The sequence below is a fragment of the Microtetraspora sp. NBRC 16547 genome (genome assembly GCF_030268965.1).
Taxonomy (GTDB): Bacteria; Actinomycetota; Actinomycetes; order Streptosporangiales; family Streptosporangiaceae; genus Microtetraspora.
Window position 1 is genome coordinate 55748 of sequence record NZ_BSSE01000006.1, and the last position, 57671, is coordinate 113418.

Annotated in this window: 52 protein-coding genes and 1 pseudogene (2 of these 53 running past the window's edge); 27 read left to right on the forward strand and 26 right to left on the reverse strand. The window is 65.6% G+C overall.

Features of this window, described 5'->3' with window-relative positions:
- Both QSK17_RS11250 and QSK17_RS36405 read right to left on the reverse strand, forming a co-directional pair.
- Window positions 1-869: the 5' portion of a hypothetical protein gene (locus tag QSK17_RS11250; RefSeq protein WP_285704584.1), read on the reverse strand. Its footprint begins 199 nt before the window's first position; the window shows 869 of its 1068 coding nt (coding positions 1-869); its start codon is at window positions 867-869; its stop codon lies beyond the left edge, outside the window.
- Window positions 870-969: 100 nt separating this feature from the next.
- Window positions 970-1200, reverse strand: coding sequence for a DoxX-related protein (locus tag QSK17_RS36405; RefSeq protein WP_502889188.1), 231 nt, complete (start codon window positions 1198-1200; stop codon window positions 970-972).
- Between the two features lie 87 nt (window positions 1201-1287).
- On the opposite strand from QSK17_RS36405, the gene QSK17_RS11255 reads away from it, so the two are divergent.
- From QSK17_RS11255 to QSK17_RS11265, 3 genes are read left to right on the forward strand one after another with little or no spacing between them, the layout of a single operon-like run.
- Window positions 1288-2514, forward strand: coding sequence for a sensor histidine kinase (locus QSK17_RS11255; RefSeq protein ID WP_285704585.1), 1227 nt, complete (start codon window positions 1288-1290; stop codon window positions 2512-2514).
- Entirely contained in the window at window positions 2505-3146 is a 642-nt protein-coding gene (locus QSK17_RS11260; RefSeq protein WP_285704586.1) for a response regulator, read from the forward strand. Before QSK17_RS11255 ends, QSK17_RS11260 begins: the two co-directional genes overlap by 10 nt.
- A gap of 23 nt (window positions 3147-3169) precedes the next feature.
- Window positions 3170-3691 (forward strand): hypothetical protein, encoded by a 522-nt coding sequence (locus QSK17_RS11265; RefSeq protein ID WP_285704587.1) that lies wholly within the window; start codon window positions 3170-3172, stop codon window positions 3689-3691.
- A 402-nt stretch (window positions 3692-4093) separates the two neighbouring features.
- On the opposite strand, the gene QSK17_RS11270 is transcribed toward QSK17_RS11265, so the two are convergent.
- Window positions 4094-4534, reverse strand: a complete 441-nt coding sequence (locus QSK17_RS11270) for a MarR family winged helix-turn-helix transcriptional regulator (RefSeq protein WP_285704588.1) — start codon at window positions 4532-4534, stop codon at window positions 4094-4096.
- Window positions 4535-4689: 155 nt separating this feature from the next.
- On the opposite strand from QSK17_RS11270, the gene QSK17_RS11275 reads away from it, so the two are divergent.
- From QSK17_RS11275 to QSK17_RS11285, 3 genes and pseudogenes are all read left to right on the forward strand, one after another.
- Complete coding sequence (locus tag QSK17_RS11275; protein ID WP_285704589.1) at window positions 4690-5106, forward strand: DMT family transporter; 417 nt, start codon at window positions 4690-4692, stop codon at window positions 5104-5106.
- A gap of 49 nt (window positions 5107-5155) precedes the next feature.
- Window positions 5156-5473 carry a DMT family transporter gene (locus QSK17_RS11280; RefSeq protein WP_285704590.1) on the forward strand — a complete coding sequence of 106 codons (318 nt, stop codon included), beginning with the start codon at window positions 5156-5158 and terminating at the stop codon, window positions 5471-5473.
- 197 nt (window positions 5474-5670) lie between these two features.
- Window positions 5671-5952, forward strand: a pseudogene (locus QSK17_RS11285) (transposase family protein); the annotation flags it as partial.
- Window positions 5953-6453: 501 nt separating this feature from the next.
- On the opposite strand, the gene QSK17_RS11290 reads toward QSK17_RS11285, so the two are convergent.
- Window positions 6454-7140, reverse strand: a complete 687-nt coding sequence (locus QSK17_RS11290) for a winged helix-turn-helix transcriptional regulator (RefSeq protein WP_285704591.1) — start codon at window positions 7138-7140, stop codon at window positions 6454-6456.
- A gap of 86 nt (window positions 7141-7226) precedes the next feature.
- Between QSK17_RS11290 and QSK17_RS11295 the strand changes: the two genes are divergently transcribed.
- Window positions 7227-8375 (forward strand): acyl-CoA dehydrogenase family protein, encoded by a 1149-nt coding sequence (locus tag QSK17_RS11295; RefSeq protein ID WP_285704592.1) that lies wholly within the window; start codon window positions 7227-7229, stop codon window positions 8373-8375.
- A gap of 83 nt (window positions 8376-8458) precedes the next feature.
- Here QSK17_RS11295 and QSK17_RS11300 read toward each other — a convergent pair whose 3' ends face one another.
- Complete coding sequence (locus tag QSK17_RS11300; protein ID WP_352231792.1) at window positions 8459-8923, reverse strand: WD40 repeat domain-containing protein; 465 nt, start codon at window positions 8921-8923, stop codon at window positions 8459-8461.
- Here QSK17_RS11300 and QSK17_RS11305 point away from each other — a divergent pair.
- Window positions 8810-9331, forward strand: coding sequence for a hypothetical protein (locus tag QSK17_RS11305; protein ID WP_285704821.1), 522 nt, complete (start codon window positions 8810-8812; stop codon window positions 9329-9331). The two genes, QSK17_RS11300 and QSK17_RS11305, sit on opposite strands and share 114 nt — an antisense overlap.
- 112 nt (window positions 9332-9443) lie before the next feature.
- On the opposite strand, the gene QSK17_RS11310 is transcribed toward QSK17_RS11305, so the two are convergent.
- From QSK17_RS11310 to QSK17_RS11320, 3 genes are all read right to left on the reverse strand, one after another.
- The gene (locus tag QSK17_RS11310) at window positions 9444-9890 is read right to left on the reverse strand and encodes an ATP-binding protein (protein WP_285704593.1); all 447 of its coding nucleotides are present in this window, start codon (window positions 9888-9890) and stop codon (window positions 9444-9446) included.
- An 8-nt stretch (window positions 9891-9898) separates the two neighbouring features.
- Window positions 9899-10789, reverse strand: coding sequence for a HAMP domain-containing protein (locus tag QSK17_RS11315; RefSeq protein WP_285704594.1), 891 nt, complete (start codon window positions 10787-10789; stop codon window positions 9899-9901).
- A gap of 464 nt (window positions 10790-11253) precedes the next feature.
- Complete coding sequence (locus QSK17_RS11320; protein WP_285704595.1) at window positions 11254-12333, reverse strand: PP2C family protein-serine/threonine phosphatase; 1080 nt, start codon at window positions 12331-12333, stop codon at window positions 11254-11256.
- 622 nt (window positions 12334-12955) lie between these two features.
- Between QSK17_RS11320 and QSK17_RS11325 the strand changes: the two genes are divergently transcribed.
- The 4 genes from QSK17_RS11325 (at window position 12956) to QSK17_RS11340 (ending at window position 16366) form a co-directional block, all read left to right on the forward strand.
- Window positions 12956-13228 (forward strand): CoA transferase, encoded by a 273-nt coding sequence (locus QSK17_RS11325; protein ID WP_285704596.1) that lies wholly within the window; start codon window positions 12956-12958, stop codon window positions 13226-13228.
- A gap of 365 nt (window positions 13229-13593) precedes the next feature.
- Window positions 13594-13905: a hypothetical protein gene (locus QSK17_RS11330; protein ID WP_285704597.1), complete on the forward strand. Its 312-nt coding sequence runs from the start codon at window positions 13594-13596 to the stop codon at window positions 13903-13905.
- 96 nt (window positions 13906-14001) lie between these two features.
- Entirely contained in the window at window positions 14002-15429 is a 1428-nt protein-coding gene (locus tag QSK17_RS11335; protein ID WP_502889189.1) for a tyrosine-type recombinase/integrase, read from the forward strand.
- Between the two features lie 268 nt (window positions 15430-15697).
- Complete coding sequence (locus QSK17_RS11340; RefSeq protein WP_285704598.1) at window positions 15698-16366, forward strand: DUF2637 domain-containing protein; 669 nt, start codon at window positions 15698-15700, stop codon at window positions 16364-16366.
- 311 nt (window positions 16367-16677) lie between these two features.
- Here QSK17_RS11340 and QSK17_RS11345 read toward each other — a convergent pair whose 3' ends face one another.
- From QSK17_RS11345 to QSK17_RS11385, 8 genes are all read right to left on the reverse strand, one after another.
- Entirely contained in the window at window positions 16678-17775 is a 1098-nt protein-coding gene (locus QSK17_RS11345) for a caspase family protein (RefSeq protein WP_285704599.1), read from the reverse strand.
- A complete protein-coding gene (locus QSK17_RS11350) occupies window positions 17772-20219 on the reverse strand; it encodes a GAP1-N1 domain-containing protein (protein ID WP_285704600.1) in 2448 nt (815 codons plus the stop codon). Before QSK17_RS11350 ends, QSK17_RS11345 begins: the two co-directional genes overlap by 4 nt.
- Window positions 20216-21076 carry a TRAFAC clade GTPase domain-containing protein gene (locus QSK17_RS11355; protein ID WP_285704601.1) on the reverse strand — a complete coding sequence of 287 codons (861 nt, stop codon included), beginning with the start codon at window positions 21074-21076 and terminating at the stop codon, window positions 20216-20218. Before QSK17_RS11355 ends, QSK17_RS11350 begins: the two co-directional genes overlap by 4 nt.
- Window positions 21073-21912: a TRAFAC clade GTPase domain-containing protein gene (locus QSK17_RS11360; protein WP_285704602.1), complete on the reverse strand. Its 840-nt coding sequence runs from the start codon at window positions 21910-21912 to the stop codon at window positions 21073-21075. The genes QSK17_RS11355 and QSK17_RS11360 overlap by 4 nt, the downstream gene beginning before the upstream one ends.
- Before the next feature lie 107 nt (window positions 21913-22019).
- Window positions 22020-23366, reverse strand: coding sequence for a GTPase-associated system all-helical protein GASH (locus QSK17_RS11365; RefSeq protein ID WP_285704603.1), 1347 nt, complete (start codon window positions 23364-23366; stop codon window positions 22020-22022).
- 928 nt (window positions 23367-24294) lie between these two features.
- Window positions 24295-24504: a hypothetical protein gene (locus tag QSK17_RS11375; protein WP_285704604.1), complete on the reverse strand. Its 210-nt coding sequence runs from the start codon at window positions 24502-24504 to the stop codon at window positions 24295-24297.
- Window positions 24505-25023: 519 nt separating this feature from the next.
- The gene (locus QSK17_RS11380; RefSeq protein WP_285704605.1) at window positions 25024-26076 is read right to left on the reverse strand and encodes a DNA cytosine methyltransferase; all 1053 of its coding nucleotides are present in this window, start codon (window positions 26074-26076) and stop codon (window positions 25024-25026) included.
- Window positions 26077-26490: 414 nt separating this feature from the next.
- Window positions 26491-27543 carry a DNA cytosine methyltransferase gene (locus QSK17_RS11385; RefSeq protein ID WP_285704607.1) on the reverse strand — a complete coding sequence of 351 codons (1053 nt, stop codon included), beginning with the start codon at window positions 27541-27543 and terminating at the stop codon, window positions 26491-26493.
- Window positions 27544-27645: 102 nt separating this feature from the next.
- Here QSK17_RS11385 and QSK17_RS11390 point away from each other — a divergent pair, with 102 nt between their 5' ends.
- A complete protein-coding gene (locus QSK17_RS11390) occupies window positions 27646-28098 on the forward strand; it encodes a very short patch repair endonuclease (protein WP_285704609.1) in 453 nt (150 codons plus the stop codon).
- A 341-nt stretch (window positions 28099-28439) separates the two neighbouring features.
- Window positions 28440-31400, forward strand: coding sequence for an ATP-dependent helicase (locus QSK17_RS11395; RefSeq protein ID WP_285704610.1), 2961 nt, complete (start codon window positions 28440-28442; stop codon window positions 31398-31400).
- Between the two features lie 68 nt (window positions 31401-31468).
- On the opposite strand, the gene QSK17_RS11400 is transcribed toward QSK17_RS11395, so the two are convergent.
- The 6 genes from QSK17_RS11400 to QSK17_RS11425 form a co-directional block, all read right to left on the reverse strand.
- Window positions 31469-32944 (reverse strand): DUF6339 family protein, encoded by a 1476-nt coding sequence (locus tag QSK17_RS11400; RefSeq protein ID WP_285704611.1) that lies wholly within the window; start codon window positions 32942-32944, stop codon window positions 31469-31471.
- Entirely contained in the window at window positions 32944-33840 is an 897-nt protein-coding gene (locus QSK17_RS11405) for a hypothetical protein (RefSeq protein WP_285704612.1), read from the reverse strand. Before QSK17_RS11405 ends, QSK17_RS11400 begins: the two co-directional genes overlap by 1 nt.
- The gene (locus QSK17_RS11410) at window positions 33837-35714 is read right to left on the reverse strand and encodes a hypothetical protein (protein ID WP_285704613.1); all 1878 of its coding nucleotides are present in this window, start codon (window positions 35712-35714) and stop codon (window positions 33837-33839) included. The genes QSK17_RS11405 and QSK17_RS11410 overlap by 4 nt, the downstream gene beginning before the upstream one ends.
- Complete coding sequence (locus QSK17_RS11415; RefSeq protein WP_285704614.1) at window positions 35711-36727, reverse strand: PD-(D/E)XK motif protein; 1017 nt, start codon at window positions 36725-36727, stop codon at window positions 35711-35713. The genes QSK17_RS11410 and QSK17_RS11415 overlap by 4 nt, the downstream gene beginning before the upstream one ends.
- On the reverse strand, window positions 36724-39294 hold the full coding sequence (locus tag QSK17_RS11420) for a Z1 domain-containing protein (protein WP_285704615.1): 2571 nt from the start codon (window positions 39292-39294) through the stop codon (window positions 36724-36726). The genes QSK17_RS11415 and QSK17_RS11420 overlap by 4 nt, the downstream gene beginning before the upstream one ends.
- 359 nt (window positions 39295-39653) lie before the next feature.
- Window positions 39654-40598 (reverse strand): protein NO VEIN domain-containing protein, encoded by a 945-nt coding sequence (locus QSK17_RS11425; RefSeq protein ID WP_285704616.1) that lies wholly within the window; start codon window positions 40596-40598, stop codon window positions 39654-39656.
- A 781-nt stretch (window positions 40599-41379) separates the two neighbouring features.
- Between QSK17_RS11425 and QSK17_RS11430 the strand changes: the two genes are divergently transcribed.
- The 13 genes from QSK17_RS11430 (at window position 41380) to QSK17_RS11490 (ending at window position 52026) form a co-directional block, all read left to right on the forward strand.
- On the forward strand, window positions 41380-41670 hold the full coding sequence (locus tag QSK17_RS11430) for a hypothetical protein (RefSeq protein ID WP_285704617.1): 291 nt from the start codon (window positions 41380-41382) through the stop codon (window positions 41668-41670).
- A gap of 585 nt (window positions 41671-42255) precedes the next feature.
- On the forward strand, window positions 42256-42645 hold the full coding sequence (locus tag QSK17_RS11435; protein ID WP_285704618.1) for a hypothetical protein: 390 nt from the start codon (window positions 42256-42258) through the stop codon (window positions 42643-42645).
- A complete protein-coding gene (locus tag QSK17_RS11440) occupies window positions 42627-43442 on the forward strand; it encodes a hypothetical protein (RefSeq protein ID WP_285704619.1) in 816 nt (271 codons plus the stop codon). Before QSK17_RS11435 ends, QSK17_RS11440 begins: the two co-directional genes overlap by 19 nt.
- A gap of 4 nt (window positions 43443-43446) precedes the next feature.
- A complete protein-coding gene (locus QSK17_RS11445; RefSeq protein WP_285704620.1) occupies window positions 43447-44103 on the forward strand; it encodes an SAF domain-containing protein in 657 nt (218 codons plus the stop codon).
- Window positions 44104-44107: 4 nt separating this feature from the next.
- Window positions 44108-44851, forward strand: a complete 744-nt coding sequence (locus QSK17_RS11450) for a MinD/ParA family ATP-binding protein (protein WP_285704622.1) — start codon at window positions 44108-44110, stop codon at window positions 44849-44851.
- Window positions 44848-46161 carry a TadA family conjugal transfer-associated ATPase gene (locus tag QSK17_RS11455; RefSeq protein WP_285704623.1) on the forward strand — a complete coding sequence of 438 codons (1314 nt, stop codon included), beginning with the start codon at window positions 44848-44850 and terminating at the stop codon, window positions 46159-46161. The genes QSK17_RS11450 and QSK17_RS11455 overlap by 4 nt, the downstream gene beginning before the upstream one ends.
- Window positions 46158-46994, forward strand: coding sequence for a type II secretion system F family protein (locus QSK17_RS11460; RefSeq protein WP_285704624.1), 837 nt, complete (start codon window positions 46158-46160; stop codon window positions 46992-46994). The genes QSK17_RS11455 and QSK17_RS11460 overlap by 4 nt, the downstream gene beginning before the upstream one ends.
- A complete protein-coding gene (locus QSK17_RS11465) occupies window positions 46991-47860 on the forward strand; it encodes a type II secretion system F family protein (protein ID WP_285704625.1) in 870 nt (289 codons plus the stop codon). Before QSK17_RS11460 ends, QSK17_RS11465 begins: the two co-directional genes overlap by 4 nt.
- A gap of 18 nt (window positions 47861-47878) precedes the next feature.
- Window positions 47879-48094 carry a hypothetical protein gene (locus tag QSK17_RS11470; protein WP_285704627.1) on the forward strand — a complete coding sequence of 72 codons (216 nt, stop codon included), beginning with the start codon at window positions 47879-47881 and terminating at the stop codon, window positions 48092-48094.
- Window positions 48091-48465 carry a TadE family protein gene (locus tag QSK17_RS11475; protein WP_285704628.1) on the forward strand — a complete coding sequence of 125 codons (375 nt, stop codon included), beginning with the start codon at window positions 48091-48093 and terminating at the stop codon, window positions 48463-48465. The genes QSK17_RS11470 and QSK17_RS11475 overlap by 4 nt, the downstream gene beginning before the upstream one ends.
- Before the next feature lie 23 nt (window positions 48466-48488).
- On the forward strand, window positions 48489-48893 hold the full coding sequence (locus tag QSK17_RS11480) for a TadE/TadG family type IV pilus assembly protein (protein ID WP_285704629.1): 405 nt from the start codon (window positions 48489-48491) through the stop codon (window positions 48891-48893).
- Window positions 48890-49312: a pilus assembly protein TadG-related protein gene (locus QSK17_RS11485; RefSeq protein ID WP_285704631.1), complete on the forward strand. Its 423-nt coding sequence runs from the start codon at window positions 48890-48892 to the stop codon at window positions 49310-49312. The genes QSK17_RS11480 and QSK17_RS11485 overlap by 4 nt, the downstream gene beginning before the upstream one ends.
- Complete coding sequence (locus tag QSK17_RS11490; protein ID WP_285704632.1) at window positions 49309-52026, forward strand: LysM peptidoglycan-binding domain-containing protein; 2718 nt, start codon at window positions 49309-49311, stop codon at window positions 52024-52026. Before QSK17_RS11485 ends, QSK17_RS11490 begins: the two co-directional genes overlap by 4 nt.
- A gap of 323 nt (window positions 52027-52349) precedes the next feature.
- Here the strand turns inward: QSK17_RS11490 and QSK17_RS11495 are convergent, their stop codons facing one another.
- From QSK17_RS11495 to fxlM, 4 genes are all read right to left on the reverse strand, one after another.
- Window positions 52350-53606 (reverse strand): lanthionine synthetase C family protein, encoded by a 1257-nt coding sequence (locus QSK17_RS11495; RefSeq protein WP_285704633.1) that lies wholly within the window; start codon window positions 53604-53606, stop codon window positions 52350-52352.
- Window positions 53603-56548 (reverse strand): lantibiotic dehydratase, encoded by a 2946-nt coding sequence (locus QSK17_RS11500; RefSeq protein ID WP_285704634.1) that lies wholly within the window; start codon window positions 56546-56548, stop codon window positions 53603-53605. The genes QSK17_RS11495 and QSK17_RS11500 overlap by 4 nt, the downstream gene beginning before the upstream one ends.
- 15 nt (window positions 56549-56563) lie before the next feature.
- Window positions 56564-56707 carry a hypothetical protein gene (locus tag QSK17_RS11505; RefSeq protein ID WP_285704635.1) on the reverse strand — a complete coding sequence of 48 codons (144 nt, stop codon included), beginning with the start codon at window positions 56705-56707 and terminating at the stop codon, window positions 56564-56566.
- A 141-nt stretch (window positions 56708-56848) separates the two neighbouring features.
- Window positions 56849-57671, reverse strand: partial view of a methyltransferase, FxLD system gene (fxlM, locus tag QSK17_RS11510; RefSeq protein ID WP_285704636.1) — the 3' portion only. It continues 389 nt past the right edge of the window; only the last 823 of its 1212 coding nucleotides appear in the window; the start codon falls outside the window, past its right edge — the gene reads right to left on this strand; it ends in the stop codon at window positions 56849-56851.

A 57671-nucleotide genomic window follows, 5' to 3' on the forward strand; every position in this document is an offset into this window, starting at 1 on the left:
GTCAGGGTCGTCGTCGCCGCAAGCCAACGCTCTACCGCCGCATCCATCGTCGGTAACTTGTCCGCCACGCTTAAGTCCCGGACCTCGGCGAGTGCAATGATCAAGTTCACGGCTGCCTCGTCCGCGGCGTCGACACCTCGTTCTGCCGCATGGTGGTCGAGGACGATGCGGAGTCGCCGCCATCGTGCGTTCTCTGCGGGAGTTCCTCCAGTACGCTGTGCGACCACGCTTCGAAGACAGGCCCACCAATCCGTTCTCTGGGGTTCCTTGGGTTCGCGCTTGTCCAGCCAGGTGACCAGTTCGGGTTCGGACAGGGTCAGCACGTGGTCGGCGTAGCCCCTGAATGCCTGCTCACGTCCTTGGAAGGACCGCCACGCATACCGGCCTCCTGGCCCGAGCATCTTGAGCACCGTTCCGGGCGGTTCATCCCACTCGTCAGGGTCCGACACCGCGATGAGCCCCATCTTCGATGTGGGCTCCCAGTAATCGACACAGCCCTCGTTGTAGGAGGGGCGCTCCTGCAGCGTGAACCCGCGCGCCTGTACGGCATCGTGCAGTTCACCGAAGTCGAGCCGAGGCCGGAAACCGCCATAGCGGTCCACGAGGGCGGCCTCGACCTCGTCACCACTGGTAAGCCAGGGCAGCCGGTGGGTCTGGGCTCCGAAGTAGATGACCGCCCACTTGTCCTGTGGGCGGTCCCGCCACCAGCCGAACTCGACCAGACCGAAGTCGGAAATCATCCCCGACGGCGCCTCGAACGTGTGGTCGCGCCCGAGCACCTCCTCGACGTCTGCCAGTTCGCTGGTGTGGTCAACGCCCAGCACTGTGCCGGTGATCATCAGATCGGCAAAGAAGTCCAGGTCACCCACCGATTCATTGTCCGCCGCGAGTCCCACGGACGCATCCGAATATCGGCGAGCCAGCACATTTGCCTCGACAGCGCCTCGCACTATCTCGCCCGGCGAACGATCAAGGGTGATTACCCGGCGAGTGTCCATCTCGCCGGGCAACTACCCCCGCCAGCGCAGCGTGGATGTTGGCCGGAAGCATGAGCATGAACAGCAGCGCCAGGCAGATCCCGGCTGCTCGCCGGGTGGTCGGGAGCACGAGGCCCATAGCGCCGGCCAGCGGGAGCGCCCAGTCCCATAGGGAACCCCGGCCCGGGATATCGCGGCCGCAGTCGCGATGCCACAAGACCATGAGCGGCCCCAAGGTGTGGTTTGCCTCACCTTTTTCTGGGATGTCCTGGTCATGTCGTCGAGCCGTACCGCTCTCTACGGTTGACGCATGACCACTCCCTGGGACCGGATCCGCGGCCACTGGTCGACGCGGACCTGGCTCCGTACCATCCACGTGACGGCGGGCGTCCCGATCGCGCTCATCTCGATGGCAGCGATCTTGGGGCTGGTCGCGCTGTCGATCGTCCTGGTGTGGACGGTCGTCGTCCCCTTGGTCGCGCTGCTGATCCTCACCCGGATCGTTCCGCTGCTCACCTGGCTGCAGCGCTCCCGGTTTGCCGCCTTCCTCGACCAGGGCATCCCCCCGCTACCGCGTCTCCCTCGGGACGAGAGCCCGCTCAGACGACTTTTCCTGCAGGCGCGATCGGGCAGGCTGTGGCGGCAGATCGCCTATCACCTGGCGATCGGGCCGCTGATCGGCGCGGTGGGCTTCCTCGGCGGGGTCGTGGCGTGGTCGGCGTGCCTGGTCGCAGCCATCATCACCGTGCAACTCCTGATGGCAGGAGGCGGCTGGACCACCGCCCTGCCCGCAGCGGGCGCGCTCGCGCTGTTCGTGGTGGTGCCCTGGCTGCTTCAAGGGATCAGCGCGCTCGACACGGTCGCGGCGCGGGCGCTGCTCGGTCCCAGCGTGAAGGACGAGCTGGTCAGGCGGGTGGAGACGCTGCGGGAGAGCCGGGCCGAGGTGGTCGAGGCCGCCGACGCGGAACGCCGCCGGATCGAACGCGACCTGCACGACGGCACGCAGCAGCGGCTCGTGTCGCTCGCCCTCAACCTCGGCATGGCCCGCACCGCCTTCACCGACCTGCCCGAGCCCGCTCGCCAGGTGATCGTGCGCTCGCACGAGGAGGCCAAGCAGGCGTTGAAGGAACTGCGCGACGTCGTGCAGGGGTTGCACCCGGCCGTGCTCAACGACCAGGGCCTGGACGCGGCGTTGTCCGGCCTCGCGGCGCGCGCCCCCTTCCCCGTACGGCTCAGCGTCGACGTGCCGGAACGCGCCTCTCCCGTGATCGAGGCGGTGGCGTTCTTCGTCGTCTCCGAAGCACTCACCAACATCGCCAAGCACGCGCGGGCCTCCGGGGCCGAGGTCTCCGTGCGCCGCGACGGCGATGTGCTCCGCCTCGTCATACGCGACGACGGCCGTGGGGGCGCCGACCCCTCCAAGGGGTCGGGCCTGAGCGGCCTCGCGCAGCGGACCGGATCGGTGGACGGGACCCTGCGCATCGAGAGCCCGAGCGGCGGTCCGACGACGATAGAGGTGGAACTGCCGTGCGCGTAGTACTCGCCGAGGACTCCATCCTCCTCCGGGAGGGCCTGGTCTGGGTCCTCGGGTCCGCCGGCATCGAGGTCGTGGCCGCGGTGGCCGACGCCGAAGGGCTGCTGCGGGCGGTCGACGAACACGAGCCCGAGCTCGTCGTCACCGATGTGCGGATGCCGCCGTCGCACACCGACGAGGGCCTGCGCGCGGCGCTGCTGCTGCGGCACCGGCAGCCGGAGCTGCCGATCCTCGTGCTCTCGCAGTACGTCGAGGAACGCTACGCGACCCGGTTGTTGTCGATGGCGACGTCCGGCATCGGATATCTGCTCAAGGATCGGGTGGCCGACGTCGCCGAGTTTCTGGACTCGCTGCGGCGGGTCGCCGCGGGCGGCACGGCGCTGGATCCCGAGGTGGTCGCCCAGCTGCTGCTGCGCCGGCACAGCGATCCGCTGGACCTGCTGACCCGCAGGGAGTACGAGGTGCTCGCGCTGATCGCGGAGGGGCGGTCCAACGCCGGCATCGCCGAGGCCCTCGTGGTCTCCGAGAGCGCGGTCGGCAAGCACATCAACAACATCTTCGCCAAGCTCGGGCTCTCCGGCGCCGAGAAGGATCACCGGCGGGTGCTGGCCGTACTGCGATTCCTGAAGATCTGAGAGGCGACATGATGCGAAGAGCGGTGCGGACCAGGTGGATCGCCGCCGGCGCGGCGCTGACCGTGTCCGCGGTGGTGGCGATGGCGTTGGCGGCGTGGTCGGAGATCCGCGTTCCCCACAGCTACGACTTCTCCTTCCCCGGCTCCTACCAGTCGTCGGTCCTCGATCAGAAGGGGACCGAGACGAGGACCATGACGTACGCCGTCACCACGCCCCAGATCATCGTGGACGTGCGGGGAACGGTCGGCGTGCGGGTCGCTCCTGGCGTCCCCGGACGCCTCTCCGTCAAGCGGGAGACCACCTGGCGCGGCGGGCCGCCCTCGATGAGCGAGACCTGGGAGCACGGGAAGACGCTGCGCGCCGAGGTGAGCTGTCCGAGGGACCTGGGGCGGACGGACCCCGACTGCCGCACCGACTACACCCTGAGCGTGCCGCCCGGCGTCGACGTGCTGGTGACGACACCCGACTGGACCATGCCGTGCCCGCCAGCCGCGGCCGAGGTGACCTGCGGCCCCGCGTCACGCGACCCGCGCCCGGCATCCTGAGCCGTCCATCCATCTGGCCGAGATCGGCTGATCCGAGGGCTGCGACCAGCGTCGTACGGCGCTGATCGGCGGTCGGGCCTGAGACGGGGCGCGCCTGAACGAGTTCGCCCAGTTCATGGTCGAGATCGAGGGGCAGATCCGCTGACCACAGGCATCCGACGCGCCGTCTGGTCAGGGGCCTCGACCCGGCGGCGCGCCCCTCACCCGCCACCGGCGGATCCATCACCTTCCGGCGTCGATGGCGGCGGAAGGCGCGTTCACTGCGAGGCGCACCGGCTGCCGAAGACCTCAAGTCAGGCGGGTACTTCCGCCGTCACCAGGAACAACAGGGCCGTGGCAAGGAAGGGGCCGGAGGCTAACGTCTCGATCCATTGGGCGGCATCGCCGTCGAGATAGCCGGCGTCACAGTGCGTTGCGCAGCGCCTGGACGATGCCGGCGAGCTGGGGGTCGGCGCCTGTGGCGTCGAACTCGGAGGCGAGCGCCTCGGCGTAGGTGCCGCGTGCTGCGTTGTAGCGCTCGCGGCCCTCGCCGGTGATGACTGCGTAGACACCTCTCCCGTCGGCAAGGCAGACGTCTCGGTACGCGAAGCCGACCGCGTCGAGCCGACCGACCAGGCGGGTCACCGAGCTCTGGTTGAGCCCGATTCGGTCGGCCAGCTCTTGCATACGCAGTTCGCCGTCGTCGGCCTGGGCAAGGTCCGCCAGCGCGCGGTATTCGGAGAGTCCGATGCCGTGTGCGCGCTGGAGGCTCTGGGTCAGCCTGCGTTCCACCCGTGCGTGCAGGGCCAGAACCTTGCTCCAGACGGCCTGGTCGGAGGAGGCGGACGGGGCGTCAGCGCTCAAGTTTGTCTGCGCCATGGTTCGAGTAGTCCTCCCGCAGTCGGTGCGCTTGACAACAAGATACATGTACATGCAAGCTCTTGCTCGCCACCCCTTCTCAGCTCGAGGCGAAGCATGGCTATTTATATGCATGTACAAGCAATCTTTGGAGGCTCTTCATGTCCGCCAACCCGACGCCTGCCGACTCGACGTCCGACTCAACGTCCAACTCGACGTCCAACTCGACGTCCAAAGGCTGGGCCTGGCTGCTCTTCTCGTCCCTGTTCGAGATCACGTTCGCGCTCAGCACCAATGCCACCGACGGATTCACCCAGCTGTGGCCGTCCCTGCTGACCGCCGCCGCGGCCTCGTGCGGCATCTTCACCCTGTCTCAGGCACTCAAGACGATTGACGTGGGCGTCGGTTACACCGTCTGGTCCGGCATCGGCGCTGTCGGAACGGTCGTCTTCGGCACGATCATCTACGACGAGCCCATGACCGTCTGGAAGGTCGTCGCTTTCATCCTCATCATCGGCGGCGTTCTCGGCCTCCGAATCTCCGACAACGTCGCGGCCAAGAAGGCCGCGGTCGCCTGACCTTCCCACCTGCCTCGGCTCAGCCATCCCGCGCAGAAAGTTCACCGTCATGACCTGGGTCTACCTCGGCGTCGCCATCCTCTTCGAAATCGCCTTCGCCCTCGGCACCAACGCCACCAAGGGCTTCACCCGCCTGGTGCCGTCCGTCCTCACGCTGCTCGCTGCGGCGGGCGGCATCTACATGCTCTCGCTCGCCCTCCGCCAACTGGACGTCAGCGTCGGCTACACCATCTGGACCGGCATCGGCGGCGTCGGAACGGTCGTGCTCGGCGCGATCCTCTTCAAGGAACGGATCACCGCCGCGCGGCTGATCTCCTTCGCTTGCATCATCGGCGGCGCCATCCTGCTCCGCCTGACCGCGGTCTGAGCCGGGAGCGCACGTTGCGCGTCTCCACGATCCCCCACTACCAGTTGGCCGTACACGTCCAGGACGCCGTCCGCATCAGCCGCGGGCGCGTCGCCCGAGGCGGGATCCCCTTCGTCGGCGTGGTCGTCAACGACGGGCGCGTCCTCGGCACCGGCCATACGCGCGCTGGAGCAGGCCGCCACCGAGACGGCCTGCTCACGCTGACCGACCTGGGCTATGAGAACCTCAGCCCGGCCATCCGCACCCCGGTCAAGAAGCCCAAGAACGCCGAACTCACCGAGCAGAAGGCGTACAACCAGGTCATCCGCGGTGTGCATGCCGTCGCCGAACGCGCGAACTCGCTGCTTAAAACGACCTTCAAGGCGCTGCGGCGGGTCAGCCGCGGCCCGTGGCGGATCGGCGCGATCGTGGCAGCCGCGCACGTCATCCTCCGCCTCGAACACGGCAGATACCTGACCGAAGATCACAATCCGTCATGATCCGTTACGCGGAAAGGCTCATCGCTGGGTGCTGAACGAGGTGCTTGGGTGCCCGTCTGCTGGTGACCTACGGAGGAGTCTGACGTCCGAGGTTCAATCGGACACCAAGTCGGGTCATCCGTAGGGCTGCTTGGGGTTGTTAACGCCCGTGTGATCGGGTTCAAACCACTAACGCCACGCTAACGAACGATCAAGGGCCTGATCGCTGTCTTCAGCAATCAGGCCCTTAACCTGCATCTATCGGGTCGGGATGGCGGGATTTGAACCCACGGCCTCTTCGTCCCGAACCCTGGCATGGAGACCAGTGGAAAGTGTTGGGTGGGCCGGTGCGGATCGCATCATGTGATCGCACAGGTTCTGTGCGGCGAATGCCATGCCCCCGAGGTGAAGACCGCGATTGAGGTCGTGGGGTTTCGTGTAGCGCGGTGCGCAGTTGGGACTGTGCGCAGGCCGGCCCCGCCCGTCCCTCGATGATGAGAGCGCCACCCCTCCCCGTGTCGATCAGCTCACGCGGTGCGGGCGAGGGACCTGGGCGAATGTGGACAGCCTGAACCACCGGGGCACGGCGCGACGTAGCGCCTCCGGGCCGTGTACCTCGACAGCCCCGGAGCGGAGGGCGTCGGACCAGGTGAGATCGCCACGCCAGATCTCGGTCATCCGCCGCAGGCCCACGATCACCTTCACCGTCAGCGGATAGCCGGGATCGTCGTCGCATACGTCGACGTCGCCGCGGGTGATAACCAGCCACCAGTCGCGGGTGTGCGCTGCCACATCGGTGAAGCTGAACTGCACCACCGTGCGCTGTTCAGGGATGACGTCGTGGTCGACGTTGCGGTGCATGTCCCACAGCAGCAATTGCGGGTCGAGGTCCTCGTCACCCAGCTCCGGGATCCAGCGGATGCCCCAAGCGCCCAGTGCTTCGACCACCGGCTGCAGCTCATGCCCGGCCGCAGTGAGCTGGTACCGCACCCGGTTGCCGTCGGGACGGCGCTCCAGGACGCCCGCGCGCTCCAGCCGGTTTAGTCGCCTGGACAGCAGGGAGGGGGACATCCTCGGCACCCCGCGGCGCAGCTCGTTGAAGTACCGGCTTCCGGTGACCAGTTCCCGGATGATGAGCAGCGTCCAGCGCTCGTCGAGCAGCTCCATCGCCTTTGCAACAGGGCAGAATTGTCCATACGAGGATCCCACGCCGTCAGGGTAACCCCGAGACGAAATCACCAGGTGGTACACATCTAGTACTAGAGGCGGGTGCCTGGCGTTTTTAACGTCGAGCCATGACTCTTACAGTGAACCCGACCGAGCACGACGCCGACGTCGTCGCGCTGGCCGCCAAGGTCGGCCTGAGGTGCGCGCCGAGCGAGGCGGAACACGACCTGCACGCTACCTTCGTCGCCGAGGGCTACCAGGCGATGAAGGATTACGGTTACCTGCGGCTGGCCGTACCCACGGAGTTCGGCGGCCTGGGGGCCGCACTGCGTCAAGTCGTGCTGGCTGAGGGCGAGCTCGCCCGGCATGCCGGGTCGGCCGCGCTGGCCGCGGCCATGCACCTTTACATGACTCTGGTCCAGTGCTGGCGGCACCGTCGAGGCGCGCCGGACGCCGAGGGCGCGCTGCGCCGAGTTGCCACGGACGGGCTGATCATGGCTACCAGCGGCGGATCGGACTGGGTGTGCCCAACGACGACGGCCGTCGAGGTCGACGGTGGGTTCCGGTTCACCGGACGGAAGACGTTCTGCTCACAGGCGCCGGTCGCGACTGTCATCTCGACCTCGGCAGTGCTCGGGGAACCCGGACCCGACGCCGAGGTGCTGCACGCGGGGGTACCGCTGTCCAGCCCCGGCGTGTCGCTGGTCGAGACCTGGGACACCCTCGGGATGCGTGGCACTGCCAGCCATGACCTGGTGTTCGACGACGTGTTCGTCCCGGCCGACAAGATCCTCGGTCGCCGGCCGTACGGGAAGCTCGCGGGGCCGCTGCTGGTCGCCGCCATTCACTTCGCGCCCGTCGTGAGCGCGGTCTATCTGGGCATTGCTCAGGGGGCGTACGACGAGGCGCTCCGCGTCCTCGGCGCGCGTGCCGGAGACCCTGCTCCGGCGGCGGTACGTCAGCTGGGGGAGATAGCCGCCCGCCTGCGGGTGGCCTGGTGGGCGCTGATCGCCGCTGTCGAGGAAGTCGGTGACGACCCGCCGGCGGACGAGCCGACCTTGATCACGCTGATGGTGGCCAAGCGGCACGCCGTGTGTGAGGCGAAGGCCATCGTCGACCTCGCTCTCGATGTCGTGGGAGGTGCGGCCTTCTTCCGGAGCTCCTCGTTGGAACGGGCATATCGGGACGTCCGCGGAGGCTCGTTCCACCCCATCACCCCCGAGGCGACCTTGGCTCTGGTCGGAACCGCCGCGCTGGCCAATGCGGAGCGCCTCTGACCTGGATGGGCGTTAACCCTTGAAATGAAGCTTGAGATCTTCGAGCAGGAAGCCCGAAAGTGGCAGCCATGGGTTCAACGCGTTCAGCGTGTAAGCACTGGTGCGCAGACCGTCTGGAATGGCTCGGGCAAGCCATAGTCGCGCCACTCCTGCGGAGTAAGGGATCGGCCTGCCACCCTGCATGCGGAAGAAAATAGATCACGATCGGCAGAAGGCGGGGTGCTCCACAACCGCACCGTCTGGTCGTTGCTGGCTGTGGCGAGGGCGTGGCCGTCGGGGCTGAGGGCCAAGGCGTTCACGTAATCGGTGTGGCCGGTGAGTGGGGTGCCGGTTGGGCGGTGGGTGGTGACGTCCCATAGCCGCACGGTTTTATCGTCGGGGGTAGGCAAGGATAAGGGCATCATTATTACCAAGGCCGCCGGAAAGTGAACAGCATGAACGGGTTGGGAAATATAAACTCCATATTGGCCCTCTTCGGGGAGATGCGTACGACTGACGTGCTCGTCCCCGGATATATCGATCATGACGACGAGCCGCCGAGTTTCCATCCATGGACGGTCACAGCGTATTTCGCGCTTGAGAACGCAATGGTCAGGATGGATTCCGTCCAGAACTACAGTCAGCTCAAGCTGAGTGTGGTCGATGAAATGGCTGTCCCCGACGAAATTCTGCGCGAAGAGGAGCAGTTCGCGGTGGCATCCTACTCTCATCTCTTCTTCGCGGACGCGTACGAATCGTTCAGGTGTACGCAGGTCAGATATGTCGAGGATGAATCTTCGGATGCAAGCCAGGCTATCGTGCAATGCATTGAATTCGTATTTGAGGATAATTGGCCCGTCTTTGTTGATCCTGAATGGCATTTCGGTGTCAGGCTAGAGGGTGCCGGCGGCCTTGATCGTTGGCTTGAATCGAACTCGCCGCAGAACTCTCGGTTGGTTACCTGGTGTCCATCGTGACGCCTTCGAGATCCTGCGGCACGCAGGCGACGGGGCCTGATCTCTTCCCACCGCCCCTACTGCCCCGCCGCGATTCCCGGCGGTTCGGCGCCTTGCCGGTGCGCGCCGAATGTCACGCTTCTGCTGGCAGGTGAGCGTGGTTTGGGGGCGGCGCGGTCTGGGCGGGGACGCGTAGCACGAACCGGGCGCCGCGGGGGCTGTCTTCGAGGGTGAGGGTGCCGCCGTGGGTTTCGGCGATCTGCCGGGCGATCGGCAGGCCCAGGCCGGTGCCGCCGGCGTCTCTTTGGCGGGAGGCCTCCAGGCGGGCGAACCGCTGGAAGACGATCTCCCTTTGGTCGGGGGCGACGCCCTCGCCGTCGTCGCACACCTCCAGCACCGCAGTGCCCGCCTGGAGCGTGAGGGTGACCGTGATGGTGGTGTCGGCGTGGCGTTCGGCGTTGTCCAGCAGGTTGTTCAGCAATCGGGTCAGGCCGATCCGCTCCCCGTTGATCACCACGCCGGGGGCGAGGTGGCGGAGCACCGCGACCCTGCGCGGCCGCCGGTCCAGCTCGCACGGCACGAGGTCGGTCAGGTTGACGGGGGCGAGGCAGCCGCAGATCCCGGCGTCCAGCCGGGCGATCTGCAGCAGGTCGGTGACCAGGTCCTGCAGGTGTTCAACGCTGTCCAGGAGAGCCCCGCCGTCTGGGGCCAGTTCGTCTCTTCGGGGTACATGAGCCCTTCCTCGACCTGTGCGCGCATGGCGGTCAGCGGGCTGCGCAGGTCGTGGGAGGCGTCGGAGGCGAAGCGGAGATGCTGCTCGACCGCGGACTGGGCGCGGTCCAGGGTCCTGTTCGCGGTCTCGGCCAGATCCCGCAGTTCGTCGCGGTACTTCGGTACCGGAACCCGGTGTCCCAGATCGCTCGCGGTGATCTGGGCGAGTTTGCCGCTGATCGCGCTGACCGGCGCGAGGGTCTTGCCGACGATCCGGCGGGTGCCCACCGCGGTCGCGCCGACCAGCAGGAGCCAGCCGGCGGCGAGCGGGACCAGCAGCCGAGGGCCCACGTACCAGGGGACATCGGCAACGGCCATGTTGAGCCGCCAGACACTGTTGGCCCGGTGGAAGGGATACTCGACCGCGATCTTGCACTGGTCGGGGAACACGGGTCCGCCGCACCGTCTCTCGGTCGCGTAACCGTCGACATCGGGTTGCAGGTTCGTCATCGATGGCTTGCCCGCCATGTCCGGGGTGGTGCCGACCATCGTTCCTACCGGGTTGAACACCTGCATCGATGCGTTGTACCTGCCCGGCGCCAGGTGGGGGGCCGCGCCGCTGTGGCGTATCTGCTTGACGACGTTCATAGCGTGGGCGACGAGTTGCTTGGTCCGGTGCTCGGCGGCGGCTTGCTGTGCCACGACCAGGACGAGCACCGCGACGGCCGTGCAGAGCAGCGCCATGACCGCGCTCGCCACCATGGTCAAGCGGGTCCGGATGGAGCACTCATGCCACACGCTCACCTTGATCAATACCCCATTCCGGCCAGACGCACGGCCCTACACTCATAAAACGAGACTCACCGCCAAAGGCACGCAAGCATCACTGAAAGCGCATGTAACGCCTATGTCATGGCGAAGGAGGCTCACGAGGCGAAGTTGCCAGAGAGTGAAGGGCGCCCCTACCAGCGGCAGGCGGACCGGTAGGGCGGATCCTCCTCCGGCGAGGCCGGCGGCGTTTCCGCCTCGGGCGTCGGGAGGCTGGCGCGGTGCCGGATCATCGTGCTGGGTTATCTGCGGTTTTCCCCCGGGACGAGGGGTTTGAGCAACAACGGAACGGCCAGTGGCGGTAGCTATTAGGCGTGTTTCGTCTGATTGGCCTACAGGCTCTTCGGTGGGCTGATCGGCCTACGCGCGTCCGGTGGTAAGGCGGCCGTCGCCGAGGGCGACCGTCACGGGCGGCCCGGCGAGGACGGGCCGCCCGGCCGGTCGTCCGTCGCGCGGACGGCGACGGCCGCGATGTCGTCGTCGAGTCGGCCGTGGCTGTAGTGGACCAGGTCCCTGTGCAGCTGCTCGAGCAGCCGGGAAGGGGAGTCCGCGTTCCACTGGCCCGCGCGCTGCGTCAGCGGGAAGAACGCGCCGGTGCGGTCGCGGGTCTCGGTGACGCCGTCGGTGTACAGCAGCAGTTGGTCGCCGGCGGCGAAGGGAAGGGGGTCGATGTGATACTCCTGCCCGAGCAGGGCGCCCATGTTGATGGGCGGCGAGGGAGCCGTGGGAGTGACCTCGCGGACCGCTCCCGCGCGGAGCAGCAGCGGCGAGGGGTGGCCGCAGTTGACGATTTCGACCACCGATCCGTCGTCGGGGAACTCGGCGAGCAGGGCCGTGGCGAAGTACTCCAGGTCGTCGCCGGACACCAGCGTGACGTAGCGGTTCATGCTCACGTCCAGTCGGCGGGCCAGCCGCGCCAGGTCCGGCTCGTCGTACGCGGCCTCCCGGAAGCATCCGACGATCGCCGAGGCCATGCCGACCGCGGGGAGTCCATTGCCGCGAACGTCTCCGATGATCAGGCGGACGCCGTGGGGCGTCTCCAGCGCTTCGTAGAAGTCACCGCCGACACGGGCCTGGGCCGCGGCAGCGAGGTAGAGCGCGTCGATGTCCAACCGGCCGAGGCGGTGGGGCATAGGGCGCAGCAGGACCTTCTGTGTCGTCTCGGCGACGGAGCGGACCTGGGCGAGGGTCTCCTCCCGCTGCTGGCGCACATGGCTGGCGGAGGCGGCCGCGGCGGTCACACCCGCGATCACCGCGATGGTGAACAGGTGGGTGTGCGAATCCTCCGGATGGGCGATGGTTACGGCGATCAGGACGTCGATGGCCAGGGCCAGCAGGCCGAGGGCCACCGTTTCGACCACCGGCCACATCGAGGCGGCGAAAGCGGGGGCGACCACGAGAAAGCTGCTGAAGTAGAGGTGGCTCGGAGTCAGAACGGCCACCACGGTGACGACGGCGGTCAGCGCCAGGGGCGCCAGGAGCACCGGCTCCTTCCAGAGAATGGCCGCGCGACGCCACAATCGACTGGAATGGTTCACGATTCACCTAAGCATCGTAGGGTGACTAATTTTTACCCTACGTGATTGAATCCGGCTGTCTGGATCGGCTGCGGCAAGGCGTCGGCGGGCGGGCGGTGGCCGAATCAAGCAGAGTCGCGCGGTTCGCTCTCGGCCGCATCCACCGGCGCTGTCAGGCCTGGCGCAGAGCGGCGTCGGCGGAGTCCACGGCCTGAGGGACCTCACGAGCCGCGCCTCGGGCAGTGCGCAGGGTGTTGAGCATGCCGCCCGCCGTCCGCAGGCCGGGCGGCGGCTCCGCACGGTCAGCCGAAGGCGTCGGTGATGTGCTGGGCGCTCATCCGTAGGGCCCGGACTACCTATCGCTGGGACACTCGCCCTCCCTGCCCACGCTGACCAACCGCCGATCTGCGCGACCTCTTAGTCAACGGGTTCAGGATCACCGCAGGTCAGACACAACTTCGTTGGAAATTTCTTCATTGCTACAAGTGCCGTCAATTGCATCAGATGCGATCCGGCGACAGATGGGTGTCCGCCTGTCTCGTGGTAGGTCCAGCGGGCCGGTGAGCTGGCTGTTCAGCCTGGACCGGACGTGATCTGGCCAGGGCCGGTGAGGACGTCCACCAGGGCCACACCGGTCTTCACCGGCTGCCCGGGCGCGGGACCCGTAACGCACGTCGAGGTCAATCTGCTCTCGACCTTGCTGTCGAGCCTGGTCAATCAGGCCGCCGGGTACACCCTCGCCAGCCGGGTTCCGGGCATCATGGGCAACCGGCACCCTTCGATCGCGCCCTACGAGGTCTACCAGGCCAAGGACCGGCCATTCGTCATCCGGCGAACTGGCGGTCGTTGCCGACGGCGATGACCGCGGACGGCGACCCAGTCAGGGCAGAAGTGATCGTGACTGTGTCTCCGGACTGACGCCGCGCCCGCAGATCACCGGCGTCGGGCTCCGATGAGAGAGCTCCGTCATGGGCGCCGTCCACATGAACGCGGTAGTCGTCTGCGTCTCGGGAAGCCGGGACGCTGGCCTCGAACACCCTGAGATCGGGAGTGTTTCATGGCGGGAATGACCTGCCAGCGTGTGACCTCACTGCTCGCGTAGGCAACCGACCCTCACCACCGTTCTTATGCCGGTCGAGATCCCGACGGGTCCTCGATCAAACAGGACCTACGCCGACTGATGTTCGGGCAAGTCATCGCGCGCGCTGAGGTCCTCGCCCTTTGGATGTGGCGATCGAGGAGAGCGAGCGCGTGGAGCGACGGGCAACAGCTCATGAAGTCCAGCTCACGTGCGACAGGCGTGAGCGGCCGTCTGCTTGCGTGCATTGGACGGGCACGGTCACCGGACTTCGTTTGAATGACTATCCGCGGAGAGCCGATCACGGCGGCGTGATCATGATGCCCAGGAAAACTCATTTGAACCTGTCGGTGACCCCTGGAGGCGTTCAGACCGACGGTCAAACGATCAAGGGCCTGACCGCTGTTTCCAGCGATCAGGCCCTTGACCTGCATCTATCGGGTCGGGGTGGCGGGATTTGAACCCACGGCCTCTTCGTCCCGAACCGCGAGCGCTGCTTCAATAGAAGATGTTTAAGGCGTCACGATCTGTGTAAAACCCCAGGTAGAAGCCATAGTGTGAGTGTTACGTGGTCCCGCCGAATGTTAGCTCCTGGTGCAGGGTCCACTAACGCGGCACTAACGGACGATCAAGGGGGTTACTTGGGCTACTCGTTCAAACGGCTCGACTCGCGCGGCCGGGTTCGCTACACAGCCTGCTACAAGGACATACGCGGAAACGTCGTCTCAGCAGGCACCTACTCATCAAAGCGGGCGGCGGACAAGGCATGGCAGCAGGCCGAAGCCCGTATGGACCAGGGGAAAATCGGCCATCCCAGCCGAGGCAAGCAGACCTTCGATGAGTACGTGAAGAACACCTGGCTCCCCAACCATCAGGTGGAGCCGTCGACCATGCAGAGCTACACGTACACGCTGAACAGGCATATCCTGCCGACCTTCGGCCCCATGCGAATGGTCGACATCCTTCCCGAGCACGTCAGGGCGTGGATCGCCAAGCTGAAGGACGACGGCGTCAAGGCACCGACCATCAAGTACGCCAAGGTCCTGCTCAGCGTAATCTTCACGACCGCGCTGAACGACCAGGTGACGTACATTCACCCGTGCCGAGGTGTGAGAACGCCGACCGTTGCGGTGAAGCCCCGGACCGTGATCACACCCGAGCAGTTCGACGTGCTCTATCAAGCTCTGCCCGACAGCGACACGCAGTTGCTCATCGAGACCGCGATCGAGACCGGGCTTCGGTGGGGAGAGCTGTCCGAACTCCGGATGAAGGACCTCAACACGAGAACCCGGATCCTGACCGTGAGCCGCGCCGTGGTCGAGGTCAACCCGAAGTTCCACCCGACCGGAGGGCGCTTCATCGTCAAGGAGTATCCCAAGGACAAGGAGTTCCGCCGGTTCAAGCTGAGTCGGCAGATGGTCGAGAAGCTCGAGGAGCACGTCAGGAGCGAAGGGCTGGATCGCGACGACCTGCTCTTCACCTGGAAGCACGTTCCGCGGGCTCGTTCGCGGACCAAGGCGTCTCTCGATGTGGACACGCTCGGCTGGACCAAGCCGAACGAGAATGGCAAGACGTACAAGCATGGGACGTTGTCTGCGTACAACGCGGGCAAGTGTCGCTGCGAGTACTGCCGCGCTGCTTTCGCGCAGTACCGGGCGAAACGCCGAGGTGAGGAAGGGAGGGACGACCCACGCCAGCCTCGGCAGCGCGATACCGACGGCCACATCCCGGCCGACTGGTTCCGGCGGCAGGTCTGGAAGCCCGCACTGAAGGAAGCCGACTTGGGGATCAACGTGCGCATTCACGACATGCGGCACGCTCATGCTTCATGGTTGCTGGCCGGCGGTGCGGACCTGCAGGTGGTCAAGGAGCGGCTCGGCCATGCCTCCATCGCCACCACCGAGAAGTACCTGCACACCTTGGACGATGCCGACGAGACCGCGCTGGATGCGTTCTCGAAGATTCGGAACAGGTCGTCAAGGTGAACGAAGCCACCCCGTATGCACCGAGATGTCGATTCACCAGGAGGAGGAGCTGATCAGGAGAAGGGCAGGTGTTCAGGCCTGGCCGAGAAGAGGCAGGAACTTCATGGTGGTGTTCCTCGCTGGTTCGTCGGCGCCGCCAATTGGTGCTGGGCAGCCGATCCGTAGACCTCCCCGCATATGGGAGTTCATGACGGTGGGGGGAGGCGAACCAATTGCACATCCGTTCGCCCTCACCACCCGCTTCCTGCTCGGACAGAGGTGAGTAGCTGTGGAAGCCGATCTCACCTCGGCGGACCATCGCATCCGGCGTACGACGATCGCAGGTGTTTTCCTACTGGCGGCGATCGCGGCGGTCGTCTCGTTCAGGCACATCCACGAGCTCTGCCTGCGGCATAGTGAGGATCACCTGGCGGCGGTGCTCATCCCGCTCGCCGTCGACGGCCTGATCGTCGTTGCTTCGATGTCCATTCTCCTGGCCAACCGGTGCGGCTCCCGCGGCGGCCTCCTGGCGTGGAGCCTGCTCGTGGTCGGAAGCCTCGCCAGCCTCGGCGCGAACGTCGCCGAACCAAGCCTGATCGGCCGCATCATCGCCGCCTGGCCGAGCGCGGCCTTGATCGGTAGCTACGAGCTCTTGATGTCGCAGATCCGCCGGTACACGCGTGGACAGGCAAGGGCTCGAAATCTCTCTGCTCTTAGCCCTGATCCTGCCACCGATGCCGATGCCGACCACATGGGGCAGCAAGGCGATAAGAACTTGTCCCATGAGGACAACGGGAACGGCCGTAGTTTGCAGCGAGAGGCCTGGCGGTGGGCGCAGCAGAACCGTGAGGCAGGCGGAGATCTGCCCAGCGGCGTCGCGATTGCCCGGGCCTTTGCCCGCAGCCCGCGCTGGGGCCGCCTGGTCAAGAGCGCCGGAACCGCAGGAGAGCTGAGCTGACGCGAGGGGGTTGGACCTATCGCGGCGCGGGGACGCTGACAACGTCGAGACATGATCAGATCGCTGAAAGCTTTGGCGTTCGATTGTTATGGTGCCGCAGGTGTGAGGCCCCGGCAGGAATCGAACCTACGACACCAGGTTTAGGAAGCACAGCGGCTTCCCAGGTGGATTTCCTCCTTGACCTGCTAAAACGCGAGATGGCTGTTAAGTTGATGCCTCTCATGGGACGGCATTGGGACCAAGCGACATGGAACGGCCCTACCGACAGGAGCACTCACCGCTGGCGGATATTTAGGAGGCTGGTCGATCTATCAGGGCAGCCAGGACGCGAGTTCCTGGTGGTGGGGAAAGTCGTCGAGCGCGGTCGCGACCAGGGTTCCGATACTGATCTGAGGGCCGCCGCCTCCGCGTTGCAGAGTGCGCAGGGCGGAGAACCACGTCGCGCGGCCTGTTCCGGCGAGCCTAAGGCGGGAGAGGTCGCCACCGGACCGGAGCCAGATGTCCTGATCGGCGGGGCCGGCGGGATAGAGGTCTGCCATTGTTGCCTCGAGTTCGCGCCATCGGTCGAGCGGGACAGGCGTCGCGCCCGCGACAGCTTTCCTCCCCCCAAGGTCGAGGGCGATGGGGAAATCGTCCTCGACATCCGTGGCTTTGAGAACGGGATGCTGGTCAGGGTGGGCTTGAGGAACATGCCCGGAGATGTGATTGAAGAGGTCGAAGACACGGATAAGCCCGTCGCCTCTAGTGTGCGCACCGCCCCTGAGCGCTTGGAGGAGGCATTCGGTGAAGATACTGTTGCGGGCGCCTGGCAGGGCATAGGAGAACTCGGTCGCCCGAGAGGAAGCTATAACCACCCGTCCGGTACCTTGAGCGAGGCGCTGGAGTGACTTCTCGTCGAATCCGGGACGGAGGTTCCCGGCGCGACCACCCTTCAGGGTGCTCGCACCCCCGGAATGACAGGCGTCAAGGAGGACGAGCAGTCGTCGCGCCTGAATGGCGGCAAGGGCGGTGGAGAACTCAGCCTCCAGTAGCGTGGTGCCCTGCATGTTGTCGTCGCGAAAGTCGACGGGAATCAGGGCGCTGGTCTCAGCGCCGCCGTGATCGAACCTGCCGCCGTGACCGGAAAAGAAGATGATGACCGTGTCGTCTGGTCGGGCAGACGAGGCGAGTTCGCCCAGCTCGGTGCGGAGGGCGTCGAGGGTGGCCTCCCCGTCGACTAGGAGTCGGACGTTATCGGGCGGGAAACCGCAGTATTCGGGTGCTTGGAGCACCGCAGCGGTATCCCGGGCATCGTTCAACACAGCATCAGGAAGTGCATGGTTTCCGGGATAGTCAGCGACGCCAACGATTAGCGCACGGCCTTGGTTGAAGATCAAAGGATCCATACCTCCATAGATGGAAACGGTCATCGGCGGCCTTCGAACTCTCTCTCGCCAGCCAGGAAGGTCAGTGAGACGTTCGCGGGGTAGTCCTCCCGCATAGTGTTCAGGAGTTGTCCGATTGGAGGCCTTCCGCTGCCGCGGCGGATCCGGATGAGCGTTTCGCGCCACTGTCCGCGGCCGTTTTGGTGGGAGGCGAGGTCGGCGTCGTGGCCGCCTGACCGTTCCCACAAGCCGTCGTGGCCGGGGCCGGTCGGGTATAGCTGCGCGACTAGCTCCTCAAGCAAGTCCCATTTCTCATCCGAGCTGATCTCAGACAGGCGGTGACGCCAACGGTCGAACATCCCAAATAGGGATGCACAGGTGCGCAGCGCGGGCCGAACGTCCTCCCGTCCGCGTTCCAGCATCCGCAGTAGCTCGTCGGCGGAAGGCTTCCAACGGCGATCTCGCACCAGATGACCGATCGCCACTGAGTCACTCGTGGAGAATTCGTGGATACGGGTGGTCGCGCGGTGTAGCCACAGCAGGAATCGATGCTCTTCGAAATCAGCCAGCATCGCCATGATCCGGACGGCCTCGCCGTCGAGCTGGTCGAGCAGCTTGTCGAGCTCTGGATTGCCACGGAGGGCGACCTGGAGCTCGGCTTCCGGTACGGATATTTCCTGCGGTGCATGGGTGAGCCAGCCGCTGGCGGTGGCGCGCAGCAGCTGGGTCCTTGCCGGGTCGCGCAGCTGCGGCCAGAGCTCGACGCGGCGGGTGAAGCGGGACAGGTCGGCCAGCGGCGTGAGCGACAGATGGTTGATGAGATCGGCTTCGACGGCGCGGCCGTCGAGGAGATCGAGGAGGATCGTTTCGAAGGTGGCGCGTGGGTCGATCGGGCCGCGCCAGGCGTCCGGATTCTGCCCCAGTGAGGCAGTCCAGATCGCGCGTGCGGTCGGTTCCGAAAGGTCCACACAAGTGAGCAGCTCCGGCGTGGCAGCGACGGCTTTGGCCGCCATGTCGATTATCCGGGAGTCGCCGATGTCGACCGCGCAGCCGATGACCTCGGCGGGAGCGGCGTTCCTAAGTGCCAGGCGCAAGCCTGCCACTGCGGGCGGCGGTTCGACCGCGACCTGCATACGTGCGGCCTCGACCGGGCTGAAGGCGGCGGATGCCGTTACGCCGTGCAGCCGGTGCAGTTGCCGTTCCCTAGCGAAGTCGAGGATTTCGCGGGCAGCCGCGGTTGCCAGGTCGTCAGGGGCGGTTTCGACGAGGAAATCTTCGAACGCATCGTCGGCTCGGGCCGTCTCGCACAATGGGCGGACGATCGTCGGGTCAGCCGTGCTCCATCGCCAGAACGCGAAAGCGAGGCGCTCCGTTGTGCGGGCAGCGGTCGACAGGCCATTCAGGATTGCGATTCGCCAGTCCGGAACGCTTTGGGACGGGTTCGCCATATTCGCGACCATCACACGGAAGGACTCGTCCTGAGTTGCGGGGAAGGAATTCGTCACCAGCCATTCGGACAGTGCAGTCCAAACAGGCCGTGCTTCGGCGAATCCTGTGAGGTTGAGGTTGCGCAGGGTCAAAGCCTCCGCAGCCGACGCCTCGCGGATCTGCCCGACCAGGCGGCTCAGCAGGCGAGTTTTCCCAGCGGAACCGTGATCAGGATCGGGCGACAGCCGCTGGGTGAGCCGCACAGCAGCGAGAACGTTGTTGAAGATCTCGGGCTCCGAGGTGGAGAACAGATAGGTGCTTTCCAGGAGGGCGAGATCACCGAAGCTCTTGAGGGCCGCACCAATTTCTTCTCCGAAGACGCGCAGGACGTCACCTTCAGGACGCCCGCAAAGCAGGGTTGCTGCGGGTGAGGACGCGACTGGGCTCTCAGGGCTGATTAGTCGATGCCCGTTCCAGCGGGATACCAGCTCGGGGGGCGTGCAGATCAGCGCGGGTTGAGGCGTTTCGACTAGGTCGGTGGGGCCGAAGCTCAGTCGGAAGGCGAAGGTGCGGCGTATCTCTGGCCAGAGCCTCCCCCAAAGGGACGCCACCAGATCATCGAAACCGTCGATCTCGGCTCGGACGATGGGGCCGTTCCCGTGCGTTGTGAGCGCGGCTGCCGCTTGCGCTAGATCGGGTGCCTCCGGTGGAAGGGCGGTTCCTGGCCCAACCTCCAATGTCCGGAGGTCCGCGGGTGCGACGATCAAGGCGGCGATAAGCGGTCGGAGATCGGGTGTGGCGATGAGTTCTTCCAGCGGTGCCATCAGCGCATGCGTCAGGACCATGCCTGACCTGTCAGCTCTGGGATCAGGGAAAGTACGTGCGAGGACATAGAGGTCGCCCCGAGGGAAGCCACGGAGGAAGGGCTGCCAGCGCACGCCGCGCGGCGCTGTGTCGGGCAGGTCGAGGCGTGGCGCGAGGTCTGCGGGTATGTTGCCGCCGGCGGCGCGCAGGCCGTGGCCGCCATGCACCTCGCCGAACAGAGCCTGTTCGACGATCACTCTCGAGTTCCCTGCGCGCCTGGTTGCTCCGTTTCGTCCAGGAGCATGTGAATAGGCTCGGTCAGATCGGGTGACCGCGAGCCGTCCGTGCGGATCACATAGCCGAAGTGCTCGGCTCCGTGAGCCACGTACTGGTCATCCTGCACGTCCGGCTTGAGGGCCCGGCCCAAGGCCGACAACCCCATGACGGACGGCGTACGCCAACTCGAATGGAGGAAGTCCCAGAGCATGGGCAGCGCGCTTGCCAGGGCGGTTCCCGGGTCCTGTTCGGGGTCGAGTTCATCCCAACAGGTGAGGAGCACGCCGAGACGCGGCCGATCGATAGGGCTTCCTCCCGTTACGCCCGCCACATAGATCAGCATTTGCAGCAATTCGATGAGCCGAGCCTGATCCGAAGTCCGTCCGCCACCATCGCTGGCAGGAGAGTCACGAAGATCGGCGAGCTGGCGAGAGAAGATATCGTCGCTCGTCCTGATCGCCTGAAGCCGAATGAGGAGCAGCCAAGCCTTAGCGTCTCGTGCCCGCGTCGCCCAGGCAGTAGGCACACGTCTCGATGCGATCATTGATCTGATCTGCTCGCCGCCGTAGTCGGGCCAGACGAGATCCGCCTGCCGCCCTCGAGCGCTGGAAACAGGCCACAGACTGTCCACATAGGTCGAGGTCGCCGTGTGATCGGCGGACATTCCTTCGTCGAGACGCGCAAGTGCGGCCTCGAATGGATCGAGGTTCGTTGCCTGCCCGTTCATGCGGAGGAGGCCATCACCGTTCATGAGCCGCCGAAGCAATTGGGCACCGTAGTGCGTCTTTCCCACCCCGCTCTCGCCGATCAGCAGGACAGAGTCGCCGGTTACACTCATGCCGGGACCGCGCCAAGCAGGAAAAATGGGTCGTCGCTTTTTGCCAGATGGGTCGGGAGTACCACCCCGGGCCGTCGCGCCTGAAGGACCCAGTCGAGGAGCGCGGTCCAGCCGGTCTCGGCCTCCAGGACACTGACAGAGAATTCCGCAGCGTCGGGCATCAGCTGCAGCACAGACTGTTGAACCGCTTGCTCCATTTCTGGTTCGACCTCGATGTCTGCCTTAGTCCAGACGAGCGCTACAGGGCGCTCTCTGCGCTCGGCGGCCAGCCGACGAGCCAGTCGCTGGAAAGAGCCACGGGCTGCACCCCGGCGTTCCCCGGCGAGCGCCCCACGATCCGCAATAAGCAGCAGGATGTCCGCATGATCGGCGATCCAACGCGCCCCCTCGGCCTGCGCTGCGTCACGGTTACTTTCCCATCGCTGGAACCATTCACCCGGCGCATCTGTGAACAAGTAGTCAGTCGAACGACGTTGCCCCTCCTCAATGAATGACAGATGGAGGAGTCCTGGAGCGCGGTCCCCGCGACTGGTCGTGTGCGGAGGAAAACTCGGCATCCGACCAGGTGCCCAGCGCAGCGATCCCGCGACGGTTTCCCATCCTTCCAGCGAGAACGAGCCGGAGAAACGACGGTCGGTGGGGTGAGCTTCACCCCGGCCGAGCAGTAGGTACCAGGCGGCGAGCAGCGTCGTCTTGCCCGCGTTTGCCGGTCCGATGATCCCAATGATCATAGGTCGAGCGCGGCCTGCCACGAAGGCGAGGTCGGCGAGCCCCAAAGCGCCTCCCGACCAGGGCAGCAGAAAGTGGTCATCTGCTTCATCCTCGGTTGCCTTCAACGTAGGGTCAGCGGTCCAGTCGGGGCAATCGGCGAGTTCAATTTGGCCCAGAGCACAGGTGGTCTCCGGAGCGAAGCAGTGGTTTTGCGGGCATCGTTTCAACTCGCTCAGCCCGTCCGGCCGCGCCGCTTGGAGGTGGTCTGGTCGGCAACCGCTCGGACCGCTTGAAGCTCACGGAAGATCCAGGCAGCCCATTCCGGTAGGGAGAACTCCGTATCTGGCGCCAGCCCCGTCAGCCGGTGGAACTCGTTCACGTCAAGGGAGACAGCGACCTCGGGGTGGGCGAGCAACGACAAGAGTGGCACGCGGCCCGCTGGCGCGGCGATCCATTCGGCGACAGCGTCACGGAGCGCGACCAAGGTGGCGTCATCCTGCGCAATCAGGACCAGGTCGCGGATCGTGCTGGTCTTCCGGACATCGACCGCAGGAAGTCGCAGGACGGTTTCGTAAAGAAAAGCCGTCACGCTCGCCGGGGTGAACGTGGGGACCTGCCGATGCAGGTCGAAAGCCATCAGCGTTACTGCGACCTCGGGTGACATCTCGCGGTAAGAGAGCCGGGTGGAGGGCGAGAACAGTGCCTCTTTCCACCAGAGGAGGTTGGTTCGCCGCTCAAGTCCCGCTGTCGCACCACTCACCGACTTGAGAGCCTGCTCGACGTGGCCGGAGACGCTAGCCATCAGCGTCTTCAGAGCTTCCGTCAAAGATTCCTGCTCCACCTCGGCGTTTTCGACCGCGTTCTCAATGACGTCGGCCGTGGCATTGGCCATGCGCTCGCCAAACTCCGTCACCCATTGCGCGGGATTACTGCTTGCATGGTGAGGGTTGCCGTTCGTGCTTACGTCTGATCCCGTCCGCGGCTGGTGGAACGTCGCGCCCGCAGCCGCCCGGTACTGGTTGGTAAGCTCGACGCGGTCAGTCTGCTTCACGGTCAGCTGGATCATCGGGTCGGAGTTCACCAGGTCGAACGAAATCGACGGAACTGTGATCGAGGCAGGCGCCGCCCACTCCTCCTCGGCTCGTCTATTGACGACGGCCTCTACGTCGTTGACGATGTCGGACCAGATCGCCTGCTCATCGCCCGTTTCCAAGTGCGGAAGGGCGTTTCTGGCTAGCGCGACAAAGGCCACCCCGATGCGTTCGTCGGCTGCCGCCGCCTTGACCAGGGCGTCCAAGAGCATCGCGCGGACAACGGCCATCGGTGTGCTGGCGAAGACGTTGGCGTAGGTAGTCCACTGCTTCTTCAGCGCCTCCAGTGCTTCGATGACGATCGGGTCGTCCTTGGGAACCCGCGGATCGAAAGCAACCAGAGAGAAGGGCACAGCCTTGGATGGGGCTTTCTTCAGAACGCCCACAAGACTGCCCGTCGTCTGCTGGATCTTTGCGAGCCTGGTGTCGTCTCCACCCACGTCAACTAGACCGTGGGTGAGAAAGCGGAGAATGACGTCCTCGCTCACCTAACCTCCACAACGCCACGTCCTGAAGTGTCTGGCGAGCAACTATACGCCGATGCCGAGGTCTCGTTTGGACTGATGTTCGACGTGCCGGACGTTACTCTCAGGGCGGACCAATATGGGACGTTTTGTCGAATATCCGACGCTGCGCAAGCCAATACCGAGTACGGGACAGCGAAGGATGGCAGGCTATTCCGAACCAGGAAAGGAACCAGGGCTCCGGCGTAGTTGTGGTTTAAGGCCTAATGCCCGGATCTTGCGAGGAGGTTGGCCGGGATACGCAAGCAGGCGCGACTTTAGCGATCATGGAGGTTGTCGAAGTCTTGATCATGAGAGAAGACCGTGCGGCCCCCACGTGATCCCCGATCTCCTGTCCGAGCGTGATCGCTCCTGCCCAATGAAGCCTTACTGTCCGATTCGATCACGCTGAGATAACGTCAATGGCTCTGACCGTTAGCGTTTGACGAGGGCCGTGGTCACGGCCTGCCCAGGAAGCGCCGGTCGCTGACCCGGCAGGGTAAACGGCGAGCGGCGCCGGACCTGGTCGGCCGCACGTTCACCACGGTCGCGTCGGACGTGTTGTGGGTCGGCGACGGCACAAGCATCGACACCGATGAAGGAACGCTGTACCTGGCCACAGTCGAGGACCTGTTCTCTCGCCGGCGGAGATTGAAACGCCAGCCCCGCCTGGGCGGAGCCTGGACAGCGGATAACTACGGGGGAAATGAGGTTGTGAAGAAGGGAGCGCAGTGCGAAGCTGTGTCCGATGGTCCCGGAATCTTCCTTCGAGCCAGAACTCGAGCTTCCTCCGGAGGCAACCCTCTGGTTGCCGAGCCCCGACCCGGATGATGATGAGTCCGGACTTGGCTACTTCCATGAGACATGGTCGATTCGTGACGTCACGACGGGGTTCGCCTTCGAGATTCTGAAATCAGAGCTCAATCTCGCCCGTCTCGTAGATGAGGCTTCCCGTGACCCGCACGAGTTCGAGACAGTCGCCTCTGCCGTCGAGTTCCCCGACCCAGAGAACGCGGATCGAGTTGAGTTTGGCCACGTCTGTGAAGATCTCATGTTCGAGATCACCGGCGATGTTCCTCCTGACCTGGAGGGGCTGGAGCTTGGGGTTGCAGGGCTCGTTCACGCGCTAGCCGCCTATGGATGCGTGCCGACTGCTAGCTGCAGAGGCCATACGTACGAGCCGCCGAGGCGGCCATGGTCCGATAGGCCGGTGGTGTACTTCGGAGCATGCAGAGCATCTGGTTCCGCTGGTCCGAGCCTCAGGATGTGGATTCAACTTCGACTATGAGCGGCCTAAGTTGATATTGATTGAGGCGCCGTCAATCGCCGAAACAATTCGGCTCGCAGAGAGGATCCTACTCTCGATGCCTTCGGGGCTTTCTGTGGAGCAGCGGATCTTCCTGTCGGAAGCCAGAAACGGGCCTGGAAGCCCTAATCAATCCGCCCTCTGGTAAAAACGGCGATCAGCGCAGATCTTGAGTTGGTGATCGGCGCTCAGTCAGTTTCTACGGTGGGCCTGCCGTTCCTGACGGCTGTGGCGCGAACCAGGCAATTGCCGTAGCAAGGCTCGCGCTCAGGGTGGATCAGTTCTCCCGCGGCAGGGGGGCATGCCGGAACGTCCACCCCATCTGGCACATGGGATTCATTGGCCTACAGTCTCGAACCACAATGGCAGACGTGGAGCTGTCCATTTGTTGAGAAGCTTGGGGTCCAGGTCGAGCGCTGCGACAAGAACGTGGGCGGCGAGCAGCGGAGGAATGGCGTTGCCGATCTGCTGGGCGATGTCGCGACCACTCCATGGATAGTCGGCAGGGAAGGTTTGGAGCTGTCCTGCCTCTGCAGGAGTGAAGCGGGGAAGCATGGTGCTGTCGGGTGCGATCACCCGGTTGCGTGAGATCTTTCCGGTGACGGTGGCAGATGGTTCCGTGGACTTGCGTAGGCCACGGGCTTTGGGGTCGCCGCCGGTGCCGTAATTGGAGACGACGACGAAAGGATTCGGCCGTCGCAGCACATCCCCCATCGTCACCCAAGGTTTGATGCCTCCGGCTTCCTCGGGGCGAGGCACCCCCTTGCGGTACGGGTGATGAGTCGCTGCGGGCAACGTCACGTCGACCTTGCCCTTGTCCTTTCGTCGGGCGATCAGAACTGCGCGACGACGAGTCTGCGGCACTCCGTATTCCTCCGTGCGCAGCACGTTGTGGTCCACAGAGTATTCCAAGCCCGTGAGGATTTCATCCATCACTTCCCAGACTGGCCGGACAGCTGGTACCTGCTCCAAGATGATTGCGTCGTAGGGGCGTTCATTTTCTATCGCCCTGATTACCCATCGAAGAGGTTCCAGCACCAGAGCCGTTCGTGGGTCCGAAAGCTTCTTTAGATCTGCGGTGACATCCTCGCCGTTGGCCATGCGCTTTGCGAAGGTAAGCACATCGTTGAGATCCTGGCGGCCGGTGCCCGATCCTGCCACCGTATAGGTCTGGCATGGGGGACCAGCTGCGAGGACATTGGCTTTCGGGAAGTTTTCGGGTCCCCAATCGCACACGTCCCCTTGCGTGGTGCGCAGTCCGGCTGCTTTTCGCGTGGCACACGCATTGTCGTCCAGTTCGATGCCGACCACGGGGATACCGAGCCAGGTCGCCGCCACATCCAGTCCGCCGGGTCCGGCGAATAGGTCAACAATTTCGACGGCGTGCACGTTGTCTCCTGGCTGAGGGGATGTCAGAAGCGGCAGAACTCGCACGCCTTGACTGCTGATACACCTTTGAAGCTCCCCATGACTGGGCAAGCATACTCTCTGTTTACGGTGGCTGGCCACCGTGACATGGTGGAGTCATGCCCAACAAGCACAAGTACGCTTCCGCGGTGTATCGCCCGGATCCAGAGCTCCATGGGCGAGCCAAGGCGGCCGTCGCCGCGATGGGCTCTGATATGAACGCACACATCATCGGCTTCCTACGCTGGCTTGTCGGGGATACCGACGAGCTTCCTCCTCGCCCGACTCCAATGGAGTCTCGGCTCACTGACGAGGCAAGGGCGATCAGGTCATGAGCACCTTCACCAGGCGAAAGCTGATTCGTGTGGCAAAGCCCACCACTTAGACGATCTTGTCTCAAGGTGCTGGTCGAAGTGCAGCCGCGATCTCCCTGCCTACCGCAGCGGCAACGGGGGGCGGGAACGCGTTTCCTACCTGCCGGTACCTGGCCGTCTTCTTGCCGACGAACTTCCAGTCCGCAGGGAACCCTTGTAGAAGCGCCACTTGGGGGGTGGTCAACTTAGGCAGCCCCTCCCTGCCCTTCCTCCCCACACCATCACGCATGACGAACTCCGGGCCCGGAACCTCGTCCTCGATGCTGCTGCCGTTGACTCCGAGCCGGCACCAGATGGACTTGGCCCTGTCTGGGCCAAGGTCGCCGCCCCCGCGCTTCTCGGACCCGCCGACGATGGTGGGTGCGGTCTCGTCGGCTCTGGCGGCCCACTTGTCCGCCTCCGGCCAGCCACGGCTCGCCATAGAATCCCGCAGCACCTGACCGACGGTCTGAGTCGCCGGGGTCGGGACAGGCCAGCAGAAGCGTACGTGGTGCTCAGGGCGTAACGCGACGAGGACGCTTCGCACACGTCGCTGGGGCACTCCGAAGTTCTGCGCATCCAGCAGCCTCCACTCGACGACGTAGTCGAGGCTCACGAGTTCCTTCACAACACGCTCGCGGACTGCAGAGAACCCCTGCTTGCGAAGTAGATTGTCGACGTTCTCAATCATGATCGCGCGAGGCGAGAGGGCTTCGGCCAACCTGATCACTTCTGGGAAGAGATCTCTGTCGTCCTCTTCCCCGATTTGGTGACCGGCGACCGTATATGGGGTGCAAGGGACACCGCCAGCGAGTAGGTCGATCCCTGAGACCTCGGGGTACCCCTCCGGATGGAACGCGCGGAGATCCATCTCTAGCACGTTCCAGTCGGGACGGTTGGCCTTGAGTGTGGCACAGGCGTTCGGGTTGCGCTCGATGAGCATCACGTGTTCGAAGCCCGCTTGCTCAAGGCCGAGAGCCTGCCCTCCCCCACCTGCACATATCTCCAGGCTCCTGAGGGAAGTGTGATCGGTCTTACCCACTTCTGTCCTCTCGTCCAAGTTGATCGAGAGAAGGGTACTGACGATGACCGACAAAATAGGATCTGTCCACTTGGCTGGGGGTGTGGGTTCGGCCCAGGTGCCTATGAACGGCGGCACCGTAACCTGGCTGGCGATCCTCGTCGTACCTTGGACCTTGTGGGGCCGAAAGCAGAGTCGTGGGCTTCTAGCGCCGCCGTCCGGGCGAGCATGAGATCCAACAAGAGCCGCGATACCATACCCGAGCTCGCGTTGCGGCGAGCCGTTCATGCTCTTGGCCTGCGTTATCGCGTTGCTGTTCGCCCCCTTCCGGGGCGTCGCCTAACGGCCGACTTGGTCTTCCCTCGCCTTCGCATCGCAGTCTTCCTCGATGGCTGTTTCTGGCACGGATGCCCTGAGCATCACAGTGTGGCCAAGACGAATTCGGCCTACTGGGCCGAGAAGCTCCGTCGTAACCGAGAACGAGACGCGGACACCGATCGCCTGCTTAAAGAAGCAGGCTGGTCGGTCATCAGGATCTGGGAGCACGAGGATCCAGTAGTAGCGGCGCAACACGTCGCGGAGGTAGTTCACGCCGTGCGTGCCTCGCGGCTCGCAGCGCTCAACCGGTGATCAGTCCTTTCCCTGCGGCTGGGGTGTTTCCGGGACACGAGCGGCGATGATCTGGCCGGTGCCAGTAGGCGTTGGAAAAGATCACGCAGAGGTTGCGTGCTCGTGCGGCGCTATGTCGGCGTCGAGGCACGGGGCTCCCCTCCGCAGGCGCTCATGAACCCTCGGGCGATGGAGGAGCTAACAACGCGATGCGGCCTGAACGGAACTCTTGTCGTGCTTCCGGACTTAAGGATGCTCGGGGGGCGTCATCCCACGAAACTCCGATTCACTGCGGATTGTCAGACCCACCTGGCACTGTGTGACGAGACAACGGTGAGGGGATCAAGGAGGGGGAAGCACAGGTGGGTACTGAGGAAGCCCTGAGGGGATGGCTGACTCCGGAGCAGTATGCGGCGGCGGCGGCGTCGGAGAGAGAAGTACTGGCGCTCGCAGGTGCAGGGTCGGGTAAGTCGCGGACGTTGGCCGCCCGGGTAGCGCACCAGATGGCCTCCGGGGCGGCTCCCGAGTCGATCGTGGCCTTCACCTTCACGGAGAAGGCGGGCGAGCAGATCAAGATCCGCGTGGCCGCGGCTCTCAAGCAGTGCGGAATGGACCCGCTCATGGTCGGCGGGATGTACATCGGGACCATCCACGCCTGGTGCCAGCGGGTGCTGGGCGACATGGACGCCGGGTACCGGCAGTTCGACGTCCTGGACGAGATGCAGTTCCAGCTCTACCTGATCTCCCGCTACCCGAAGCTGGGAATCACCGCCTTACGCGACGCCTACCCCACGAAAGAGGGCAAGCGGCGCGGCTACTTCGAGGCCATCAAGAAGTTCGGCGGCGCCTGGCAGATGATGAACGACGAGCTGCTGGACCCCGCAGACGTCGCCGCCCAGCGCCCGGACCTCGGGACGGCGTTGGAACAGCTTCGGTCACACATGGAGCAGGACCGCTTCATTGACTTCTCCCTGATGCAGAGGCTGGTCGTCGAAGCACTCGAAGCCAACGCCCCCGGCGCCGTCCAGGCTCTGGCTCCGCTGCAGCACGTCCTGGTGGACGAGTACCAGGACGTAAACGTGATCCAGGAGCGCCTCATCGGTCTCATGCACCAGAACTCCAAGACCCTGTTCGTCGTCGGAGACGACGACCAGGCGATCTACGGCTGGCGCGGGGCCGATGTCACCAACATCCTGGAGTTCGACAAGCGATATCCGCAAGCGTCGGTGCACAAGCTGCTCACCAACTTCCGTTCCACCTCCGCGATCGTGGAGGCGGCCGGAGACTTCGCCGCCCAAGAGCTGGGCGCCGAGCGTCTGCCGAAGGTCTTGAGTGCCCACCTCGATCGCAGCCCCAGGGAATTCGCCGTCCAGCAGTTCCCCGACCGGCAGGCAGAAGCCGACTTCGTCGCAAACCGCATCCAGGAACTGCTCGGCACGGCGTACGAGGAACCCGACGGCACCGTGCGAGGACTCACCCCCGCGGACTTCGCAATCCTTATGCAGTCGACCGGACAGCTCGAGAGCGACGGGACCAAGCGTCATGCCGCCTACGTCCGGGCCCTGGAGGCGCGTGGAACCGTCTACGCCCTGAACGCGGGAGGCCAGCTATTCGACCGCGCCCAGCCGGCCGCGGTGCACAGCGCCTTCAAGCTGCTCCGGGAACGTTCCCCTAGCCGCAACGAGGTCGACCAGCTTTTCCACTCGGAACTGCTGCCCGCCTTCTCCTTCGCCGATCTTGGCCGTGTTCGCCACGTGTTCGCCGACTGGGGCCGGCGCATCCACGCCCCGGTCGGAGCGGGTCTTTCCCGGCAGCGGCTCTTCCCGCAGCAGCTCTTGCATGACCTCCTTCAGGCGCTCAACGTCGCTGGCAGCGGCTTCGACGACGGAGTCATGACGGACCTGGGTACCTTCAGCCGCATTCTCCAGGACGTGGAGAAGGTGTACTTCTCCATGGACGGGAAACAGAGGTTCACTGAGCTGCTCAACTTCCTGGGGAACGTGGCCGGCGACGGCTACGAGACGGACAACCAGATCATGCGCAGGCCGGACGCGGTCACCGTGTCGACGGTGCACCGGGCCAAGGGCCTGGAGTTCCCCGTGGTCTTCGTGGTCGACGTGGAGGCCAACCGCTTCCCCCGAAAGCGCCGCAGCTACGACGGGTGGATTCCCGCACCTCTCATCCAGCCGGCTCTCGACAACGGCTCGTATCAGACCGGCAGTCCCGATCAGGCTCGTCTCTTCTACACCGCGATCACTCGCGCAGAGCGCTACCTGTACGTCACGGGGGCGGCGCAGCTTCCCGCCGGAAAACGAGTCGCGAAGGTGTCGCCCTACGCCGCGAGGCTTACTCATCAGGAGATCCGTCGGGACCTCCTGGACCCGGGGGCGCCGCCGCCTATGACGCCGCCCCCGGCTACGCCCGAGCGACGGGGGGACGAGTCCGTGCTCCCGACGAGCTACTCGCAGATCCGCACCTTCCTGCGATGTCCCCACGCCTACAAGCTGAGCGTGGTGAACGGCTTCTCGCCGCCCATCCCCGAGCTGTTCGGATTCGGTCGGGCCGTACACGCTGCCGTGGGCAAGCTGCATCAGGTCTACAACGGGAACGCCCCCACTCCGGACGAGGCACGAGCGATCGCCGAAGGGCTGTTCCACCTCAAGCACGTGGCGCCCAGCTCCGATCCGATCAACCGTCCGGGCGCCTACGAGCGGGCGCGGGACAAGGCATCGGGCATCGTCTCCGACTACGCCGATAAGTACGCGAAGGATTTCGAACACAAGCGACAGGTCGAGCTTCCCTTCGAGATCCCCGTGGAGGGGGCGGTCATCTCTGGGGCCATCGACCTGCTTCTCAGCCTCGACGACGCCGAGAGGATCCAAGAAGCGTTCGTGATCGACTTCAAGACCATGGAGGGTGGTCCGGAGCCGACGACCAACCCGGATCTCGAATGGGAGGATCTCTCCCTGCAGGTCCAGCTGTATGCGCGAGGAGCGGAACTGGTTCACGGCGCGAACGCGCGGACCGGTGCAGTTCACCTACTCAAGGACGGTCAGCGGATTCAGGTCCCTGTAGATGCCGACGCAGTCGAAGCGGCGGTTACCAACGTGGAGTGGGCGGTGGGCCGGATCGCTGGCGGAGATTTCCCCCAGCGACCTTCGAGGAAGAAGTGCGACAGTTGCGATTTCGCTCAGATCTGCCAACAGAAGCCGGAGTCTTTCGCAACCGGGGATGAGCCGCCAATGCTCCATCTGCCAAGTGGCGCGGAGGAAAAGCGGCTCCGTCAGGTAACTGCTTTCTCTAAGATCGGACCGGATCAGTAACGATGCGAAAGCCGTGGCCCGAAGTCGGACTTCATCGGCTCCGGGCCACTTTCGCGTACATCCTTCCGCTACAGGCTGTGCCTCTGCAGGGCTTCGATCAAAGCCTCTTTGAAGCGCTCCGTCGACCTCTCGTATCCGAAGAGCAGGGAGACCCGCTTTGCGAGCAGGCCATGATCCTTTATCAGGCCCTCGGCCTGCACCACGCTCGCCGCCGTAGCCAGCTCAAAGTCCGGAATCTCATCGAGATCACGTGGGCCGCGGGTCCGGAGAACACAAGCCGGTTGGCTGGGTAACCGAAGTGTGGCCCCCCGATAGCCAGCTCGTCCGACCTGATTCTCCGCTGCGATCAGCTTGGTGCGGACGGCGAACTTCGTTGCCTCCACCAAGTCACCGGCTGCGGCGTCGCGCAAGCGAGTCCCTGCCAGCTGGGTGATGATGCGGTAGACGCGTTCGGCCAAGACGGGCCCCTCCGCGGACACAACCGCTACAACGGCTTCGGCGCGTTCTCGAAGGCCCAGCATGCGAGGATCACCGAAGCCTGGCCCCTCGTACGCTCTGTATGGTGCAGGGCCGTCGACAGATCGACCGGCTTGTTCGGTCTCTCCGGCCGCTTCTGCTGTGGGCTGTCTGATAAGAGCGGAGTCATGTGAAGGGTAGGAGGGCAGTTCGGGGGAGGGTTCGCTCGGAGGGGCTGGCGTCGTCCTCATTGAGCCAGCGTCCGTGATTCCACTAAAAGATCCGGCGAAGACCTCTTCTATCTTGGCCTGCCGCTCATCCTCGGTCAGCGGCATCGTGCTGAGCAGCGCGGTGACGGTCTCCCTGACGGCGGTGCGGAGCTCGGCCTCCAGCGGTTGATCAGGGAGAGACTCGAAGAGCACGAAGGGGGCCAGGCGTAGCAGCCGCTTCAGGAAGTCCTGCAAGGCTTCGCGCTCGTGAAATCCGCGAAGGTCGAGTCCGTCCCAGACACGCAGGATGGCCTTGACCAGATGAGGGCTGTTGCCAAGTGCTCTTCGACGTGCATAGATCTGGTCGAAAGCGGCTTCGCCGAGGATCTTCAAGGCCGCGTAGGGATCGGAGTCATCGGGGGAATGCACAAGCTGAGCGCGCCACCACATGCGTCCGAAGGTGTGTCGCGTGAGGTCGGTGCCCAGGACCCGGTCGCCCGGAGGCACCGGATACCGCCAGTAGGCGACGTCGGGGAGCAGCACCAGGGCGAGGAACGCCCACACGTCTCCGGATGCGGCTTCTGCGGGTACGAGCCTCATCTCGGAGTGCAGAGCGGCGGCGAGACGCAGATCGAACGCCGCGCGGAGCTCACGGTTGGACTCGTTGGGGAAGCCGGACTCCTTGGCGAGATCCACTACCAGATCACGCAGCTCGCGGAGCCTGGTTTCGGAGACCCGGTCCCCTCCCGTTGCGACGTACACAGCTGAGTCATGGGCGGTGGCGGCGTGTCCCATCAGATCGGTGATCTGCAGGTTCCGGTATTCCTCATGCAGAGGCTTGGCCTGGTCGGCTAGGAGCCGGGGGTAGAGAAGCCCCATCACACCTCTCCGAAGATCTTGACTGCCGCCTGGAGCTCCGAAGCGAAGAGGCTGGGCGAGTGGTTGAACCTGAGCCGGACGTCATTGATCGATGAGCCCGGGAACAGCTGATGGAACAGTGACAGCAACGTGGAGCCCAAGGTGTCGTCGGGGAAGGCCGCTCCGTCTTCGAAGTCGTCATGGCGCAGCGCGTGCTCGATCATGACGCGTGCAGCGTCAGCGTAAACGGCAGACAGGACGACCCTGTCGACAGGACGAGGTCTTGCCGCGTTCTGGAACGCGGTCGCCGTGACGGCGTTCTGCTCATTGACCAGCAGGAGCAACGAGCCCATGGTGGCTCCGTGCAGGTTGCTGCCGATCTGGAGGTGCCAGGCCGCATTCTCGGGGAATGAGGTCTTGGCGAAGTCGATCACTGCCATCGGGAACTGCGGGGCGTCGCCCTGCAGCCTCAAGGGTTGGCGGTCACTCCAGAGCACTGAGCCAGCACGGCGCGGTGTCGACGGCTTGCCGTTCGGGAGAGCTTCCGAAAGCACCAGCGCAGTGTCCAGGACGAGCACGCCGCCGAGGTCGGACCCGCGGAGCTGAACCCTGATCTCGAGGTCGTTGAGGCCGGTCCCCGTCATCCGGATGCGATCCGCGGGGCCCCTCAAGTTAGACCCGGTGGCGGTCCAGACCGCGGCCAGGGTGAGAGCGGTCTCCGGCGGGAGCCCGGCTTCGGATCTGGCGCGATCCAGATCAACGCGTACCTTGCGACGGAGTTCGAGATCCATCTGGTAGTCCCAGTCGGGCAGCGACTCGGGCAGCGCCAGATCACCGTCCTCGGTCACCAGGAACCACGAATCGGCCTCCACGACATCCTCGGACGGACGGCGATACGGCAGCGCGCGGCGGCTCATGACCGCTGCACCGCCTCGGTGAAGATGTCGATCTCGGTCATTGTGTCGCGCGCAGGACGGACGATCGCACGCCAGGTTGAACCGTCACCGCCTTCGATGACATGAGACGGAGTGGTGTGCAGGGAGCCGCCCGGGTCCTCCCAGCCGAGCAGACTGGGCATCGCGGCTCCCAACGGCGGATCGGTCTCACGTCCCCCGGGGCCTGCCAGCGCCACGGCCAGATCGATGCGCACCTGCTGAGGACCGGGCACGGGCAGACGGAACGCCTGGATCAGCACCGGGATGCCCAAGCGATCTCCGTAATAGGGAGTGTCGACGTACTCCACGCGAGGGCGGTGCCGAATCGTCCTGTCGGGTGTCGTCCCTTTGCTCGATCCGGATGGTGCTGGCGAGGGGTTGCGGGACGTCGGCTCGGTGCTGCCGGGCTTGCCGTAGTTGGTGGCCCCACCCGTTCCCCACACGCCGCCGACGAGGGAAGCGAACTTCGCACTGGCCGCTCCCAGCGCAACCTTGGCGGAGTCCCCCCTCGTCACGCCGCCGAGGTCGAACAGCGCGTTCAACGCCTCGTCGATGCGCCGGAAGGTGGTGTTGACGTAAGTCCTCTCCGGAGATTCGAGAGACTGTGGATTCCATGCGTCGTGCGTCGGGGGCTCCGCCTTGGCATAGGTCTCATCCAGAGCGGGATCGGCCCGAAACACCCCGGCGTAGTGCTGATACTCACTCGGGGGCTTCGGCCCAGGGCGGTACGTGACCACGAGCTCCGCCGGGCGCATGAGGCAGACATGGTGAACCGCGTTCTCGATGTCCACCATCCGTGACGCGGCGGTGGCCTCCAGGGCCGGTGCGGGGCGTTTGACCAATCCGAGTCTGCCGAGGAACTTCTTGGGATTCAGACAGTACAGGTCCTTCCCTTCATGACCTTCCATGGCTTCATAAGCTGCGATGAACAGGTTGAGTGGTCGGGTCGCACGCGGGTCGGGCACCGGGTAGTCGACACCGTTGCAGGTCATCGAGAAGCGCATCGCAGGCCGCCCGTCGGAGGACTCGAGCATCTTCGGCCACAGGTGCCATGCGATCGTCTCCGCCAGGTAACCGGCTGCCTCGGCGGGGGAATCCCGGCCCTCCAGGAGCGGATCGATGATGATGATCGTGGTGCCCGTCTCATCGTCACCAAAGGGACGCAGCCCGAGGCGATGCGCCACGGCGTCCGCTTCGGCGCCGACCCACGGTTCAACGACCTCTCCGGTGGTGTCACCCCACCAGTGCCGGCCGGTGTACCGCCTCTCTCCGTCCGATTTGTTGGCCACGTAGCTCTTCCAGAGCGCGCAGCCCATCAACCGGGTCTCGTACCCGCCGTCCACTTTGCATCGCGTGTGGAGCAGGATCGTTCCAACCTTGGAGACCAGGTAGAAGATGCCCTTGCCGAACCCGTAGGTGCCGCCGCCGAGCTCTGTGTCACGGGGTTCTCCGATGTTGCGCACGAAGGACACGAAATCGTGGCCCTTGGCTACGGCCTCATCCGCCCGGGTCGGGCCGCCGAGCCCGCTGGTGCCGCGATCGGAGACCGCCATTACCTGAATCGTCGGCTGGCTCAGCGCTTGCCGGAGCGGCAGATGGCTATTAAGGGGCGCGTCCTGCGACAGCAGGTCGCGCCAAGCCGCCGCACGCGCGGGACTCACGGTCCACATGTCGATGGCGTACTCGACCGGCTCGGTGCGGTCGGGCAGGCGGGCGTCCCAGCTGTTCTGGGCCGATTCCCGTACGAGAATCGTCAGCAGATCCAGCTCGGGACGGCCGAGTTGCTTGCGGATCCCCTCGGCCGCGCTCGCGCCCTCGGGCGGGAATGGTTGGGAGTACCACGACACCTTCGTCATGAGGATCCCTGGAGCATGCTGCTGAGGTGTTCGTTCACTCGCTCTGATTCCAAGGGGATTGGCGGCTCGCTGGACACGTCGATCGTGTAGGTGACGTCTGTCACATTGATCGGGATGCCTGCCGCTGCGAGATCGTTACCTGTCAGCTTGGGGAACCCCTCGTTCACCTCGTACCAGCGCTCCTCAGTGATTGAGAAGCGGACGTCCTGATAGAAGGCAATGTCAAAGGAGTGATAGCCCGCCGTGGCGAGCAGGCCGAGCAAGGCCCTCTCGTCATCGCAAAGCTCGAGTGCTTGCTCGATCAGGCTGGGAAGTCTCTCGCCATGTTCCGAGCTCCGTTCCAGTCGGTACCAGGCCACCTGTAGGGAGCCTCCGGTCGGCGCCTCCAACTGGTCAAGGCCATGGATGCGTACGCGACGCCCCTCGCTGGCAGTCGAGGCCTTGACTTCGACGGCGGCACCGCCAGCAAAGAAGTCGTGGCGATGGCCGTGGGGTCCTCGCCATAGTTGGTGAGCGCTGCCATCCTGCTCCAGTAGCCGGATGAGCACCTTCAACTCGCCGAATAGCCCGGCGAGCTGTTCGGCACCGAGTGTTGCCCCCCTTGTCTGGAACAGTGCCTTCCAGCGGTCCAGCACACGGTAGAGGGCCTTGAGCGGCTTATCAGGCATGGTGGCGGCCGCCTTCAGGGCGTCCGCACATAGCATGGTAAAAAGATCGTTTAGATCTGGTCGCAGACAACAGAGATCTGCGTACGTCTGATAACTGTCGTCTCCTTCGAGGGGGCGTTTCCGCAGTACAAGGACCGGTCCATCCAGGCCCCGTCGGACAGGCTGATGTGAACTGATCGGCACCAGCACGTGGCGGTGACCCTCATGGTCCACAGCGGCAGCTAGTCGTCCATGGGTGGTGTCGAGGGGAAGCTCAGAGAGCCGCACTCTGCGCTTCCCGGACACCTCTTCGGACTCCAGCTCTTTCCAGTGCTGATCGATGAGATCACGAAGGCTCTCGTTCACCCGGCCTCCTCAGCCTCGATCGGGCTGAGGTCCTCTTCTTCGATCTCGACCCCCGAAAGGTCGGCGGAGATCCATTCGATGGAGCTGTCCTCGTCGCGGGGCTGCGGGAATACCAGGCCTACGCCGATCACATGTTCGTCGGCGTTCAGCGGTGCACGGCGCTGCTTCTCTCGCGGAGGTGGGGCGGATACCTTGTCGATCGGGTAGAGCACCAGCAGGCCCGTCTCGGGCATTTGCTTCTGCCGCTCAGACTTGATCTCCTGCTCGGTGAGTTTGCCCGTCTCACCGTTGAGGTCGACTGCCGCATCCCTGCGGCTCATCAGCGTCTTGATGTCGGCGAAGCCCGACTCTGGCTCACCCGGCGACCTCGGGTCCAGTCGCGCGCGGGTGATTCGCTGGACCGTTACCCCGGAGGCGAACTCGAAGGCCGCGTCATCGTCCTCCATAGGGTTCCCCACGATTGCGACGTTCCATCGCCGGAGGGAACCCGCACTGCGGACGCGCTTCTTGATGTAGCCGATGAGCAGGTTGGCGTCGCATTCCATGGACTTCTCGTGGAAGCGATACCGCGTAAGGAAGTCGACTACGAGGTCGTAGGGGACGTCACGGAAGATGAATCGGCCAGACTCCGGATGGGCGTCGGATCGGGTCGCGTGCTGCACGGCCCTGGTGACGAGCTGTTTCGCGGCGTCCTGGTTGTCGAGAAGTAGTTGGCCATCGAGATGGAAGTACCGCGTCTGCACGCGCTGGCCACCGTAGGCGGAGGCGGCCTTGACCGCGTCCTTCATCTTGGCGGCCTGGGTGACCCGGAGCGCGGGATGGGTACGCAGACGCACCGCGAAGGTCAGCGGGTTCTTGGTCTCCGTCATATAGATGTCGATGTCTCGGCGCATCTCGGTCTCAACCGTCGCCAGGTGCCGGAACCATTCACTGAGCTCGGCCGTCATCCAGATCCGGGGCAGGTCGGCATAGCCGCTTCGGTAGCCGAACCAGCGGCCCATCTGCAGGAGGGTGTCGTATGCGGACACCGCACGCACAAAGTAACTGACCGACAGGCCTTCCAACGTGAGACCACGCGACAGGGTGTTGCCACCCACCGCGATGGCCACCACGGGACCGTTCTCGTAATCGAGGCGGTCCTCGCTGCTGGAGTTGTCCATGACGATCCGACAATCGCGGAGGACACCGGGCATCTCGGAGAGCAGATCGTCGAACTCCACCCTGACCTCGTCGAAGTCCTCGGCCGGCACCCGAGCGGTCTCGTCGTCCCACAGCTTCCGAAGCTCCTGAAGGACGGCCGGATTCTCGAGCATGTCGTTCATGCTGTCGCGGAGGTACTCCAAAGGCTTCTTGAAGCTGTTGTGCACTGCGGTGTTCACGCTGGTGTGGATGAGCATTGTGCTGTGCGGGTTGCCGGTGCCACGCACCCGCCGAGCCGCGGTGACCAACCAGAAGTAGCGAATGGCGTCGCGCAAGGTTTCGGTGATCTCGGGCGTGAACCCCTCTACGTCGGCCCGCTTGAGGGGCCGGACGCGTTCCACGTCGTCGTCCGGGACCTCTCGGATCATGTCGTAGCCGTCGTCGACGTCCTCGGGGTCCTCGCCATCGAGTGCGTATCGGCCAAAAAGCACCTCTGTGCCGAAGTGCCCTTCCGGCTTGGGCAGGTTGACGATGAAGTCCTTTGGGTATAGGTCGTCGGCGCTGGGGTTGATCAGCAGGTTGGCGAACGGTGAGGCGGTGTAGCCGACATACGCCGACTTGGGCAGGCAGCTAAGGATCTCCCGGATCCTCGGGTTGATCGTCTTGGTCGCGACTGTCGCCTGGTCGGCCTCGTCATCGATGATCAACGCGGGGCAGTCCTGCAGGTACTCCGACGCGGAATCGAGCCACTTGGCAAACTTGCGCAAGACTGTCGCGTTCTTTTTGATGACGCAGAGCACGTGCGCCCTGTTGCTCTTTCCGAAGAATGACGCAGCGTTGGCGGTCGGGACGAAGTCGCGGTCAAGATCGGTCAATTGGTGCCAACGAGTGGGGTTCGGCTCGACGAGCTGCTGGACGAGCCGGGCCTGAGTCTGTCTGCGTAGACCGTTGTGGATGCCAGCGAGGACGATGAACAGCTTGTATCCCCGGTCGGCGGCCTTGGCCATGACCGCGGTGAAGTTGGTCGTCTTGCCCGACTGCACATAACCGACGACGAGCCCCTGGGTCGAGAACTTCTTCTCCTTCGGATGGCTGAGCAGCGAGACGATGCGGGTGGAGGCCGTGTCCAGGCTTTCGACGGAAGATGGGGACCAGCCGTCCTTTTCGAGCTGCCGGACTATCGCCGGCCAGCACTTGTCCTTCGGTGACGGACCGGTGTACCAGGTGTCTCGGTTGCCCAAGACAACGGAGTGCGGCTCCTCCAGTTCCTTGATGCGGATTGTCTGCCGCTCGTGTCTATCCCTGATCTTCTGAATGATGGCTGGCCCGACCTGCATGAGTTCGAGCCTCTTGATCGCTTCCGCTGGGGTGAAGGCATCGAGGAGAGCCCTGAACGTGTCGTAATTGTCTTCGAACTCGTCGTTCACGCGATCTCCTGACAGCACAGCTCGACGAACATGGGCACCTTGGGCGCTTAATGGAACCTCGACTCCGACAGGCGGCGCCTTTGGTTCACTTGATCGGCCGTAATCAAGATACGTTCAAGGGCCAGCAAACAGGAGGCCGCTGACGATGTTCCAGACGGCCAGGGTGTCGTCGTCGCATCTAGTCCTCGATCTGCTCTGGAACGCTGTGCAGTTCAGGGTGGATACGTGCCTCACAGCGAGGTGCTTCTCGCACTGGTGCGCGCCTAGACCACACTCGGAGAACGTGGCTGAGATATCTGATCGGACTCCTAGGCTCCACGTCTCTGCCCTGCTGTCCTACATCCGACGCCGATGATCGATCACTCTTCGTACGTCGGCATTGGCGGGAGCTGGCAGAGGTAGCGGGTGGGGCTGAGGTCCTCTGCGGCGGGTTTCCAGGGCCACCAGGCACGGAGGCGCCCACCTCCCAACTGGGGGTCCTCGAATCCGTCGTCGAGACGGGCGATCTGGTCAACCACGACTAGGACGCTCAACTCGCCGTCTGCGTTGTTGACTTCGTTAAGGGTTAGCTCTACCGAGTCGGCGCAGAGGGTGGAGCCCTTGACCTCGATACGCAGTTCTTCGGTGTCTCTGGCCGCGTGAAGGTCGTATGACCGTGACGCTCCGACATCTTCCACCGTGTAGCCAAGGTTTTCGAAGTAGGTCGTTGCTCGGGTGACGGCGTACTCTTCGATCGCGCGCCGGAGCCGGGCGTCCTGAAGGAAACGGCGATGCCGTGGCGAGTCTCGAACAGGCGCGTCGTCGTGATGGTCTCGTCGCCCATGTCGTTCTGGTGAGCCCCCTTCCAAAAGGAGCGGTGTGGCAAGCGTGGTCGCAAGGCGGTTCGCTTCCGCAGGGGTGAAACCCGGAACGTTGAGCCGAAGTCGAATTCGCTTGCTGTTATTGCCCTTCTTGATGGCTCCGGCGGCTTGGCCGACCGGGCCCTGAGCGGAGGTGAGTGTCTTTCGGAGGGCCTCGATGTCCTGGCCGACGAGACGGATCGCGCTGGGGATCAGCCTGCGCTCGGCTTCTGGCAACTGCTGTCGTTGCGTGTTCTGTGTGTCTACGAGTGCGTCCTGCAGGACTGCTCCGAGGGCTTGGAGTCGTGTCAACAGCAGCCTGAGGCTGGCGATGTAGTCGGGGTTCCTCTTGAGCCTCCCGGGCGCCGCCCCGCTGGAACTCTCCAAGATCAGTGATAGGTAAGGCTGATCTGTTTCGACGGAGTACTGAGCCTGAAGGAGACGGCCGTCATCGTCAATCGGCATCACACGATCACTTTGGCAGGCGGAACGACGAAATGTCGTGACATATCAAATTGTGTACGGATTATCGCGATGTGTAGTCGAAGTTGCCGGGAAACGCGTGTGGCGTCTCTAAGTGAAGCGGAGGGAAGCGGCGTGGTGATTCGGCATGTGACCGTAGTTCGTCCTCGTTGACGCCGCAGGCCCGCAAGCGGGTGGGCACCAGGCTGCCGGATCGCGTTCATGGCGGTCATCGCGTTCAGATCGTGAGGAGTGTTTCGTGGCTGGGGAGATCGCGTCCGTCGCTGGCAGCGGTGGTTCGGAGGCGACGGGCCATGGTGTGGATGTCCCATCGCTGGGCCTTGCGTTCGGCCCGGATCCGCTTGGACCATCGGGGGAATCGGTCGTATCGGCCTCCGCACTCGCTCGAACACGAACCGTGTCCGCCGGTGCTCCTCATTGTCATCCTCCCAACGCAGGGATGCAGCCCTTCTACTGGGACCGGTCCGATTATCGGCATCGATGGGACGCCTGACATGGACGAGACGAACGCGACACAGGCGGTGCGGCTGCTCGCAGTGCGGCTGCCGTCCTGGACCGTCTGGTACGGCCGGCACACCGGCCACTTCTGGGCCCTGCCCGTGACACGCGACCTCGCTGCCGCGCCACACATTGAGTCGCGTACGGCTGCCCAACTGGAGCAGCAGGCGTGGGAGATTGAGCGCTGTTTCCGAGCCTGGCCTATGCGGCCCCAGCGCGTCTGGCCAATCTCCCATTCCCGGCAGCGTCGTACAGCGGAGGCATCGTGATCAGGGATGAGGCGATCGAGAACCTCCGCCGCGAACTGAAGGGCGTGGAGGTTCCCACTGAGGACAGGGACGTGTTCCGGATGAACTCCGGTAATCCGATGCTGAGCCTCGCCCCCGGGCTCGTCGTCTGGACGGGGCTGATGCGCGTGTACCGATGGGCGGGGCCGGATCGGCGCTGGCATCTTCACCCGGCAAGTGACCCCGCCGGTGCCGCCCGCCTGATCGCTCCGCTGTACCTGGAGCGGATGCCTGACTTCGATCAGGTCTTCCAGGCCGGCCCCCTATGAGAGAGGCCTTCTGAGCGGGCGCGGCGATGCGACAGAGGTGCGGTCTCGCGCCGTCGCGCCTTTCGCCCGGCGAGTCCAGCGGGATCGCACCTGGGGGTCGATCCCGTAGCCCTGCGCGTAGGCGAAGTGGGGCTCGCCGGGCTCTTTCAACGGATCCAGGCGACGGGACTGCCGCGTCACATCTCCTTGTTTGGAGGGACTTCGAAGGTTCGGTTGGGCTGAAACCTCGAATGTCACCGAGAGAGTGCCTATTCACGGAGATACCCACAAATATGCATTTGCCCAGCTCAAGAGGTAGAGCGAGGTAAGGGATCTGTTGCTTGAAACGTAGGTGGCGAGCCCGGCGGGCCGACTAATCTGACGACCTCACGTAGCTGTTTACTGCCTCTCAGTAAAGGTTGCTGGTCAGTGAGGGTTGTTTCGCCATGCCCAAAATGGGCGCCGTTCCCGATAAGGGCGATCTTCGTCGTAGTTGTGGCGGTCAGCGCTTGTCAGGCGGGAGACACCACGCCTACGCCGGATCGCAGTACGACGATGCCCTCCGCCAGTCGGACGCCGGGTCCCTCAACAAGTGACGAAGCGATCGTGGCCGTGTACCGCGATCTCTACCCAGCCGGCCAACGTGCCGAACGGGCTCTGCCCGAGGAGCGCACGGCGATCCTCGAACGCGTGGCCACCCAGCCGTTGCTGAACCGGATGCTCCGCGGGATTGCCGCGCTCCGCGCCACAGGCCGCGTCACCTGGGGTGGCCCTGCGATCCACACGTTCGACGTGCGGATCAAGGACGACCGTGCGACCCTGCACGACTGCCAGGACGGCAGCAAAGCTGGCCAAGCGGACGACAAGACCGGTAAGCGTCTCACCCACGGCACGACCGGTACGCACCTGATCAGCATGCTCCTCAAGGGCCGGGACGGCGCGTGGCGGGTCTCGAAGGTGGAACAGGTGGAAGAGCCTTGCTCGCCTACGGCCTGAGCTCCGCCCTCGCAGCCGCGCTTGCCTTCGTCTCCCTCGGAAACGACAACGGCGTCGAGGTGTCGGGCCAGTACGCCGGTTACATCATTTCTGGGAAGCAAGCGCCTCGGCCTGGTGCCGCTACTCCAGTTGGTAAGGGATCTGGGGTTACGTGCTCCTACACGCCGTGGGCGGTTGACGGGCGGAAGAACGGTGGCCTTGAATTCGTCGACCCTGGCAGCAATCCCAACGATGAGCCCTCCGGCAAAGGGGCCTACTACCTCGTCGAATGTTCCGACGGGTACCGGGACGTCATATGGGTTCGGAAGAAGTTCGACCCGAGTGTCACGCCTGAGCAGCTCGCTCGCCAGGCGTACAAGCTGATTCCGATCAAGCCGCCGAACGTGCTCACCGCGCCGCCACGCGGCAAGGAAGGACTTGTCGGCCTCCCGCACTGGTTCTACCTCGCCAAAGGCGAGTGGACGGCCAGGTCGAAGCGGCTGCAAACCGGTCTTGTCTGGGCTGAGGCGACCGCGACACCGCAGCGGATGACTGTCAGCACCGGTGATGGCAAGACGATCATCTGCGACGGTCCCGGCACTGCTTACGACCCTGCCAGAAGCGCTGGTGAGCAGAGTTCCACCTGCTCCTACCGCTATCCGCGCCCGAACAGCTCCTATCGGGTCACTGTGACCGTGACCTGGCGCGGCACCTGGCGCGGCTCGGGTGGGGCCGGCGGCACGCTGCCGCCCATCGCCCGATCGGTCACGTTCCCGATCCGCGTCGTCGAAGCCCAGGCGCTCGTCACGAAGGGATAGCCCCATGCTCCACCGGCTCACGCCGACCAGGGAACAGGGCCACGTCTCGCACGTCCGTCCGCTCCCGGGTAGGCGTCGCCCCGCGATGCTCGTGGCGAGCGTCGCGTTGACCGCACTCGGCGCGCTCATCGCCTGGGAGGTGTACGGCGTCGCCGGCCACCAGACGCCCGTGCTCGTCATGGCCCGCGATGTCCCGATCGGGCAGCAACTCCAGGCACAGGATCTGAGAACCGTGGCCATGGGCATGGACCCGGCGGTCCACTCGTTGGAGGCCGTCGACAAGAGCGCGGTGATCGGCAAGAGAGCCGCGGTGGACCTGAAAGCCGGGAGCCTCCTCGCACCCAGCCAGATTGCAGAGATACTCATCCCCGCGCCGAACCAGGTCGTTGTCCCCCTGGCGTTGAAGGCGAGCCAGCTCCCGGCCAGGGGGATCCAGCCCGGTGATCGCGTAGTGGCCACCGCCGTACTTTCCAGCACGCCGGAGGGGCAGAGCGGCAGGGTCTCCATGGATCACCTCGCCCGGGTCGATCGTGTTGGCCAGCCGGACGCCGACGGGCTCATCGTGGTGGATCTCGTCGTCCCGGCTGCGGACGGTACGGCTCTCGCGCGCCAGGCCGCCATGGGGAAGGTCGCGATCGTTCTCCAGTCCAGGGCGGGGTGAGGCGATGCTGGTCGTGCTCTGCTCGGGCGGTCACAGCCCTGGGGTGACGACGACCGGACTCGCGCTCACTCTCGCCTGGCCGCGCGATGTGTTGTTCGCCGAATGCGATCCCGCCGGCGGCAGCCTGCTGTCCGGCTATCTGGTGGGCCAGCCACGAGAGCGTGGCCTGGGGGAGTGGGCGGTCCAGCTCCGACGTGGAGCCGATCCGGAAACGGTGCTGGGCGAGCAGGTCTATCACCTGGGTGGTCCCGAGAACCGGTGGGTTCTTCCCGGTCTCGCCGAGCCGGCCCAGATGGCCTCGGTCCAGCCGCTGTGGCCCGGCATCGCCGACACCTTCGCCGCGATACCCGGAGATGTGATCGCGGACGTCGGACGGGTCGGTGGCTCGGACACGCCCACCGCGTTGCTGATCCGTGCGGACCAGGTGCTCGTTGTGGCCCGCCCCACCCTCATGGACCTGTCCGCGGCGGCTCCCCGCCTTGCCGAGATCAAGGGGCTGCGCGGTCCCCGGCCGGATCCGCGCGTCCTGCTCGTCGGCGCGGGGCCGTACAGCCGGAAGGAGGTCGCCCGGACGCTCGGCGCTGAGGTGGTTGACCACCTTCCGCATGACCCGCGAGCGGCCGCAGTGCTGTCGCACGGTGCGGGCAACGAACGGTACGTGCCGCGTTCCCTGCTGCTGCGGGCCGCGCGCTCGCTCGCCGAAACCCTCTGGGATCAGGCCGTACGGGACGAGGTGACGGCGCGGTGAGTTTCGATGCGCAGCGGGCTGTGCGGGAGATCCTGCCCAGGGTCACCGAAGCTCTGGACGATGCCGGGTCGACTGGCGACGACGCGATCCGCGAGTTCGCGAAGGCGGCCATCACCGATCTGGTCCGCGAGTACGTCGACAACCGGGCGCTGGCGGGCAGGGACGTGCCCAGCCTGACGGAGGAACGGCTGCTCGCCGAGGCCGTCTACAACGAGATCTTCGAGCTGGGGCGTCTCCAGCCCTTCGTCGACGATCCCGAGGTGGAGAACATCGACGTCAACGGCTATGACCAGGTGTGGATCACCTACTCCGACGGCCGGAAGTTGCTCGGCCCGCCCGTCGCGGACAGCGACGAGGAACTGGTGGAGAACGTCCGCAGGTGGGCCGCCTACCAGGGGCAGACCGCCAGGGACTTCTCGATCGCCCGGCCACGTCTCCACCTGTCGGTCGGACACCGGACCCGCATGGCGGCCCTGATGGGCGTCACGCCGCGCCCGTGTCTGTCCATTCGCAGGCACGGCATGTTGGAGGCCGACCTTGACGACCTGGTGCTGAACGGCACCCTGGACAAGGGGCTCCGCGCGTTTCTGGGCGCCGCCGTACGGGCTCGCAAGGACGTCGTGATCACTGGCGGCATGGGGGACGGCAAGACCACCTTCGCCCGCGCGCTCGCCGCCGAGATCGACCCGAATGAGCGGATCGCCACCGTGGAGAAGGAGTACGAACTCTTCCTCCACCTGCAGACCGACCGCCACCGCGACGTGCTCGCCCTGGAGGCCCGGGAGGGCAACACCGAAGGGCTGGGCGCGATCAGCATGCACCAGCTCATCGAGGACGCGCTGCGGTTCAATGTTCGCCGCATCATCGTCGGCGAGGTCCGCGGCGATGAGCTGGTGCCGATGCTGGAGGCGATGAACACCGGCGGCAACGGCTCCATCTGCACCATGCACGCCGACTCGGCCGACCAGGTGTTCGCCCGGATGCTCATCCTCGCCGGATCGGGCGGCCTCACGATCGCCGCCGACACGCTGTTCCGCACGATCGGCATGGCCGTGGACTTCGTCGTCCATCTCGGCCACGAGCTCCGCCATGACATCGACGGGCTGGTCAACCGCCGCTACGTCGCAGAGATCAACGAAGTCCTCCCGACCGGCGACGGCATGGAGCCCGCGGTCAACCACGTCTACGTCCCCGGGCCCGATGGCCGCGCCGTCCCGAACACGATCCCGCAGTGCATGCACGAGCTGGTCGCCGCCGGGTTCGACCCGGACCTGTTCGTGCCCCGTGTCTGGAGCGGAGGGTACGCATGACTCAGTGGTTCGCCGCGCTCGCTGGCGCGCTGCTGATCGCGGGACCGCTGCTCGCCGTCGCCGGGACCCGCCCAGTGCAGGAACGGCCGCCGCGGCCATCGCGGCGACGGCTACCGCGAATCCCGGCCATCCCGGCTGTCTCTGCCCTGGTCGCGTTCGCCGTGACGTTGTGGCTCACGAGCTGGCCCGTTGCAGCAGTGGGAGCGGCGGTGGGCGTGGTGGTCCTGCCGCGCATGCTGACCAACCGCGAGACCGCACGCCGGATCGAGCGGCTCGAAGCGCTGGAGGCGTGGACCCGTCACCTCGCCGACGTCCTCGGCGGCAGCGCGGGCATCGAGGAGGCGCTGCAGTCCAGCGCCGGCAATCCACCGGCGCCGATCGCGGCTGAGGTCCGGGCACTGGCGCGCCGGCTCGCCTTCCGCACTCCCACTGAACAAGCACTGCGCACGTTTGCCGACGACCTGGACGACCCGACCGGAGATGTGATCGCCGCCGCGCTGATCCTGGCCTGTCGGGCACGGGGCAAGGGGTTGCGCGAGGTCCTGCAGGGTCTCGCGCGCACGGTGGCCAAGGACGTGGCGGCCCGGCGGGAGATCGACGCCGAACGCGCCACCCATCGCACCACGGCCCGATGGGTCATCGGTGCGTTGCTCGGTTACACCGCCTTCGCGCTGCTCAACCGGGCCTATGTCGCGCCGTTCGGCACCTTCGGCGGCCAGGTCGTGCTTGCCATCGTCATCTCCCTGTACGCGGGGGCCTTCGCGTGGCTGTACCGCCTGGCCAGGCCACCGAAGGGGCACCGGTTCATCAATCCATCGGGGGAGACCTCGTGATCGGACTTGTTCTGGCCTCCGGCGCATTGATCGGCCTCGGCATATCGTTGGCGATCGCCGTGCTGTTCCCTGCTCCGCCCGCACTGGCGCCCGCGATGGAACGGCTCCGGCCGGGTGCGAGCCGTATGGAACCGGACGGGAACTGGCGCACACATCTGGCCAGAAGGCTCGCGGGAACGGTGATCGGGGCGCGCGTCCCGCATGCGGACCTGGCGCTGCTCGGCAAGACCGCCAACGACTATCTCGCCCAGAAGGGTCTGATGATCCTGCTCGCGGCAGTAGGCCCGGTCGTGTTCTGGGCCTGGTGCGCGCTGCTCGGCGTCACCCTGCCCTGGGCGCTCTCCTGGGCAGCGTGCGCGGCCTTCGCCGTGGCAGTGTTCTTCGCCCCGGACGCGGCGGTTCGTGGCCAGGCCGCCGAGGCGCGTAAGGCGTTCCGGCAGGCGATCGTCGCGTACCTGGACCTCGTGGCACTCGCCCGCGCGGCCGGATCGGGACCAGCTGACGCGCTGGAGTCCGCCGCGAAGGTGGGCGAAGGGTGGACGTTCCGACGGCTCGGCCTCGCACTCGATCCGGCACGCCGCGGCACCGGTAGCGCATGGGACGAGCTCACCCGCCTGGCAGAGGAGATCGGCGTTCCCGAACTCGCCGACCTGGCCTCCATCGCCAGGCTCGCCGGTACCCGCGGCGCTGGCATCCTCGACACCCTCATGGCCAAGGCCCAGTCCCTCCGCGAGGTGGAGCTGTCCACCGAGGTCTCCAAGGCCCGATCCCGCACCGAGACCATGACCGTCCCGATGGCTCTATCAGTCATCGGCTTCCTGCTGTTGCTCGGCTATCCCGCCTTCGCCCGGATGGCCGGAGGCTGACCCCTCCCGGAGGTACTCATGATGACCAACAAGGGCCTGCTCGCCATGTGCGTACGAGCGAGAGAGTGCCTGTCCGCGGTGAACCGGTACGCGGCGCGGCGTGGCGCGGAGCCGGAACGGGGCGCGTCCACCCTGGAGTGGGTGATCATCGCCGCCATCGTGTTCCTGCTCGCCATCGCCGCAGGAGCGAAGATCACTCAAGCCGTGAACGAGCAACTGGACAAGATCGGATGACGGCTCGCGAGCGGGGCTCGGCGACCCTGGAGGCCGCGGTCGTCTACCCCGCGGTCCTCCTGCTGATCCTGCTCGCGGTCAACACCGCGCTGTGGTTCCACGCCCGGAACATCGCCCTTTCCGCAGCCCAGGAAGGGCTCCGTGTAGGACGCGCGTACGGCTCCAGCCTCTCGGCAGGGCAAGGGACGGCGGAACGCTTCGTCAGGCAGGTCGGCGGATCGTTTCTCCAATCGCCGACGGTGAACGTCGACCGGACGGGAGACACGGTTGTGGTGACGGTTCGGGGCCAGGCGATCAGCCTGGTCCCGCTGCTCAACCTCACCGTCGAGCAGGTCGCCCGAGCCCCATTGGAGAAGTGGACCTCCGGATGACACAGCATCCTGATCGAGGCTCCATGGCGCTGGAAACGGCGATCATCGCGCCCGCCCTGCTCGCCATGCTGGTCATGATGATCGCCGTCGGTCGCGTCACCATCGCCCACGGAGCCATCGACGCCGCAGCCAGGGACGCGGCCCGCCAAGCGTCCATCGCGCGAGATCCGGCGTCGGCGCGCTCGGCCGCGCAGGCGAGCGCGCGCGACGCTCTCGCACGCGAAGGGCTGAAGTGCGACCCCTCCGTGACCGTGGACACCAGCGGCTTCTCCACCCCAGTGGGGACCTCCGCCGTCGTGGCCGCCACCGTGACCTGCGACATCGAACTGAGCGACCTCGCACTACCCGGAACCCCAGGCTCCAAAAAGCTCACCAGCAACTTCACCAGCCCGATCGACCCCTTCCGCGCGAGGGGAGACCAACCATGAACCTGACCGACGACCGCGGCTCCGTCACCGCCTTCTCGGTGGTCTTCGCCCTGGCACTGCTCATCTGCGCCGGCCTCGTGGTGGACGGCGGGGCGAAGATCCAGGCATACCGGGAGGCGTACGCGGTGGCCGAGGAGGCCGCCCGCGCCGGAGCGGGACAGATCGATGTTGACCGGGCCTACGCACAAGGCGGCCGGTTTGAGGTCGACACCTCCAAGGCGGTAGCGGCAGCTCGTGGCTACCTCGCCTCGGCCAGACATGCGGGCAACGTCGCGATGACCGGAAGCCGGACCATTCAGGTCACCGTCACCGTGTCCAAGCCGACCACGCTCGTCTCCCTGATCGGCATCGCCAACGTGACCGCGACCGCCAAGGCGTCAGCGCGGATGCTCCACGGCATCGAGCAAGGACGATCATGACGATGTACGGCCTGCGCCACCCCATCCTCAGCAAGGTCACGGCGGCCACGGTGCTGGCGGCCCTGCTGGCCGGCATCCCGACCGTCCTGCTGGCCTTCTTCTGGCCGATCGACCTACCCACTCTCGATGACCTGGCCACCCCCGCCGAACCCGTTGTCATCAAGGCGCTCCTGCTCGGGATCATCTGGACCTGCTGGGCGCTCTTCGCCTGGGCGGTGCTCGTCGAGCTGGTGGGCACCTTCCGCGCGACTCAGAGCCGGGTCCGCATGCCCTTTCAGCGGCTCGCCGCCTACCTCATCACGACGATCACCCTGGCCGCGGCTGCTCCCGTAGTCGCCACGCGTGGAGCCGTTCCGGCGGCGGCGGTCGCCGTGACACCCGCGCCGCTGCTCGACCATGCCTTGATGGCGGCCGAGCCGGAGGCCGACGAGCCCGCAAAGCAGTACAAGAACTACGTGGTCAAGCCCCGGGACACGCTCTGGGAGATCGCAAGAAAGCACCTCGGGGAGCCGATGCGCTACCGAGAGATCGTCATCCTGAACCAGGGGCACGTCATGGACGACGGCCAGACTTTCACCAGAGGGGACTGGCTCAGACCTGGCTGGACTCTGAGACTGCCCGCCGACGCCACCAAGCTGGACACAGAACGTAAGGCGTATGAGCAGGGCCAGGCCGTCTCTCGCGATGCGGAGCGCCATGTGCACACGGTCGCCTCTGGCGAAAGTCTGTGGGAGATCGCCGAGAAACGGCTCGGAGACGGCAGGCGGCACAAGGAGATCTTCAAGCTGAACAAGGACCGCGTGCAGCCCGACGGAGCGCGGCTCGTCGATCCGGACGTGCTCGAACCCGGCTGGCGCCTGACCCTTCCCGAGCGCGAACATGCCGGGGGAAAGCCTGCGCTACACCGTCCTGCCGTTCCACCTCGGGCTGACGTCTCCGCCCGGCCTGCGGCTGAACGTATGTCGCCTGCCCAGGTGCCGGCGGTATCAGCCCCATCGAATGTGGTCGCGCTCCCGGGCGGCGGGATGGTGGCACTGTCCTTCGCCGCCGGGGTGGCGGTCGCCCTCGCCGCGGCACGGCTCCGCCAGCGGCGACATGTCACCATCCGCGACATTGACGAGCCCGTCAGCGTGCTCGTACCGGAGCCGGAGGAACCCGCCGTACGAGCATTGGAGCGGGCACACCGGCGAAGCTATGCCGAGTCCGACGAGACGCCGCCGGACGACTTCGAGCTGGTCACGTCATCCTTCTCGACCGATCCGCCGAGCTCCCTCAAGGTGGGCACGCGCGGTGAGGAACCGGTGTCGCTGGCACTGTCCGGCCTGAACCTCGCTCTGACCGGCCCGGGAGCCGACGACTGCATCCGGGCCATCGTCCTTGGCCTCCTGAGCCAGGCGGACCAGCACCGCGCAGAGATCGTCATACCGAGCCAGGACGCCGAACGGTGGTTCGGCTCCTCCATCCTGACGATGAGCGACTACCTGCCCGGCCTCCGGCTGGCACCTGAGCTGAACGATGCCATCGACCACCTCGAAGGTCAGTTCGTCACCCGGCGTCGCATCCTTCGAGACTCGGAAGCCGAAGACATCCCTGAGCTGCGTGACGCCGAACCCGACGAGCCGTTGCCCGCGCTGCTCCTGACCGCCTGTTCGCTGGAAGGCAACTCGTATCTGGACACGCTCATGGGCCTCGCGTCCAGTTTCGGCATCGGCGCACTGATAGTCGGGCGCTCGGCGTCAGGAACGACGTGTGAGGTCAGCGAGGACCACCGGGTGGCGAAGGCGTCCGGCGAGCTGGCCGAGAAACTACGAGACATCAGGCTGTTCCATCTGCCTGAGGAAGCCGCGAGCGCCGTTCTCCACAAGCTCGCCGCCGGGAACGGCATGCCCGCCGAGCAGCCAACGCGGGAAGTAGACCTGTCCGTGCCGCCACCGGGTACGGCGCAGCGGCGCGTGCGACTGAGCATCGTTGGAGAGCCGATCGTCGAGGTTGACGGCAAGGTGGTCGACATCTCCGGCCGGACCAAGGCCCTGGAGCTCTTCGTCCTCCTCGCCGTGCATCCCAAGGGCTTGGAACGCGAGGAGATCTGCGAGTACCTCTGGCCGGATGTGGAGGAGACGCTGGCCGGCTACCGCTTCCACAGCGCGCTCAAGGATCTGCGTGTCGCGTTACGCGAGTCGACCGGCCTGGGGGACAAGGAAGCCAGCTTCGTAGAGCGGAGCGGCAAGACCTACCGCATCGAGGCCCAACACGTTGACGTCGACCTGTGGACCTTCCACCGGGCCCTCGCCGATGCGCGCACGACCACCGACGAGGAAGCCAAGACGATGGCCCTGGAAGCGGTAGCGGGGCTGTGCCGGGGACCCCTGGGCCAGGGGCTCAAGTACGACTGGCTCGACCAGGACCACCGCTGGCCGTTGACCGTGGCCAGCGTCAAGGCGCTCCTCCAACTGGGGACGCTTCACGAGCAAACCGGACGGAGCGAGCGCGCTCTGGAGGTGTTCGACCAGGCCTGCGCGCTCGACCCCGACATGGAAAGCGCAGCCCGGGCAGCCATCCGGCTCCTGGTCGAACTCGGCCGCACCGACGAAGCCCGCCTACGCGTCCGCCACCTCAAGGCCCGCCTCGCCGCCCTCGGCGTCTCCGCCTCTCCCGAGACCCGGGCAGTTCTGGATCAGATCGGTACAGCTCGGAGGACGTCTGTTGCGAATTGATGCTACTTGAGCCCCTTTTCGTGCGTCCCGCAGAGCGGCCGGTGAAGCCGTGACGTAGCGGCTGAGCTTGCTGTTCGTAAGCTCGTCGTTGCTTGCCGGTGGAAGTCCGGTCCGGGTGCTGCCAGGAGGCCCGGTAGCAGGCTGGCGGCTTCGTCTGGAAACGGGCGGGGGTCGAAGCCCAGCGCCAAAGGCGGCGCCAGCCTGTACGGCACGATCGCGTAAGGCGGCACCATCGGTGATGGACGGACACGAGTGGTGCTCTCGGGTAGGCAGCCGACGTACGCGACGGGCCTACCGCTTGCGAGCCGACGGCAGTCGGGCTATCAGGAGAGAAGTAGGAGGGCATCCCACCGCGTGCTGGTAGATAACCCTGGAAGCTTGCTGTGGTCGGCCAGCGCGAGGGCGACACCGGCCGCTCCGGTGAGCAGGTCCGGTTCGTCGGTGATGACGCCCCGATGATGGTGCTGGAAACCGAAGCGGTGCCGCGGATCGTACGCCGTGGTGACCAGATCGGCTGCAAGGACTGCGACCCCTGGAGCGCCGACCGCAGCGCATTGGAGGACACCGGATGCCCCGTGGCACAGGGTCGGGCCCTCGACATCCCACCGGTCGCTCGGCTGGTGAGAGAGGGAATCGAGTGCGGCGTGGCCCACTGCCACAAGCTCTGGGTCGCGGAGTGCTTCCCCGGCGCTGATGAGAGCGCGGCCGATGCCGGGGGTGCCGTAGCACCACGCGTCCGCCCGCCCAGGAACCGGTGGGGCCGCCTCGCCGTCGAGTTGGTCGCCGGTGATGTACGGCGGCCAACGGTAAGTTGTGCCGACCCGCCACCGCGTGAGCCAGTCCGCCGCACGGCGGATGGCGGCGGCCTGCCCGTCGACCTGGAGGCCCGCGCGGCTGGCGATCGCCAGGAACGCGAGGGGACCTGCGATGCCATGGGCAAGACCGGTGGTGGCCGCGCCGGACGGGTGGACTCGTACTCCTGACGGATGCCGGTGCGCCGGGAGCCACCAGCCGGGCTTGGCCCCCTGGCTGGTGTTGATCAGCTCGGTGAGGGTGTGCAGGGAGGCCAGAAGCCCAGGTTCGGCGTGAGGGTGTCCCGCAGCATGCGCTGCGAGGAGAACACGGCCGATACCGGACAAGCCGTTGATCGAGTCGTAAACCGCCCAGGCCAGCGCCGAGTCGCCATTCTGACGACGCACTTGGTGGCGGCGGGCCAGGCCGACGGCGCCAGCGGACAGCCACCGGGCGGCTCGCCGGATGGTGGGAAGGTGCGGTTCGGGGTCGGGCAGGTAGCCGGAGCCGATGATGAGGGATGAAGCCAAGCCGCCGCCATCCCCGAAGACGCCCACACTGGCCACGCCAGACTTTCTGGCGTGGGCAGCCGCGGCAGTCCAGTGGTCGGTTGCCGCGGCAGCGAATCTAGGGTCGGTGCCGGACAGGCGAGCATGCAGGAGCGCCGTCCCAGCTAGCCCGTGAGCCAGGGAAATCCCGGTGGAGTCCCGCGCTGCCGCCACGACGGTGGCGGGGTCGGCCAGCCGTTCTGCGACGCTGAGTGCTTGTTGTGCTGCGGCGGTGGTCATGAGGGAAGGGCGAGCAGATCGGCTGCGAGTGCTCGGGCGAGGGGCTCGTCGACGTTGCCGCCGAGCAGTCGGTTGGCGTGCATGTGGATCAGTGAGAAGGCGCACCGGGCGCGCTGCTGAGGGTTGAGCGTGTCACGGTAAGAGTCGAGGGCGTCTTGGCGAGCTGTCCAGGCGGGATGGGTCTGCGGCAGTAGGGGTGTGGTGCGGTTACGGTAGGCGTCCCGCACCACCGGGCGCAGGCGCGACAAGCGCGTGCGGTCGGCCCGGCCGAGGTGCCGACCGCCCAAGGCGCTGGTGTCACCGTCGGCGACGGTGGTGGCGATGGTGGCCGCAGACAGGGCCGCGAAGACAAGACGCTGGTCGGGGTCGCGGGTGGCGGCCAAGGCGGTGAGCACGAGTCGGCTGTCTGCTGCGAAGACGACTTCGGCAAGCTGGATTGACGCGTGACCGCCGTAGCGCTCGATCTCCTGCTCGTAGGGTTCGACGATGAGCCCGCCCGCCAAGCGTTGGGCGATCTTCTCAGAGCACCAGGTGGAGAGCGCAGGTAGGAGCCGGCCAGTGAGAACGGTCGGGTGCCCGTGGAATCGGACGCGCAAGTGGTGCCCGTATGCGGTGGTGAAGTACCGCAGCCAGAACCAGTGGTCAACGTCGACAGCGTGCCGATCCGCGAGGAGCGCGAGGCCTGCGAGCAGCTCGTCGTGGCAGTGCTGAGGGCTGCGTATCGCCAGCGACAGCCACGTACTGCCAGGCAGGTACAGGCCTTGTCCGGCCGGTCGGGTCGAGACATCGGACGGAGTGCGCCCCTCCTGCCGGGATGGGCGGCGGGCGAGAGGCACCGAGACCTCGAGGACGTGCCGTCCCATGGGGCCGGGAAGGACGGCCTGGACGGCGCCGGGGCCTCCGGGCTGTTCAGTGACCGCGATCAGTCCCCGCCGAGCGTGGCGGCGCAGAACCTCCTGATCGTCTGGTCTGTGCAGATCCAGCGGGATGCGCAGGTCGGCATCGTCGGTGATCACGATGTCGGGCGGCGAAGGCGTCATCGACGCCTTCCACTCCTGTAGCGCCTGACGCCAAGCCGCGGAGGAATGAGCTGAGGCGAGAAGATCAGGAGGAAGTACCCAGCGGGCCGGGGCGATGATCGTCTGTCCGTAGCGGACGCGAGGCTGGAACGGGGAGTCCTCGAAGGGACCCCATGACCAGGTGCGCCAGGGCCGAGTTCCTGCGCGGCCGGCCAACTGCAGGAAGCGGGCTAACGGTGGCAGCAGCCTGGGCGCGAGCCGCGAGTAGAGCACGGGGATCACCTGCTGGTCACGGCTTGCCGACCATACGGTCAGAAGCCGCCCGTCGGAGGCCAGTTGCAAGTCGGTGAGCGGCAGGTCTCCTGCCTTGGCGGGAACGCCGACGGGGATGCGGGCCGGGGCCAGCCCGGTCGGCACAGCGAGGGATCGCACACCTGTGGCGCGAGGTGCCACGACGAGCTCCGCGATCAAAGCGTCAGCGGCACAGTCGCCGCCTCCGCGGAGATCGGGCAGCATGCTGACGAAACGGCCATTGGTCGAACCGCCGTCCTGGGAGCCACCTCGCGGGCAGGTCGCCAGCCGGAATCGTCCCGCCTCGAGTTCGGCTTCGGAGTCGGCCAGGACGCGTACGTAGATCTCGGCGGTCCGGGGCGCAAGCGCTGTCGGGTCTGGCGGGTGGCTCAGGGCCTGGACGTCGGCGTCGTTGAGGATGACTTCGTTGGCGCCTGATGCGAGGGCCCTGTAGTACAGGGCGGCCAGCGCGGTCGAACGCGCGGGTGAGCCGGAGTTGACGCTGTCGGGGAAATCAAGGCCCAGGCCGGTGGCGGGGTCGGTGGCCTCCAGCAGCGGAACCCGCCGGCGCGGGCCGTACCGGTCCAAGAACCTGTCGTGAAAGCCGGTGAGCTGGTCGTGTCCTTCGCTGACCAGCCACAGGACCCCCGCGGCCTCAGCAGCCTCGCGAGCCAGGGCTTCGGGAAGTGTGAGATCCGCGTCAGCGGCCACGTCGACAGTCAAAGGCCGCTCCTGGAAGACGATCTGATCGGCTAGATCCCGGGCGGCGGCCAATGCCTGCAGGCGAGCCACCTCCCTTGGGGGATGCTCGTCCGCGGCGGCGAGCAGTGACCGCATCCGCGTCAGGGATGCCCGAAGCGGGTGCGCGCGCGGCAGCTTGGCCGTCAGATGGGCGAGTGGGTCGGTGGTGATGTCATCCGGCAGGAGATCCGTCAGCAGGAACCCGGCCTGTACCAGGCCGATTACCGCGGCGGAGACGGTCTGCTCGGAGGCGTGAGGCCAACGTCGGGTCATCTCGGCGGTCAACGCGCCGTAGCTCATGCCCGTCTGACACAAATGCATTATCGAAATGGTGGCCTCCGTCGCGCGGACGGTGATGCGTGAAGGCCCGGCCCCACCAGGGGCGCCCTGCAGCTCGCTCTCCAGCCGGTCACCGCGATGGACGGTGAGGTTGTTGGCGGTCAGGGTGAGATTTGCCAGCACTCCCTGCTCGTCCACGAGTAGGGAGCTGACAGCCGACAGCCATGCCGAGCTTGGATTGCTACGGGCGCGATGGTCTTCGCCCAGCCTCAGCTGGGCGGAACGGGGGTGGAAACCGACGGGAGCCACCCCGGCGAAGATGCCATGCGGTGTGGGCCGCCATCGGGCCCGTATCTCGTACCCCCGGAGTGTCACCGCAAGGCGGTCACTTTGGGGATCGGCAGCGCTCGCCTGCCGGGATGCGAGGAACACACCCTCAGCCAGCAGGTGATCTCGGATGGTCCTTGTAGCCGCCTCTGCCTCAGGGAGCGCAGGCAGTAGAGGGATGCGACCAAGTCCTGTGATCGCGGGACACGCCACGAAAGGGTGTGTCGTGCCCCGCCTCTGCCGTGCGGGCTGCTTGCGGGGCGGCTCGCCGTCGGTTGCTTTCATCGTGTCGCTACTCGGTCAGCAGCCTACGCAGCTTCCGGTGCAGCCGTCGTTGGTGCAGTCACCCGACGGCGTGTGGCCGTTTAAGTTGTCGGCCGCTCCGACGTGCGGGTCGAGCGTGAACAGGTCGGCGAATGGGTCGGTAACCCGGGTGTTTTTCATAGCGCTGACGTTACGCCGCTGCGGCGAAATGTCGTAGGAATCAGACCGGAAAAGCATAAGTTTTTCAGGTGTCGAATTCCTGGTTTCTTGGGCACGGCGAATTTCTCTCCGTGCTAATTATGGCCAATGACGATTTCTGCGTCAGGAGCCGGATCGAATCACCACATGCGTGTTGCGTTTGGTGATATTCAGCACGCCGTCGGGGACGTTCGCGGCGTCGGCGGGGTAGACCTCGACCCACAGATCAGACAGCGAGGCTCGGGCGTGCTGCCAGGCGGTCATGCGCCCGGCGACCATTGCGGCGAGCTTGTCGCCGTCTGGACCGTACGCGCAGACCCCGAGCTCGATGAGCTGCTTGCCGTCGGTGTCAGTGCCGGATGGGCGTTGTAGCAGGTAGGCGAAGCTGTTGCTGGTGACCACTGCCATGCTGCCCCAGGGGTAGATCGGCCTGACCAGCCCGCGCTCCAACGCCGGTGCCGTCGCGATCATCCGGCAGAATCCATCCAAGTGCGACAGCCACAGGTCGACGTGCTTGGCGTTGCGGGTGATCGCGCCCGTCCACCGCACCGTCGGCGGGTGCTTGAGGGCGGTGCCGAGCGCCTCCGGATCGGCTTCCCGGCCCTCATCCGTGCGAATGAAGACACCGGAGTCGCCTCCGAGCTGGACATTTCTCTCGGCGATACCGCCAAGGCCGCGGATCGGCATGAACCCGCACTCGTACATTGACCTGCTGCGCCACCGCCCATCCTCCCACTGCAGCGCGATGGAGCGGGTCAGGCCGCGCATGCGCAGCGGCACCACCAGCACGCCGCCTGGTGCGAGCTGCTCTTGCCACGCGTGAGGCAGGTCCCAGGCCCCGGCTGTGACGATGATCCGATCGAAGGGCGCGGACGTGACGTCGCCGAGGTCGCCGTCCCCGCACGCTACTCTCACCGTGTCGTATCCGGCGGCTGCCAGGTTTTCC

Bases quoted from the DNA above. Each gene is read 5' to 3' on its own strand.
- QSK17_RS11300 (WP_352231792.1), bottom strand. From the start codon at position 8,923: ATGGAAACTCGGCGGCTCGTCGTCATGATCGATATATCCGGGGACGAG.
- QSK17_RS11495 (WP_285704633.1), bottom strand. From the start codon at position 53,606: ATGACCACCGCCGCAGCACAACAAGCACTCAGCGTCGCAGAACGGCTG.
- QSK17_RS11295 (WP_285704592.1), top strand. From the start codon at position 7,227: ATGACTCTTACAGTGAACCCGACCGAGCACGACGCCGACGTCGTCGCG.
- QSK17_RS11400 (WP_285704611.1), bottom strand. From the start codon at position 32,944: ATGGGGCTTCTCTACCCCCGGCTCCTAGCCGACCAGGCCAAGCCTCTG.
- QSK17_RS11475 (WP_285704628.1), top strand. From the start codon at position 48,091: ATGACGGCTCGCGAGCGGGGCTCGGCGACCCTGGAGGCCGCGGTCGTC.
- QSK17_RS11500 (WP_285704634.1), bottom strand. From the start codon at position 56,548: ATGAAAGCAACCGACGGCGAGCCGCCCCGCAAGCAGCCCGCACGGCAG.
- QSK17_RS11410 (WP_285704613.1), bottom strand. From the start codon at position 35,714: ATGACGAAGGTGTCGTGGTACTCCCAACCATTCCCGCCCGAGGGCGCG.
- QSK17_RS11280 (WP_285704590.1), top strand. From the start codon at position 5,156: ATGACCTGGGTCTACCTCGGCGTCGCCATCCTCTTCGAAATCGCCTTC.
- QSK17_RS11470 (WP_285704627.1), top strand. From the start codon at position 47,879: ATGATGACCAACAAGGGCCTGCTCGCCATGTGCGTACGAGCGAGAGAG.
- QSK17_RS11355 (WP_285704601.1), bottom strand. From the start codon at position 21,076: ATGAGTGTAACCGGCGACTCTGTCCTGCTGATCGGCGAGAGCGGGGTG.
- QSK17_RS11445 (WP_285704620.1), top strand. From the start codon at position 43,447: ATGCTCCACCGGCTCACGCCGACCAGGGAACAGGGCCACGTCTCGCAC.
- QSK17_RS11425 (WP_285704616.1), bottom strand. From the start codon at position 40,598: ATGCCGATTGACGATGACGGCCGTCTCCTTCAGGCTCAGTACTCCGTC.
- QSK17_RS36405 (WP_502889188.1), bottom strand. From the start codon at position 1,200: ATGGTCTTGTGGCATCGCGACTGCGGCCGCGATATCCCGGGCCGGGGT.
- QSK17_RS11485 (WP_285704631.1), top strand. From the start codon at position 48,890: ATGAACCTGACCGACGACCGCGGCTCCGTCACCGCCTTCTCGGTGGTC.
- QSK17_RS11460 (WP_285704624.1), top strand. From the start codon at position 46,158: ATGACTCAGTGGTTCGCCGCGCTCGCTGGCGCGCTGCTGATCGCGGGA.
- QSK17_RS11405 (WP_285704612.1), bottom strand. From the start codon at position 33,840: ATGAGCCGCCGCGCGCTGCCGTATCGCCGTCCGTCCGAGGATGTCGTG.
- QSK17_RS11255 (WP_285704585.1), top strand. From the start codon at position 1,288: ATGACCACTCCCTGGGACCGGATCCGCGGCCACTGGTCGACGCGGACC.
- QSK17_RS11275 (WP_285704589.1), top strand. From the start codon at position 4,690: ATGTCCGCCAACCCGACGCCTGCCGACTCGACGTCCGACTCAACGTCC.
- QSK17_RS11490 (WP_285704632.1), top strand. From the start codon at position 49,309: ATGACGATGTACGGCCTGCGCCACCCCATCCTCAGCAAGGTCACGGCG.
- QSK17_RS11505 (WP_285704635.1), bottom strand. From the start codon at position 56,707: ATGAAAAACACCCGGGTTACCGACCCATTCGCCGACCTGTTCACGCTC.
- QSK17_RS11450 (WP_285704622.1), top strand. From the start codon at position 44,108: ATGCTGGTCGTGCTCTGCTCGGGCGGTCACAGCCCTGGGGTGACGACG.
- QSK17_RS11305 (WP_285704821.1), top strand. From the start codon at position 8,810: ATGAACGGGTTGGGAAATATAAACTCCATATTGGCCCTCTTCGGGGAG.
- QSK17_RS11345 (WP_285704599.1), bottom strand. From the start codon at position 17,775: ATGACCGTTTCCATCTATGGAGGTATGGATCCTTTGATCTTCAACCAA.
- QSK17_RS11480 (WP_285704629.1), top strand. From the start codon at position 48,489: ATGGCGCTGGAAACGGCGATCATCGCGCCCGCCCTGCTCGCCATGCTG.